The sequence below is a fragment of the Rahnella inusitata genome, from assembly GCF_965118895.1.
Classification (GTDB): Bacteria; Pseudomonadota; Gammaproteobacteria; order Enterobacterales; family Enterobacteriaceae; genus Rahnella; species Rahnella inusitata_A.
In genome coordinates this window covers 1-57,671 of the sequence record NZ_CBCPJJ010000004.1, presented here as the reverse complement: position 1 = coordinate 57,671, position 57,671 = coordinate 1, and the positions used below count along the sequence as shown (strand labels likewise).

General features: G+C 54.0%; 49 protein-coding genes and 3 pseudogenes (1 of these 52 running past the window's edge). 27 read left to right on the top strand and 25 right to left on the bottom strand.

From position 1 onward, the window contains the following. From cirA to yieE, 6 genes are all read right to left on the bottom strand, one after another. Positions 1–16 carry the 5' end (the start) of a catecholate siderophore receptor CirA gene (gene cirA / locus ACMHLI_RS04075; RefSeq protein WP_413528360.1) on the bottom strand. Its footprint begins 1,958 nt before the window's first position, so only the first 16 of its 1,974 coding nucleotides appear in the window; its start codon is at positions 14–16; its stop codon lies off the left edge, out of view. 197 nt (positions 17–213) lie between these two features. After that, on the bottom strand, positions 214–1,050 hold the full coding sequence (locus tag ACMHLI_RS04070) for an ABC transporter ATP-binding protein (RefSeq protein ID WP_413528359.1): 837 nt from the start codon (positions 1,048–1,050) through the stop codon (positions 214–216). Next, entirely contained in the window at positions 1,050–2,132 is a 1,083-nt protein-coding gene (locus tag ACMHLI_RS04065) for a FecCD family ABC transporter permease (protein WP_413528358.1), read from the bottom strand. The genes ACMHLI_RS04070 and ACMHLI_RS04065 overlap by 1 nt, the downstream gene beginning before the upstream one ends. A 45-nt stretch (positions 2,133–2,177) precedes the next feature. After that, complete coding sequence (locus ACMHLI_RS04060; RefSeq protein WP_413528357.1) at positions 2,178–3,341, bottom strand: ABC transporter substrate-binding protein; 1,164 nt, start codon at positions 3,339–3,341, stop codon at positions 2,178–2,180. 233 nt (positions 3,342–3,574) lie between these two features. Further along, the gene (locus ACMHLI_RS04055; RefSeq protein WP_413528356.1) at positions 3,575–5,065 is read right to left on the bottom strand and encodes an amino acid permease; all 1,491 of its coding nucleotides are present in this window, start codon (positions 5,063–5,065) and stop codon (positions 3,575–3,577) included. A 131-nt stretch (positions 5,066–5,196) separates the two neighbouring features. Next, on the bottom strand, positions 5,197–6,069 hold the full coding sequence (gene yieE, locus ACMHLI_RS04050; RefSeq protein WP_413528355.1) for a DNA-binding transcriptional regulator YeiE: 873 nt from the start codon (positions 6,067–6,069) through the stop codon (positions 5,197–5,199). Positions 6,070–6,272: 203 nt separating this feature from the next. Here yieE and ACMHLI_RS04045 point away from each other — a divergent pair, with 203 nt between their 5' ends. Both ACMHLI_RS04045 and nfo read left to right on the top strand, forming a co-directional pair. After that, the gene (locus ACMHLI_RS04045; protein WP_413528354.1) at positions 6,273–7,373 is read left to right on the top strand and encodes a YeiH family protein; all 1,101 of its coding nucleotides are present in this window, start codon (positions 6,273–6,275) and stop codon (positions 7,371–7,373) included. A gap of 103 nt (positions 7,374–7,476) precedes the next feature. Further along, positions 7,477–8,343 (top strand): deoxyribonuclease IV, encoded by an 867-nt coding sequence (nfo, locus tag ACMHLI_RS04040; protein ID WP_413528353.1) that lies wholly within the window; start codon positions 7,477–7,479, stop codon positions 8,341–8,343. Between the two features lie 107 nt (positions 8,344–8,450). Here nfo and ybiB read toward each other — a convergent pair whose 3' ends face one another. Both ybiB and dinG read right to left on the bottom strand, forming a co-directional pair. Further along, complete coding sequence (gene ybiB, locus ACMHLI_RS04035; protein ID WP_413528352.1) at positions 8,451–9,413, bottom strand: DNA-binding protein YbiB; 963 nt, start codon at positions 9,411–9,413, stop codon at positions 8,451–8,453. Positions 9,414–9,441: 28 nt separating this feature from the next. After that, positions 9,442–11,616: an ATP-dependent DNA helicase DinG gene (dinG, locus tag ACMHLI_RS04030; RefSeq protein WP_413528351.1), complete on the bottom strand. Its 2,175-nt coding sequence runs from the start codon at positions 11,614–11,616 to the stop codon at positions 9,442–9,444. A gap of 323 nt (positions 11,617–11,939) precedes the next feature. Here dinG and ompC point away from each other — a divergent pair, with 323 nt between their 5' ends. Then, positions 11,940–13,049, top strand: a complete 1,110-nt coding sequence (gene ompC, locus ACMHLI_RS04025) for a porin OmpC (RefSeq protein WP_413528350.1) — start codon at positions 11,940–11,942, stop codon at positions 13,047–13,049. A 213-nt stretch (positions 13,050–13,262) separates the two neighbouring features. Further along, on the top strand, positions 13,263–14,069 hold the full coding sequence (locus tag ACMHLI_RS04020; RefSeq protein ID WP_413528349.1) for a 5'-nucleotidase, lipoprotein e(P4) family: 807 nt from the start codon (positions 13,263–13,265) through the stop codon (positions 14,067–14,069). Positions 14,070–14,767: 698 nt separating this feature from the next. Here the strand turns inward: ACMHLI_RS04020 and ACMHLI_RS04015 are convergent. The 4 genes from ACMHLI_RS04015 to betI form a co-directional block, all read right to left on the bottom strand. Further along, positions 14,768–15,226 carry a GNAT family N-acetyltransferase gene (locus ACMHLI_RS04015; protein ID WP_413528348.1) on the bottom strand — a complete coding sequence of 153 codons (459 nt, stop codon included), beginning with the start codon at positions 15,224–15,226 and terminating at the stop codon, positions 14,768–14,770. Positions 15,227–15,326: 100 nt separating this feature from the next. Further along, entirely contained in the window at positions 15,327–17,012 is a 1,686-nt protein-coding gene (betA, locus tag ACMHLI_RS04010; protein ID WP_413528347.1) for a choline dehydrogenase, read from the bottom strand. A gap of 24 nt (positions 17,013–17,036) precedes the next feature. Beyond that, entirely contained in the window at positions 17,037–18,506 is a 1,470-nt protein-coding gene (betB, locus tag ACMHLI_RS04005) for a betaine-aldehyde dehydrogenase (protein WP_413528346.1), read from the bottom strand. Positions 18,507–18,549: 43 nt separating this feature from the next. Beyond that, entirely contained in the window at positions 18,550–19,143 is a 594-nt protein-coding gene (betI, locus tag ACMHLI_RS04000) for a transcriptional regulator BetI (protein ID WP_413528345.1), read from the bottom strand. A 236-nt stretch (positions 19,144–19,379) separates the two neighbouring features. Between betI and ACMHLI_RS03995 the strand changes: the two genes are divergently transcribed. Next, the gene (locus ACMHLI_RS03995; protein ID WP_413528344.1) at positions 19,380–21,425 is read left to right on the top strand and encodes a choline transporter; all 2,046 of its coding nucleotides are present in this window, start codon (positions 19,380–19,382) and stop codon (positions 21,423–21,425) included. Positions 21,426–21,487: 62 nt separating this feature from the next. On the opposite strand, the gene ACMHLI_RS03990 is transcribed toward ACMHLI_RS03995, so the two are convergent. Then, entirely contained in the window at positions 21,488–22,363 is an 876-nt protein-coding gene (locus ACMHLI_RS03990) for an alpha/beta fold hydrolase (RefSeq protein ID WP_413528343.1), read from the bottom strand. Between the two features lie 171 nt (positions 22,364–22,534). Here ACMHLI_RS03990 and leuC point away from each other — a divergent pair, with 171 nt between their 5' ends. Both leuC and leuD read left to right on the top strand, forming a co-directional pair. After that, a complete protein-coding gene (leuC, locus tag ACMHLI_RS03985; protein ID WP_413528342.1) occupies positions 22,535–23,965 on the top strand; it encodes a 3-isopropylmalate dehydratase large subunit in 1,431 nt (476 codons plus the stop codon). Further along, positions 23,952–24,560, top strand: coding sequence for a 3-isopropylmalate dehydratase small subunit (leuD, locus tag ACMHLI_RS03980; protein ID WP_413528341.1), 609 nt, complete (start codon positions 23,952–23,954; stop codon positions 24,558–24,560). The genes leuC and leuD overlap by 14 nt, the downstream gene beginning before the upstream one ends. Before the next feature lie 13 nt (positions 24,561–24,573). On the opposite strand, the pseudogene ACMHLI_RS03975 reads toward leuD, so the two are convergent. The 5 genes and pseudogenes from ACMHLI_RS03975 to ACMHLI_RS03955 all read right to left on the bottom strand — a co-directional run bounded on the left by ACMHLI_RS03975 (position 24,574) and on the right by ACMHLI_RS03955 (position 30,637). Then, positions 24,574–25,384: pseudogene (locus tag ACMHLI_RS03975) on the bottom strand (LysR substrate-binding domain-containing protein). Between the two features lie 2 nt (positions 25,385–25,386). Continuing rightward, on the bottom strand, positions 25,387–26,499 hold the full coding sequence (locus ACMHLI_RS03970; RefSeq protein WP_413528340.1) for an endonuclease/exonuclease/phosphatase family protein: 1,113 nt from the start codon (positions 26,497–26,499) through the stop codon (positions 25,387–25,389). A 133-nt stretch (positions 26,500–26,632) separates the two neighbouring features. Then, on the bottom strand, positions 26,633–28,309 hold the full coding sequence (gene eptB / locus ACMHLI_RS03965) for a kdo(2)-lipid A phosphoethanolamine 7''-transferase (protein WP_413528339.1): 1,677 nt from the start codon (positions 28,307–28,309) through the stop codon (positions 26,633–26,635). Between the two features lie 233 nt (positions 28,310–28,542). Then, complete coding sequence (locus ACMHLI_RS03960; RefSeq protein ID WP_413528338.1) at positions 28,543–29,970, bottom strand: heavy metal sensor histidine kinase; 1,428 nt, start codon at positions 29,968–29,970, stop codon at positions 28,543–28,545. Next, entirely contained in the window at positions 29,963–30,637 is a 675-nt protein-coding gene (locus ACMHLI_RS03955; RefSeq protein WP_413528337.1) for a heavy metal response regulator transcription factor, read from the bottom strand. The genes ACMHLI_RS03960 and ACMHLI_RS03955 overlap by 8 nt, the downstream gene beginning before the upstream one ends. Positions 30,638–30,849: 212 nt before the next feature. Here ACMHLI_RS03955 and ACMHLI_RS03950 point away from each other — a divergent pair, with 212 nt between their 5' ends. The 3 genes from ACMHLI_RS03950 to ACMHLI_RS03940 all read left to right on the top strand — a co-directional run bounded on the left by ACMHLI_RS03950 (position 30,850) and on the right by ACMHLI_RS03940 (position 33,046). After that, the gene (locus ACMHLI_RS03950) at positions 30,850–31,473 is read left to right on the top strand and encodes a hypothetical protein (RefSeq protein WP_413528336.1); all 624 of its coding nucleotides are present in this window, start codon (positions 30,850–30,852) and stop codon (positions 31,471–31,473) included. Positions 31,474–31,644: 171 nt separating this feature from the next. Continuing rightward, entirely contained in the window at positions 31,645–32,289 is a 645-nt protein-coding gene (locus ACMHLI_RS03945; RefSeq protein WP_413528475.1) for a cytochrome b/b6 domain-containing protein, read from the top strand. Further along, positions 32,282–33,046, top strand: a complete 765-nt coding sequence (locus ACMHLI_RS03940; RefSeq protein WP_413528335.1) for a molybdopterin-dependent oxidoreductase — start codon at positions 32,282–32,284, stop codon at positions 33,044–33,046. Before ACMHLI_RS03945 ends, ACMHLI_RS03940 begins: the two co-directional genes overlap by 8 nt. A gap of 96 nt (positions 33,047–33,142) precedes the next feature. On the opposite strand, the gene ompX is transcribed toward ACMHLI_RS03940, so the two are convergent. Then, positions 33,143–33,676, bottom strand: coding sequence for an outer membrane protein OmpX (gene ompX / locus ACMHLI_RS03935; protein WP_413528334.1), 534 nt, complete (start codon positions 33,674–33,676; stop codon positions 33,143–33,145). Between the two features lie 486 nt (positions 33,677–34,162). Between ompX and rhtA the strand changes: the two genes are divergently transcribed. From rhtA to dps, 5 genes are all read left to right on the top strand, one after another. Further along, on the top strand, positions 34,163–35,071 hold the full coding sequence (rhtA, locus tag ACMHLI_RS03930; RefSeq protein ID WP_413528474.1) for a threonine/homoserine exporter RhtA: 909 nt from the start codon (positions 34,163–34,165) through the stop codon (positions 35,069–35,071). A gap of 188 nt (positions 35,072–35,259) precedes the next feature. After that, the gene (locus tag ACMHLI_RS03925) at positions 35,260–35,823 is read left to right on the top strand and encodes a fasciclin domain-containing protein (RefSeq protein ID WP_413528333.1); all 564 of its coding nucleotides are present in this window, start codon (positions 35,260–35,262) and stop codon (positions 35,821–35,823) included. A 64-nt stretch (positions 35,824–35,887) separates the two neighbouring features. Then, positions 35,888–36,469, top strand: a complete 582-nt coding sequence (locus tag ACMHLI_RS03920) for a sigma-70 family RNA polymerase sigma factor (RefSeq protein ID WP_413528332.1) — start codon at positions 35,888–35,890, stop codon at positions 36,467–36,469. Next, the gene (locus tag ACMHLI_RS03915; protein WP_413528331.1) at positions 36,466–37,143 is read left to right on the top strand and encodes an anti-sigma factor domain-containing protein; all 678 of its coding nucleotides are present in this window, start codon (positions 36,466–36,468) and stop codon (positions 37,141–37,143) included. The genes ACMHLI_RS03920 and ACMHLI_RS03915 overlap by 4 nt, the downstream gene beginning before the upstream one ends. A gap of 407 nt (positions 37,144–37,550) precedes the next feature. Continuing rightward, positions 37,551–38,054, top strand: a complete 504-nt coding sequence (gene dps, locus ACMHLI_RS03910; protein WP_112166546.1) for a DNA starvation/stationary phase protection protein Dps — start codon at positions 37,551–37,553, stop codon at positions 38,052–38,054. A 165-nt stretch (positions 38,055–38,219) separates the two neighbouring features. Here the strand turns inward: dps and ACMHLI_RS03905 are convergent. After that, positions 38,220–38,339: pseudogene (locus ACMHLI_RS03905) on the bottom strand (KpsF/GutQ family sugar-phosphate isomerase); the annotation flags it as partial. A 213-nt stretch (positions 38,340–38,552) separates the two neighbouring features. On the opposite strand from ACMHLI_RS03905, the gene ACMHLI_RS03900 reads away from it, so the two are divergent. The 5 genes from ACMHLI_RS03900 to ybiO all read left to right on the top strand — a co-directional run bounded on the left by ACMHLI_RS03900 (position 38,553) and on the right by ybiO (position 44,143). After that, on the top strand, positions 38,553–38,819 hold the full coding sequence (locus ACMHLI_RS03900; RefSeq protein ID WP_413528330.1) for a DksA/TraR family C4-type zinc finger protein: 267 nt from the start codon (positions 38,553–38,555) through the stop codon (positions 38,817–38,819). Between the two features lie 409 nt (positions 38,820–39,228). Next, on the top strand, positions 39,229–39,972 hold the full coding sequence (glnH, locus tag ACMHLI_RS03895) for a glutamine ABC transporter substrate-binding protein GlnH (protein WP_413528329.1): 744 nt from the start codon (positions 39,229–39,231) through the stop codon (positions 39,970–39,972). A gap of 106 nt (positions 39,973–40,078) precedes the next feature. Continuing rightward, on the top strand, positions 40,079–40,738 hold the full coding sequence (glnP, locus tag ACMHLI_RS03890; protein WP_413528328.1) for a glutamine ABC transporter permease GlnP: 660 nt from the start codon (positions 40,079–40,081) through the stop codon (positions 40,736–40,738). Next, complete coding sequence (gene glnQ, locus ACMHLI_RS03885; RefSeq protein WP_056782351.1) at positions 40,735–41,457, top strand: glutamine ABC transporter ATP-binding protein GlnQ; 723 nt, start codon at positions 40,735–40,737, stop codon at positions 41,455–41,457. The genes glnP and glnQ overlap by 4 nt, the downstream gene beginning before the upstream one ends. 463 nt (positions 41,458–41,920) lie before the next feature. Further along, complete coding sequence (ybiO, locus tag ACMHLI_RS03880; protein ID WP_413528327.1) at positions 41,921–44,143, top strand: mechanosensitive channel protein; 2,223 nt, start codon at positions 41,921–41,923, stop codon at positions 44,141–44,143. A 692-nt stretch (positions 44,144–44,835) separates the two neighbouring features. On the opposite strand, the gene ACMHLI_RS03875 is transcribed toward ybiO, so the two are convergent. Both ACMHLI_RS03875 and rlmF read right to left on the bottom strand, forming a co-directional pair. Next, positions 44,836–46,140 (bottom strand): methyl-accepting chemotaxis protein, encoded by a 1,305-nt coding sequence (locus ACMHLI_RS03875; RefSeq protein ID WP_413528326.1) that lies wholly within the window; start codon positions 46,138–46,140, stop codon positions 44,836–44,838. 338 nt (positions 46,141–46,478) lie between these two features. Beyond that, a complete protein-coding gene (gene rlmF / locus ACMHLI_RS03870; protein WP_413528325.1) occupies positions 46,479–47,444 on the bottom strand; it encodes a 23S rRNA (adenine(1618)-N(6))-methyltransferase RlmF in 966 nt (321 codons plus the stop codon). A 205-nt stretch (positions 47,445–47,649) separates the two neighbouring features. Here rlmF and ACMHLI_RS03865 point away from each other — a divergent pair, with 205 nt between their 5' ends. Continuing rightward, a complete protein-coding gene (locus ACMHLI_RS03865) occupies positions 47,650–48,279 on the top strand; it encodes a flavin reductase family protein (RefSeq protein ID WP_413528324.1) in 630 nt (209 codons plus the stop codon). A 74-nt stretch (positions 48,280–48,353) separates the two neighbouring features. Here ACMHLI_RS03865 and ACMHLI_RS03860 read toward each other — a convergent pair whose 3' ends face one another. Together ACMHLI_RS03860 and ACMHLI_RS03855 are read right to left on the bottom strand one after the other, a co-directional pair. After that, positions 48,354–50,216, bottom strand: coding sequence for a M3 family metallopeptidase (locus ACMHLI_RS03860; protein ID WP_413528323.1), 1,863 nt, complete (start codon positions 50,214–50,216; stop codon positions 48,354–48,356). Positions 50,217–50,328: 112 nt separating this feature from the next. Beyond that, positions 50,329–50,670, bottom strand: a complete 342-nt coding sequence (locus tag ACMHLI_RS03855) for a zinc ribbon domain-containing protein YjdM (protein WP_413528322.1) — start codon at positions 50,668–50,670, stop codon at positions 50,329–50,331. 361 nt (positions 50,671–51,031) lie between these two features. Between ACMHLI_RS03855 and ACMHLI_RS03850 the strand changes: the two genes are divergently transcribed. Further along, entirely contained in the window at positions 51,032–52,513 is a 1,482-nt protein-coding gene (locus tag ACMHLI_RS03850; RefSeq protein ID WP_413528473.1) for a sugar ABC transporter ATP-binding protein, read from the top strand. A gap of 8 nt (positions 52,514–52,521) precedes the next feature. Further along, the gene (locus ACMHLI_RS03845; RefSeq protein ID WP_413528472.1) at positions 52,522–53,520 is read left to right on the top strand and encodes an ABC transporter permease; all 999 of its coding nucleotides are present in this window, start codon (positions 52,522–52,524) and stop codon (positions 53,518–53,520) included. 116 nt (positions 53,521–53,636) lie between these two features. Here the strand turns inward: ACMHLI_RS03845 and aphA are convergent, their stop codons facing one another. Then, positions 53,637–54,350, bottom strand: coding sequence for an acid phosphatase AphA (gene aphA / locus ACMHLI_RS03840; RefSeq protein ID WP_413528471.1), 714 nt, complete (start codon positions 54,348–54,350; stop codon positions 53,637–53,639). Positions 54,351–54,621: 271 nt separating this feature from the next. On the opposite strand from aphA, the gene ACMHLI_RS03835 reads away from it, so the two are divergent. The 4 genes and pseudogenes from ACMHLI_RS03835 to ACMHLI_RS03820 form a co-directional block, all read left to right on the top strand. Beyond that, entirely contained in the window at positions 54,622–55,659 is a 1,038-nt protein-coding gene (locus tag ACMHLI_RS03835; RefSeq protein WP_413528321.1) for an NADP-dependent oxidoreductase, read from the top strand. A 41-nt stretch (positions 55,660–55,700) separates the two neighbouring features. After that, on the top strand, positions 55,701–56,396 hold the full coding sequence (locus tag ACMHLI_RS03830; RefSeq protein WP_413528320.1) for a type 1 glutamine amidotransferase domain-containing protein: 696 nt from the start codon (positions 55,701–55,703) through the stop codon (positions 56,394–56,396). 37 nt (positions 56,397–56,433) lie between these two features. Then, positions 56,434–56,916, top strand: a complete 483-nt coding sequence (locus ACMHLI_RS03825; RefSeq protein ID WP_413528319.1) for a kinase inhibitor — start codon at positions 56,434–56,436, stop codon at positions 56,914–56,916. Positions 56,917–57,038: 122 nt separating this feature from the next. Continuing rightward, positions 57,039–57,671: pseudogene (locus ACMHLI_RS03820) on the top strand (acyl-CoA thioesterase); the annotation flags it as partial.

Genomic DNA, 57,671 nt, shown 5'->3' with positions numbered 1-57,671 from the left:
ATTTAACCTTAACCATTTCTTCTCTCCATGAGATAAAACAACCCCGTCGGTGCGGGACGTTGCAATGCATTTCCGTCAATCCGGTAAAAAAAGTGCGAACGGAATCGCCCGGATGATCAGGATCTTATTTTTTAGTTTCAGGCTCACAATATGAAAGGCGGACGCTGCTACTTTGGCTGCGTCCGTTTTTTTAGTACTTCATCTGACTACGTTTTAGATCGAAGGATCGCCGACCAGTCCGTCGATGAGGATTTGCGGCGTTCCCTGCGAGCAGCGTTCAATACGTCCGCGCACGCCGTAAACGCGCGCCAGACTGTCGGCGGTGATCACCGCCTCGGGTTCGCCATCGGCGATCAGATGGCCGTCTTTGAGCATCAAAACACGATCACCGTGGCGCAGCGCGATGTTGATGTCATGCACCACCACCACGGTCACGATATTGCGTTTTTGTGTTTCCTGCCGCACCAGATCCATCACGTGGAACTGATAATTCAGATCCAGCGCGCTGAGCGGTTCGTCGAGCAGTAACAACGAGGGCTGGCGGATTAAAGACTGCGCCAGACCGACCAGCTGTTTCTGCCCGCCGGAGAGCTGATCGAGATAACTCAGCGCCAGATGTTCGATGCCGAGCTGTCGCAGCAGCGTCATCACTTTATCCGTACCTTCCGCCGCTTTGCTTTTCCCGCCGGACGCACGCTGGGCGACGATAATCGATTCCAGTACGTGTAGATGCACACCGGCAGGCAGCGTTTGCGGCAGATACACCACCTGCTCGGCACGGCGTGCGAAAGGCATGGGCATCAAATCGTGGCCATCGAGCATCAGTTGCCCTTCCGCCCGGTTTAACCCTGCCAGCGAGCGCAGGAGTGTCGATTTACCGCTGCCATTCGGTCCCAGCAGTACGGTAATTTTGCCACGTGGCAGCATCGGCACGTTGAGATCGCGGATAACCCGGCGCTTCGGATAACCGGCGTTGAAATCACGGATTTGCAGCCCTTGCGTGGCGGCATTCAGGAGATCCTGAGAAGGGGTTTCCAGCATGGCAGACATCAGACGTTCCCCCGATGACGAAGAATAATACTCAGGAAGAACGGCACGCCGACCAGCGAGGTAACAATGCCGACCGGAATGATGACGCCGGGCACCAGGTTTTTCGACGCCACGGAGGCCATCGACAGCACCAGCGCACCGATCAGCGCACTCGCCGGCAGGTAGAAGCGGTGATCTTCGCCGAACATCAGGCGGGCAATGTGCGGCGCGACCAGGCCGATAAAGCCAATCGGGCCAACGAACGCCACCGCCAGTGCGGAAAGAATACTGATGCGCAGCAGCGTGCCGAGGCGCAGACGACGCACATCGATACCAAAACTGACTGCACGATCTTCACCCAGACGCAGCGCCGTGAGCTTCCACGCGCTCATCATTGACCACGGCAGCAAAATGAGGAAAGCGAACATCATCACCCCAAGTTTCACCCATGACGCGCGCGCCAGACTGCCCATCGTCCAGAAGACTAAACCCTGTAAGGTGTCTTCGGTGGCGATGAACTGCATCAGCGAAACCAGTGCGTTAAAGGTGAACACCAGCGCGATACCGAACAGCACCACGCCGGAGCTGGCGACGCGCGTCCAGCGGGTGATGCCATCGAGCATCAGCGCGGCGAGGAGTGCGAAAATGAAGGCGTTAGCGGAGATAAACCACTGGTCGGGCACCCCCGGAATACCGATGCCCAGCACTATCGCCAGCGCGGCGCCAAAGGCGGCTGCGGACGAGACGCCAAGCGTAAACGGGCTGGCCAGCGGGTTATTGAGGATAGTCTGCATTTCGGCACCGGCGAGGCCAAGAGACATGCCCACCGCAATCGCCATCAGCGCATACGGCAAACGAATATCCCAGACGATCACCCGCGTGCCCGGATCGGCAGCAGCCGCGTTAAACAAGGTTTTCCACAGCGTACTGAGTGACAACCCCGAAGGCCCCATCACGAAATCAATCACCAGTGAGACGACAATCGCCAGCACCAGGACAAGCATGATGGACAAACGGCGGCGTACGATATTCTGGTATTGCCCCATAACACTGTTGTCGGCATTGGCTTTCGCCGTCAGCGCAGGTTCGGTGGTTGCACTCATGTTTTGCTTCAATCTCATCAACGTAAAAACTTACAGCAGGATAACTTACTTCCCGCTTTCCGGTTTAACTGCATCCGTCCAGTAGGTGCCCGTCGGCTCTACGGCGAGGAATTGTTTATAAAGCTGATTCTGGGTTTGCTGCGGATCGACGTCCGCAAACTTCTCTGGATAAAACGCTTTGGCAAAAACCTGAACCGCCAGCACGTTATACGGCGAGTTATAATAGTTATGCCAGATGCCAAAACTGCGGCCTTCTTGCGCCGCTTTGAGTGTGCTGATGCCTTTACGCTGCAACAGCGGCGTCAGACTGGCGCGCGCCTGCTCTGGCGTCGTCTGCGCGCCAAGCACCAGACCGGTCGGTGGCGGATCCCCCGCTTTCGCCGGTTTACCGCCACCGCTGACCAGATACACGTCCGGCTGCGCGGCGATCACTTTTTCAAGATTGACCAGCCCCAGCGGCCCCGGCAACAGCGGTTTGGAAATGTTCACGCCGCCCGCCTGATCGATAAAATCACCCATGTTGCCCTTTCCGGCTGAACGGCAGCATTCATCAGCGGTAGACGCACGCAGTTCGATGAACACTTTTGGCTTATCCTGCTCGGGTATGTTTTTGGTCACATCGGTAACGCGTTTGATGTTGTCTTTATAAAACGCGATGTAATCCTGCGCCTGCTTTTCGCGGTTCAGGACTTTGCCCAGCAATTCCATGCTCGGCAGGGTATTTTTCAGCGGTGAGGTGCGGAAATCAACAAAGACCACCGGCACACCGGCTTTTTGTAACTGCGTGACCAGCGCGCTTTCCTTGCCCGGACCGTGCCCCGACAAACCAAAAATCGCCAGCTGCGGATTGAGCGTGAGCACTTTCTCCGGGCTAATGCTGTCGGCGCTGGTGTTACCAATCAGCGGGATTTTGTCGATCTGCGGGAATTTAGCCTGATAGGTAGCGTAGGTTTGCGGATCTAACTTGCGGAAATCACCCTGCCAGCCAACAATGCGGTCGAAGGGTTTCTGCCCTTCCAGCAGGGAAACAGCAAAGAACAACCGCCCTTCTCCCAGCACCACTCGCTGAACATCATCCGGTACCGTAACGGTTCGCCCGGCGATATCGGTCACCGTGATGGCCTGCGCACCAAAACTCATGACGCCCATCGCCAGTGCCAAAATGCCTCCGGCAACGCGGGGGCTTACCAAATTCTGCTGATAATTCATCTTCTTCCGATTCCTTTACGTTTCCCTGAAGAGGCGCTAACAATAAAAGAAATGATAACGATTATCAATGCAGTTTACATAACCCCTAAAGAATATAGAGGGATGCCGTGCGGCGAAACAAGACTGAGGTAACAAAGCATTACGCTGCCGGGCGAAAAAAACGAAATAAAGACATAAAAAAAAAGCGGAGCCGAAGCTCCGCCTTGATAACCGCGTGAAAAACGCAAATCCCGTTATTGGTCGCTACTTTTAGTCTCGACGTATTTTAGGAACTCCATTTCGCTGTATTTCACCACTTTCGTGCCTTTTGTCAGCTTGTAACCGAACCAGATGATCAGGAACAGCGGCAGGCCGATATAGGTCGCGGCGACGCCGTACCAGTCGATGGTGTCTTTCAGGAACGCCTGATAGTTTTGGCCGAGTGTAATAATCAGACACAACACAAAGGCGAATACCGGGCCGAACGGGAAGAAACCAGACAGATACGGCAGGTCTTTCAGATCACGCCCCTGCGAAACATAGCCGCGACGGAAACGGTAATGACTGATTGCGATACCGAGCCAGGCGATAAAACCGGTCATGCCTGACGTGTTCAGCAGCCACAGGTAAACGGTCTGATTACCGAAGGTTGAGCTCAGGAAGCACAGCGCGGCCACGACGGTTGTCGCATACAGCGCGTTACGCGGTACGCCGCCTTTCGACAGTTTGGCGAACATGCGCGGCGCTTTGCCTTCGCTGGCCAGTGTGAACAGCATACGGGTAGACGCATACATACCTGAGTTACCGGCGGAGAGCACGGCGGTCAGGATCACGGCGTTCATCACCGCTGCGGCCGACAACAGACCGGCGTTACGGAAGACCAGCGTGAACGGGCTGACGGAGATATCGCCGACTTCGTTACGCAGCAGGTTCGGATCGGTGTAAGGAATGATCAGGCTGATGACCAGAATCGCCAGAATATAGAACAGCAGGATACGCCAGAACACCTGCCGCACCGCGCGGGGAATATTCTTAGCCGGGTTCTCAGATTCGCCCGCCGCGACGCCGATAAGCTCAGTCCCCTGGAAGGAGAATCCGACGATCATCGCTACGCCTATCATTGAGGCAAATCCGCCTGCAAACGGCGCATCGCCGATAGCCCAGTTGTGCCAGCCCGCCGTTTCGCCACCGCGCATAATACCGGTGATCATCAGCACGCCGACGGCGATAAAGATGATGACGGTGACGACTTTGATAAGCGAGAACCAGTATTCAGCTTCACCGAAACCGCGAACAGAAATGTAGTTCAGCAGGAAGATCAAACTGAGGAACAAGGCGCTCCAGATCCAGCCCGGCGTATCCGGGAACCAGTAGTTCATCACCAGTTGCGAGGCCACGAGATCTACCGCAATGGTCACCGCCCAGTTGTACCAGTAGTTCCAGCCCAGTGCGAAACCAAAGCCTTCTTCTACATAGCGGGAGCCGTAAGTGGAGAATGAACCTGAGACCGGCATGAACGCGGCCAGTTCGCCGAGGCTGGTCATCAGGAAGTACACCATGATGCCGATCAGCGCATAAGACAGCAGCGCGCCGCCCGGACCTGCCTGTGACACCGTCGCGCCTGAGGCGACGAATAACCCTGTACCAATTGAGCCGCCAATGGCGATCATCGTTAAGTGACGTGCCTTCAGCTCGCGACGCAGTGTGGGTGCCACCTGCGTATTTTTTGTAGGTTGTTGAGCCATGTTTTCCCTATATCCGCTCGTCATTCTAAAATTTAAGCGCGGATTGTAGCAAAACCTGCCGCTCTGAATAGCAGGAACGACCTGTTATAAGACACCTTCATAACTGGCCGCCGATCATTAGCGAAAGACTGTTATTGCGATTCCCGACAGTAGGTTAAAAACCGTGATAATGCGCTGGAGATGTGCTTCTGGCGGTGATGGATCAGATACAGTTTGCGCACCAGCGGCGGGACCGGCAGGCGGATTTCCACCAGCGTGCCGCTGCTCAGTTGCTCGGCAATGACGCGCCGCGACAGGCAGCTGATGCCTATCCCGTGGCGCACTGCGTGTTTGATCGCTTCAGAATTCCCAAGCTCCATGACCAGATTGAAATCCGGCAACTGCGGCAGCAAAAGGTGATCCAACACTTCGCGTGTACCAGACCCGCGCTCGCGTAAAATCCACGGTTCGCGCGCAAGCGCTTCGAGCGTTACCGGCTGACTTGCCAGGGGATTCTCCGGTGCGACAAACACCACCAGCTCATCATCCAGCCAGGGTTGGGTGATAAGCTCCGGCATCTGACACGGCCCTTCAATCAGGCCCAGATCGACCCGGAAATCCGCGACGGCGTTGATCACGTCGTTAGTATTGCCGACGTTGAGTTCCAGCGGCGTGCCGGGGAAATCCAGACGATATTCCGCCAGCATCGCCGGCAGCATGTAGTTACCGATGGTGCTGCTCGCGCCAATGCGCAGCGAGCCGTTATCGTGATTGAAAAGACGTTCGATTTCACCCGCCTGCTCCAGCAGTGCCAGCGCTTTCGGATACAGCAGACGGCCGTGTTCGTTGATCACCAGCCGCTTCCCGACGCGGTCAAACAGCTGCACGCCGAGCTGGCTTTCGATGTCGGCCAGCGAGGCGCTGACGGCAGATTGTGATAATGAAAGCACCACCGATGCCTGCGTGGTCGAACCGCTTTTCAGCACCTCGGCGAAGACTTCAAGTTGTCGCAATGTAATGTGCATAAATGTCCCGCTATCTTCGCGCGCCTGACGACGCGTTTTCTTTTATCAGTATAGACCTTTGGTCAGCCCGCTCTTTTCGACCGCCCTTTTTATACCAGTTTTAGTGATAGGTTATAAAGTTATAATCAATTTCATTTTTATATAAGGGCGGCGTAGCCTTGTCTCATCACTCCTGTTGTTCACCACTAACAAGGAAACGGACGATGAAGACATTTCAGCTCAATCACGTAAGCGAGGCGAAACACGACCGCCCGCAGCCTTTGTGGTTCAGCCGCGTACTGCCCGGCCTTTTACTGACCGGCGCAATCACCGCCCTGGCGGTGTGGCTGAGCGATTTTCCCGCACTGAACCAGCTCGGCCTCAGCGCGCTGACGCTGGCGATTGTTATCGGCATGGTGATCGGTAACACGGTCTATCCGGCCGCAAAACCCTGGTGTGACGAAGGCGTGACGCTGGCAAAACAGCGTCTGCTGCGTCTGGGGATCATTCTTTACGGCCTGCGCCTCACCTTTGCGCAGATCGCTGATGTCGGTGCGACCGGCATTCTGATCGACGCCACGATGCTGTGCTCCACTTTTGCCCTCGCCTGCTGGCTCGGGCAGCGGGTATTTAAGTTAGACCGCGATACCTCAATGTTGATCGGCGCGGGCAGCAGTATTTGTGGGGCTGCGGCGGTGATGGCCACCGAGCCGGTGCTCAACGCTAAGGCCGAGAAAGTGACGGTCGCCGTCGCGACGGTGGTGATTTTTGGCACCGCCGCCATCTTCCTCTATCCGTGGCTGTGGCAGCTCAACGCGCATTATCACTGGCTGAACTTCACGGCGTCACAGTTCGGCATTTACACCGGTTCAACGGTGCATGAAGTGGCACAGGTGGTGGCGGCGGGTCAGGGTATCAGCCCGGAGGCGGAAAACGCGGCGGTGATCGCCAAGATGATCCGCGTAATGATGCTGGCGCCGTTCCTGCTGCTGTTATCCGGCTGGATCGCCCGTCGCAAAGGCGTGCAGGCAGAAGGTCAGGCAACGGGAATGCGCAACATCACCATTCCGTGGTTCGCGCTGTTCTTTATTCTGGTGGCGGCGTTTAACTCGCTGGATATTCTGCCGCACAGCTGGATCCCGGCGCTGATTACTCTCGACACGGTATTGCTGGCGATGGCGATGGCGGCACTCGGTCTGACTACGCACATCAGCGCACTGCGTCAGGCAGGCCTGAAACCAATGCTGCTGGCGGCGATGTTATTCGTCTGGCTGATTGTCGGCGGCGCAGGCATTAACCAGCTAATCCACCACCTTTTTGGCTGATGTAGTGGGTTTTACACGCCAGCTTTTACACTTCAGTGCTGCGCCTCCTTCACGGAGGCGCTATCATCCCTCCATTAACGCGATGAATAACTGAGGAGCAAAAATGAAGTTTGTCGGAGCACACGTCAGTGCGGCAGGCGGCGTAGACCAGGCCGTACTGAGGGCGCACGAGCTGGAAGCCACGGCTTTTGCGCTTTTCACCAAAAATCAGCGTCAGTGGAAAGCCGCACCGTTGCCGGAAGACGTCATCGAAAAATTCAAAGCGGCCTGTGAAAAATACGGTTATCAGAGCAGCCAGATTTTGCCGCACGACAGCTATCTGATTAACCTCGGCCACCCGGTGACCGAAGCGCTGGAGAAATCCCGCGAGGCATTCCTCGACGAACTGCAACGCTGCGAACAGCTGGGCCTTTCGCTGCTCAACTTCCATCCGGGCAGCCACCTGATGCAAATCGACGAAGACAAATGTCTCGAGCGCATTTCCGAATCGCTGAATATCGCCCTGTCACAAACTAAGGGCGTCACGGCGGTGATTGAAAACACCGCCGGTCAGGGCAGCAATCTGGGTTTCCGCTTCGAGCATTTAGCAAAAATCATTGACGGCGTGGAAGACAAAAGCCGCGTTGGCGTCTGCATCGACACCTGCCACGCCTTCGCCGCCGGCTATGACTTGCGCACCGTCGAAGAGTGTGAAAATACCTTCCGGCATTTCAGCGACGTCGTCGGCTTCGAGTATCTGCGCGGAATGCATCTCAACGATGCGAAAAGCGAATTCAACAGCCGCGTCGACCGTCATCATAGTCTGGGTGAAGGCAACATCGGGAATACGGTGTTTAGCTGGGTAATGAAAGACCCGAGATTTGATGGGATCCCGATGATTCTGGAAACGGTAAATCCGGAGATATGGGCAGATGAAATCGCGTGGTTAAAGGCGCAGCAGACTGCTGAGGCGGATGACGCCGCGGCGTGATCGCAACAAAGAAGGCACCTTCGCTGCTCCCCCTGCAAAGGGGGAGCAGCTGTGTCGAATGTCAACCTGGCACCGATTAATACGCCGCCCCAATCCCCGGTCCGGGATTAAAACAGTTGATCAACCAGCATTCGTGCTTCCACGACATCCCCGGAAACGCCGCACCCGACGAGCACACAGGCTGCCTGTGTCAAAATCGCCACCGGAATATCGCGCTCCCCCTTAAGACATTCCTGAATAAATGTCACCGTCGCCGCGACATCTTTCGTTCCCGGCGTATCGGAGCCGAATATTTCCTCCTTTTCAGCCAGCACCTGTTGCTCGCCCGCAACAATCAGATGAGTCTGCGGGAACCGCTGCGGATTGGCATACACTTCCCCTTCGGTGCCCTGCGTCAGCAAGGCGCGGCCGTTGATCTGGCGGAAAAATGAAGAAACGCGCTGAATATATTCCGGGTGCGAAACGCTCGATAATCGCAGGGAATCCTGCCCGATGAACGGGCTGATAAGCTTCGCCAGCGTGTGGCTGCTGTTTCGCACGCCCATCTGCCAGCGCAGCGAAAGTTGTTTATCGACAGGCGGGCACAAAACAGAAATCGGGATAAATACCGGCGCGGTGCCAGCGTCGAGCTGCTGCTGCGCCTGTTCCTGCGTGCGTGCGGCTTCGATACCGAGCGCACGGAAAATCTCGGCGCTGGTGATACGGGTCGGGTCTTCGTCGACGCCGTGAACCACGACCGGCAGGCCGAGACGGCTGAGCAAAATGGCCAGCAGCGGGGTGAGGTTCGCCTGCTTGCGCGCGCCGTTGTAAGTCGGGATCACCACCGGCAAAGGACGATCTGCCGGAGCCTGAAGGCGCATCACGCGCTCTTCCATCGCCTGATAAAAACCAAGCATCTCCTCTTCTGCTTCGCCTTTAATTCGAAAAGCGATCAGCAAAGCACCGAGCTGTAAATCCGGCACGTCACCGGCGAGGATCTCGCGGTACAGCGCAAGCGACTGATCCCGGTCTAAATCACGGGCGTGATTTTTTCCGCGCCCGACTTCTTTGATGAGTTTGGTGTAATCCATCGTACCGTTACCTTATCTGTTCAAATCATTAGCGGCGGCGCACACGGCGGCGAACCGGATCTTTCTTCACTGTTTTGAGCATATCTGGCCGCTTAACCGACCCCGGCGCAGGCATTTCACGGTGCTCAATCGGGAACACCGGCAACGCCGCCAGCAGGCGCGAACCGTAACTTTTGGTCAGTAAACGTTTATCGTAAATCACGATTTCACCGGTGCATTCGTGGCTGCGAATTAATCGGCCAACCTGTTGGATCAGATTAAACGATGCGCTCGGCAGGCTTTGCACTTCAAACGGATAACGTTTCAGCGTTTTCAGCCATTCGCCTTCGGTCAGGATCACCGGGCTGTCGACCGGCGGGAAAGCAATTTTATGGATATGCACCTGCGTCAGCAGCTCGCCTTTCAGATCCAGCCCTTCGGCGAAAGATTGCAGACCTATCAGTATGCTGGTGGTGCCCTCTGAAACGCGTTTGCGGTGCTCTTCCACCAGCCGGTAGCGGGGCTGATCGCCCTGCACCAGCAGCATCAGACGCAAATCCGGCAGCAGAGCCACAAACTGTTGCAGCGCGCGATTGCTGGCGAACAACACCAGCTGGCCGGTATGCAGCCCTTTCGCCAGTTCGGTGCGAAAGAAATCAGCCATCTCCTGCAAATGCGCCGCTTCGTTGGCCATCACGGGTTCAAGCGTCATCTTCGGGATGACGATTTTACCCTGCTCGACGTGATTAAACGGCGAATCCAGGCTGACAAAACGATCACCGGCTTTTTCGCTCAGACCGCTCATTTCCTGCAAGCGGGAGAAGCTGTTCAGCGAGCGCAAAGTGGCGGAGGTGATGACCACGTGCGGCACCTTGCGCCACAGCATTTTTTCCAGCTGATCGCTGACGCGAATACCCGCGCAGTGGAACACCAGATGCGTCTGATTATCGAAATATGCCCGTGTGACCCATTTGCCAATCGGCGCATTGGAGGCTTTATCCAGCGCCGCCAGCCGCCACAGTTTGCTCATGGTTTCGAGATAGCTTTGCATGCGGCTCATGTGCAGGATAGCGCGGTGCAGACGCAGAATGTCGTGCTTGCCTGTCTTCTCGCTGAGATCGTTCACCATGTATTCCGCCAGACTGCGCAGGCCGTCGGTGAGTTTGAACAGGCGGCCGCACTGCTCAGTCAGCTCCGGCGGCAGCGCGCCGAGCTCAAAACGAAACTCCGCTTCCGGCTCATCCGCTGGCAGATATTGACTGACCGATTGCTCGATAAGCATCAGCAGTTCGCGCATCTCAGCGCAGTGATTGTGCAGACGCTCGGCGTTGGTCAGCGGCGGTGGATTTTTCGGGGTAAACAGTGCCAGACATTGCTCAATCTGACGCACAAAATTATCCAGTTGCAGATTGTTCCACACCGCCGTGATTTCGGCATCGACTTCCAGCGCGTCGCGCGCGACCTCCGGCAGGTGATGCCCTTCATCAAGCACCAGAAGCAAGTCTTTCGCCGGTGGCAGCACCGATTCTGACTCCAGCGCGGCCATCACTAATGCGTGGTTGGTGACCACCACGTCAGCACTTTCTATCTCTTTACGTGCCACAAAATACGGGCACTCGCGGAAATAATGACAGTTGCGGCTGAGGCAGTTGGCTTTGTCCGTGCTGATTTTAATCCACAGCGGATCGTCGATGGTTTTTTTATAGTGATCGCGCAGCCCGTCCCACTCGTAGCGGGAGAGCGCGGTTTCCAGCGTTTTGCACAGCTTTTGTTCTTCACCGCTGGAAGGTGCCAGCTCGTCACCGAGAAACAAGCCCAGATCGCCCTGCGCATTTTCATTGCTCATCGATGCCAGATTGCGCGGGCAGACATAGCGACCACGGCCAAACGCACCGGTAAATTTCAGATCCGGAATGATTTTTTTCAGCAGCGGTAAATCTTTGCTGTAAATCTGATCCTGCAACGCGACGTTGGCGGTGCTGACAATCAGCGGCTTTTCTTCTTCACGGCTGACGGCAATGCCGGGGATGAGATAGGACAGCGTTTTCCCGACGCCGGTCGGCGCCTCAATGGCCAGATGCCGTGCAGAATCCCCCGAGAACGCCTTCGCCACCTCTGCAATCATTTGTCGTTGCGGAGCACGGGGAATGAAATCCGGAATTTGTTCTTGCAGGGCTTTGTACCACTGGCTGATCTGATTTTTTACTGCGGGGGAAAGCGCCATGCATCTCTTTTTGTTGGGGTCGGGACCAAAGTGTGGCAGCCATTGTCCCACAGACCGGCTTTTGGCGCAGCCCGAAATCGCCCGTTAGCGCCATTTTCACCGCGTCACTTTCCGTTTAAAAAATGGAGGACTTGTAAAAAAAAGAAAAGTTCATTTCTGTTTGTCATAAATTGATCACAAATCTACGGTAAAAAACCTTCGCTGAGAAAATTCCGAGCTCACACGGAATGCATAGCAAAAAATGATGATTAGCGTCTTTCCACAAGACTTCATATAAAGCTTTCCACCAAAAGCTTTTAAATAAGAATGCAGGGTAAAAATTCATGAAACGTAATATTCTGGCACTTTTAATTCCTGGTTTATTGATTGCATCAGGCGCACACGCAGCAGAAATTTATAATAAAGACGGCAATAAACTCGACCTGTACGGGAAAGTAAAAGGTCTGCATTATTTCTCTGATGCGCCGGGCAGCGATGGCGACCAGAGTTATGTCCGTTTCGGTTTTAAAGGTCAGACGCAAATTAACGACCTGATCACCGGTTACGGCCAGTGGGAATATAACGTTCAGGCCAACCACGCAGAGTCTGACAGCAAATCACCAAGCACCACCGGCACCAAAACCCGTCTGGGCTTTGCGGGTCTGAAATTTGGTCAGTACGGTTCATTCGACTACGGTCGTAACTACGGCGCACTGTACGACGTCGAAGCCTGGACCGATATGTTCCCTGAATTCGGCGGCGATGGTTACACCAAGGCTGACCGCTTCATGACCGGCCGTACTAACGGCGTGGCTACTTACCGTAACCGTGGCTTCTTCGGCATGGTTGATGGTCTGAACGTTGCGCTTCAGTATCAGGGTAAAAACGAAAACGACGGTCGCAGCAGCAGCACGGCGAACGGCGACGGTTATGCACTTTCCACCACTTACGCACTCGGTGATACCGGCGTGAGCTTCGGTGGCGCATACGCTTCTTCTGACCGCACGACTGGCCAGAGCAACTCAGCCTATGGCAAAGGCGATAAAGCCGACGCATGGACTGGCGGTATGAAATACGATGCTAACGGTGTTTATTTAGCCGCTATGTATGCTGAAACCCGTAATATGATTGCTATCACCGTTCCGGCAGGTATTGCAGGCGCACCGGCAGGCAGCGGTTTTGCTAATAAAACCCAGACCGTTGAAGCAGTCGCACAATATCAGTTCGACTTCGGTCTGCGCCCTTCTCTGGGTTATGTTCAGACTAAAGGCAAAGATATTGAAGGTATCGGCGACGTTGACCTGGTTAAATATTTCGACGTGGGCGCAACCTATTATTTCAACAAAAACATGTCAGCCTATGTTGATTATAAAATCAACCAACTGGATGACGATAATAAACTGGGTCTGAATAACGACGACGTCACCGCCGTTGGCCTGGCTTATCAGTTCTGATTTAAGTCAAATTACACCTCATTATTATTCACTCTTTTATTCTCTGTCTTGATTTTATTCGGCCGGACTCACCCTCCGGCCTTTTTTGTTTTTGGTGTTTTACGGCACATCTCGCGTAATTCGCCTTTTTCGCTTTCGCATCACGCTGAATCTGCTAAAGTTTCAGAGAATTTTACGAATGAGAACTTCTCTTAACAAAAACAGGGATAACCAATGAATAAAGTTTCGCTTTGTACCACCAGTGCCTTAATCATGCTGGCTTTGAGCGGCTGTGCGCAGCAGAAAACTGATGCTCAGCAAAAACTGAACGATCAGTCGGTGATGGCACTGAACTGGTTCCAGCAGTCAGGTGAATATCAGGCGCTGACCTATCAGGCATTCAACACCGCGAAAATGGCGTTCGATCAGGCACAGCCGCTGGCAGGCAAGAAGAAAGCCGTGGTGGTGGATCTGGATGAAACCATGCTCGATAACAGCGCGTACAGTGCGTGGCAGGTCAAAGCGAACAAGCCATTCGACAGCAAAACCTGGTCGGAGTGGACCGCAGCACGTCAGGCGACCGCGATTCCTGGCGCAGTGGAATTTGCTAACTACGTGAACACCCACGGCGGCACGATGTTCTACGTATCCAACCGTAAAACCAGCGAATACGCCGCCACGCTGGACAACATGAACCGTCTGGGCTTCACCGGCGCAAATGACCAAACCATGTTGCTGAGCTCTGACACCTCGAACAAGCAGGTGCGTTTTGACTCCATCAAAGCCGCCGGTTATCACATCGTATTGTTCGTCGGTGACAACCTGAACGACTTCGGCTCTGCGACTTATCACAAAGATAACGCCCAGCGCCGCGCCTTCGTGAACCAAAACCATCAGCAGTTCGGCACGCAATATATCGTCCTGCCTAACCCGTTGTACGGTGACTGGGAGAGCGGACTGGCGAAGGATTACAATAAGCTGACGCCGGAGCAAAAATTGTCCGTGCGGGAGCAGAATCTGAAGGCGTGGAGCGAGAAATAATAATTTTCTGCTTTAGAAAGCTGACAAATTCTCTCAATTGCGGATGCCGCGCAATCCGGCTTTCAAAACAGATTGAGAACGTTTCGGTTTCTTAATTGCAGTGTTCACTTAGCTAGCTGCCCCGAAACCGACCAAGAGAGGGAAGTGCTTTCCCTCTCTTGGATCTCTCCACGCTTTATTAAATACGCGCTATCGCCAGAACGAAGGACATGTTCTGGCACTTCCTCGTGTGGCGCAAATCCAGGCACTTCGTGCTCCCCTCACTCGGTCTTCGAGCCATTGGTCTCGAAGCCGCTTCGTTCAACTGGATTTTTGATCGCGCCTTCTCACCATTATTAAAAACAAAAACTAAGAAATCTAAACCAGGTGTTTTTTTTTGGAAATAATCCAAACAGGTGAAGTTGTGACCTAAAAAGCTTTGGCCACGTTCAAAAATCACGCCGGCACGAGAGGTGGAAAACCGCGCGTCTTTTTGCGCGGGTTGGAACCCGAGCGAAGGGCACCGCGCAGCGGCGGGATTTTGCGGCAATAGGAGGAGTTTCTGAAACAGAGCCAGGATGCATGGCACGTGTTTTAAAGAGCCCGGGGGTCTTGGGGGCGGTGGCGATACGCCGTCCCCCAAGTCGGTGTGGGCCGACGCCCACGGTTTTGACCTTAAAGCCGGTTTGGGCGACGAGCCCAAGCTCTTGAAGTTGAAATTAAAGAATCAACTCCATCCCCACATGCGGTATCCCATCCTCCTCATAAACTTCGGTGTACACCACAAACCCCAACTTCCCGTAAAACGCTTCTAAATGTGCCTGCGCTGAAATCGCCACGCGAATATCCGGCCAGTGTTTCTGGCATGAAACCAGTGCCCGCTCCATTAACTGATAGCCGAGCTTCAGCCTCCGCGCTGAAGGTGCCACAATCACCCGCCCGATCGCCACACCTTCTTCATGACGCAAAATTCGCGCATAGGCCGCCGGTTTGCCGTCGAGCCACGCGACGATATGACGGTTCTCGCCAGTCAGATCCTGGCCGTCGATGTCCTGGTAAACACAGGTCTGCTCCACGACAAACACTTCACTGCGCAATGCCAGAATGGCGTAAAGCTGTTGCGCGGTCAGCTCGCGATGGTGATAGTCCTGCCAGTCGATAGATGAAGATTCGGTCATGAATGCCTGCCCCGCCTTTGCCTGAAAACGCAGCTTTGTTGCTGCAAAAAAAAGAGATACCCCGGAGGATATCTCTTTTTATCATGCCTTATGAAAGGCTTCAGGCGGTTTTCTTCATCGGCTCAGTACGCACCGGCAAATCGCCTGCGGTAAAGTATTCCGTCGTGCTGCGCGGTAACGGCTGGCGACCACGGATTTTATCGGCAATTTTTTCAGCGATCATAATCGTCGTAGCGTTCAAATTACCGGTGATGATTTGCGGCATGATGGAAGCATCTACCACACGCAGGGCGTCGATACCATGAACGCGACCCTGGCCGTCGACCACCGCCATGTCGTCAGTGCCCATTTTACAGGTGCACGACGGATGGAACGCGGTTTCCGCATGTTCGCGGATAAACGCATCCAGCTCTTCGTCGGTCTGAACGTTTTCGCCCGGGCTGATTTCGCGCCCGCGGTAAGGGTCCAGTGCCGGCTGTGCCATGATTTCACGGGTGATACGAATTGCATCCCGGAACTCATGCCAGTCCTGCTCGGTCGCCATATAGTTGAACAGAATGCTCGGATGCTGACGCGGATCTTTCGATTTAACCTGCACACGACCACGGCTTGGTGAACGCATCGAACCAACGTGCGCCTGAAAACCGTGCTCTTTCACCGCGTTGCTGCCGTTGTAGTTAATCGCCACCGGCAGGAAGTGATACTGAATATTCGGCCAGGCAAACTCTTCACGGCTGCGGATGAAACCACCCGCTTCGAACTGGTTGCTCGCGCCCACGCCGGTGCCTTTGAACAGCCACTCGGCGCCAATCGCAGGCTGGTTATGCATCTGCAACGCCGGATAAAGCGACACCGGCTGTGTACAGCTGTATTGAAGATACATTTCCAGATGATCCTGCAAGTTCTCACCCACACCCGGCAGATCATGCACCACCGGGATTTCCAGACGTTTCAGCAATTCTGCCGCACCGACGCCGGAACGTTGCAGGATCTGCGGAGAGGCAATGGCTCCGCTGCACAGCAGGACTTCGCGTTTGGCGTTAGCCGTTTTGGCATTGTAGTCGTCGCCTTTGAAATAGCTGACGCCTACGGCGCGTTTGCCTTCAAACAGGATCCGGTCAGTCAGGGCATGCGTGACGATAGTCAGGTTGGCGCGCGGTTTGGCCTGATCCAGATAGCCACGGGCGGTACTGGCGCGACGGCCTTTTGGCGTCACGGTTCTGTCCATCGGCCCAAAACCTTCCTGTTTGTAACCGTTGAGATCGTCAGTCCGCGAATATCCTGCCTGCGCACCCGCTTCAATCATGGCTTCAAACAACGGATTATTGCCGTTTTTGGGTGTTGCGACGCTGACCGGCCCCTCGCCGCCGTGGAAGTCATTCGGGCCGATATCACGGGTTTCCGCTTTACGGAAATACGGCAGACAGTCGAGATAACTCCAGTCTTCCAGACCCGGCGCTGTCGCCCAGTTGTCGAAATCCATCGCGTTACCACGGATATAACACATCCCGTTAATCAGTGACGATCCGCCCAGACCTTTACCGCGTCCACACTCCATGCGGCGGTTATTCATGTGCGGTTCCGGGTCGGTTTCATACGCCCAGTTATAACGACGCCCCTGCAACGGGAACGCCAGCGCCGCAGGCATCTGCGTGCGAAAATCCAGACGATAATCCGGGCCACCGGCTTCGAGTAACAGCACGCTGACACTGCTGTCTTCGGTCAGACGGGTAGCGAGTACGTTGCCGGCAGAACCGGCACCGATGATGATGTAATCGTAATCCATTGAAATCTCCTCTGTTGCGGCGGATTAAAAGACTGAGCTGAATTCGCCCAGTTCGACCTGCACGGATTTGATTTGGGTGTAGTGTTCGAGCGTTGTGACGCCATTTTCGCGCCCCACGCCGGAATGTTTATAACCACCGACCGGCATTTCGGCGGCGGATTCGCCCCAGGTGTTGACCCAGCAAATCCCGGCTTCGAGTTTGTGGATCACGCGGTGCGCACGGTTGAGATCCTGCGTCACCAGACCAGCCGCCAGACCGTATTCGGTGTCGTTGGCGCGGCGGATCACTTCCTCTTCACATTCATACGTCAGGATGCTCATCACCGGCCCGAAGATTTCCTCACGGACGATCAGCATGTCATCGCGGCAGTCGGTAAAGACCGTTGGCGCAACGTACGCGCCTTTGGCGAATTCGCCAGTAGTCACGCGCTCACCGCCGGTCAGCAGGGTTGCGCCCTCGCGCTTGCCGCTTTCGATATAACGCAGTACGGACTCCATGTGCGCGAAGCTCACCAGCGGGCCAAAGTTGACGTTTTCATCCGTCGGATCGCCCATGCGGATACGCTGCACGCGTTCCACCACTTTGGCTTCGAACGCTTTTTGTAATGCTTTCGGGATGAACACGCGGGTACCGTTGGTGCAGACCTGACCGGAGCTGTAGAAGTTGGCCATCATCGCGATATCAGCCGCTTTATCCAGATCGGCATCTTCAAACACGATCAGCGGTGATTTACCGCCCAGTTCCATGGTGACTTCTTTCAGCGTGGAGGCCGATGCGCTGGCCATCACTTTCTTGCCGGTTTTGATGCCGCCGGTGAAAGAAACTTTGGCGATATCCGGGTGATCGGTTAACGCCTGTCCGACACTTGCCGCACCGGTGACGACGTTGAACACGCCGTCCGGCACACCGGCTTCGGTGTAGATTTCGGCGAGTTTTAGCGCAGTCAGCGAGGTGTTTTCGCTCGGTTTGAAGACCATGGCGTTACCGGCGGCCAGCGCCGGGGCAGATTTCCACAGGGCAATCTGAATCGGGTAGTTCCACGCACCGATACCGGCTACCACGCCCAGTGGCTCACGGCGGGTGTAGACAAAAGAGGAATCGCGCAACGGGATTTGCTGGCCTTCAATCGCCGGGATCAACCCTGCGTAGTACTCCAGCACGTCAGCGCCGGTGACGATATCCACCGCCAGCGTTTCGGAAAGCGCTTTGCCGGTATCGGCCGTTTCGATCGCGGCCAGTTCATCGTTGCGTTCACGCAGAATGTCCACCGCGCGGCGCAGAATACGTGAGCGGCTCATGGCGGTCATGGCCGCCCAGACTTTCTGGCCTTTTTGCGCCGCCTTCACCGCCAGACTGACATCCGCCTGCGTGGCGGCGGACAGCTGTGCAATCACTTCGCCATTGGCCGGGTTAATCGCGTCAAAGGTGTCATCCCCGGTGCTGTCCTGAAAACGTCCGTTGATATAAAGTTTTTGTTTGCCGTAGCGGGACATAATTCTCTCCTCGGTCTGTGCGGTCTGAAGGTTTTCTGCGCTATTACTGCTGAACCTGAATGAGTTGTGCTTCGATATGGCGGCGGGTGATTTTCATCGCCTCAGCGCGGTTAAATTCTTTACCGCTGAGCGCCCCGCGCAGCCACAGGCCGTCAATCAGGGCAGCGGTACTTTGCGCCGCCAGACGGGCCTCAGCCTTAGGCAGAAAACGTCTGAATTCAGAACATAAATTTGAATAGAGCCGGCGACTGTTGACCTGTTGCAGACGATACAGCTGCGGGTGATGCATACTGCTGGCCCAGAAGGCCAGCCAGGTTTTCATCGCCGCGCTGTTGGTCTGACTGTCGTCAAAATTGGCTTCTGCAATCGCATGCAGCCGCGCCGTCGGTGCGATATCCGTCAGCTGCGATAACCGCAGCTGCACCCCTTCTCCCAAATGACTGAGCAAGTAACGCATGGTCGCTTCCAGCAGCCCATTCTTGTCACGAAAGTAGTGACTGATGATGCCGTTGGAAACGCCGGCACGGCGTGCGATCTGCGAAATCGACGCATCATGCATCCCGACTTCGTTCACCGCGGCCAGTGTTGCCTCAATCAATTGCTGCCGTCTGATGGGCTGCATTCCTACTTTGGGCATGGGTCCGACTCCTGAAAATGAGCGGGCTGAAACGTACGAAAAAAACCACTTTTTTACGCTTTCGTTCAACCTTGTTAACGCTCTGACGTCACCTATTTAACTTTTTTTTGATTGAACGTTCAATTAAAAATGCATATATTTTATTACCAATACGTTAGTAATTTGTATGAATTTTGAGATGAATTAGAACCCATTTTATTGAAAATTAGAGAGTAATTAACAAATCAGGGGAAAAGATGGCGACTGCCGATACGACAGAAAAACATTCTGAGAAACCTCGCGATCAGCTTAACAAGGTGGTTTTCTTCACCTCAGCAGGTCTGATTTTAGCCTTCACATTGATGACCATTTTCTTCACCGAGTTATCGGGAAAATGGATAAGCCTCACTCTTAACTGGGTGTCCGCCACCTTCGGCTGGTATTACATGCTGGCGGCGACGCTGTACATCGTGTTTGTAGTGTTCATTGCCTGCTCGCGCTTCGGCTCGATCAAACTCGGTCCTGAACAATCCAAACCCGAATTCAGCATGATGAGCTGGGCAGCGATGTTGTTTGCCGCCGGGATCGGCATCGATCTGATGTTCTTCTCGGTCGCCGAACCGGTCACGCAGTATATGTTGCCGCCGGAAGGCAACGGCCAGACGCTGGAAGCGGCGCGACAGGCGATGACCTGGACGCTGTTCCACTACGGCCTGACCGGCTGGGCGATGTACGCGCTGATGGGAATTGCGCTCGGCTATTTCAGCTACCGCTATAACCTGCCGCTGACTATCCGCTCGGCGCTGTACCCGATTTTCGGCAAACGCATCAACGGGCCGATTGGACACAGCGTGGATATTGCGGCGGTGGTCGGTACGATTTTTGGGATCGCGACCACGCTGGGTATCGGCGTAGTGCAGCTGAATTACGGGCTGAAAGTGCTGTTCCACATTCCGGAGAACCTGACGGTTCAGGCGGCGCTGATCCTGCTGTCGGTCGTGATGGCGACGGTCTCGGTGACCTCTGGCGTGAATAAAGGTATTCGTATTTTGTCGGAACTGAACGTACTGCTGGCGCTGGGGCTGATCCTGTTCCTGCTGTTCTTCGGCAATACCGAGTTCCTGCTCAATGCGCTGGTACTGAACATCGGTGATTACATCAACCGGTTTATGGGAATGACGCTCAACACCTTTGCGTTTGACCGCCCGACCGAGTGGATGAACAGCTGGACCCTGTTCTTCTGGGCATGGTGGGTCGCATGGTCGCCGTTTGTCGGCCTGTTCCTGGCACGTATTTCCCGTGGCCGTACCATCCGCCAGTTCGTGCTGGGTACACTCATCATTCCGTTCGTCTTCACCCTGCTGTGGCTGTCGATTTTCGGAAACAGCGCGCTGTATCAGATACTTCACGGGAATCTGGATTTCGCTAACGAAGTGATTGCGCACCCTGAGCGCGGTGTGTACAGCCTGCTGGCGCAGTATCCGGGCTTTACGCTGAGTGCTTCAGTGGCGACTATTACCGGTTTGCTGTTTTACGTCACCTCGGCAGATTCCGGTTCGCTGGTACTGGGTAACTTCACCTCGAAGCTGGCGGACATCAATAACGATGCACCAAACTGGCTGCGGATCTTCTGGTCAGTCACCATCGGTGTGCTGACGCTGGGGATGTTGATGACCGATGGGGTATCGGCGCTGCAAAACACTACGGTGATCATGGGTCTGCCGTTCAGCTTTGTGATTTTCTTCATCATGGCCGGATTGTATAAATCGCTGCGGCTGGAAGATTATCGCCGCGCCAGCAATCAGCAATCGCTGGCACCGCTGCCGGCGACCAGCGATGCGGCGCTGAACTGGAAGCAGCGCCTGACGCGGGTGATGAATTATCCGGGCACCACACATACGCAAAAAATGATGGATACCGTCTGCCGCCCTGCGATGCAGGAAGTGGCGCAGGAACTGGTGCTGCGCGGTGCGAAAGTGACGTTTACCGAGCACGAGCCGGAAGAAGACGAGAAGATTAATCATCTGGAGTTGCAGGTGGCGCTCGGCGAAGAGCAGAACTTTATCTATCAGATCTGGCCGGTGCGTTACGCCGTCCCTGCGTTTACCTATCGCGCCCGGGCGGGTAAATCCAACTACTATCGTCTGGAGACGTTCCTGCTGGAAGGGACGCAGGGTAATGACCTGATGGACTTCACCAAACATCAGGTGATCAACGACATTCTGGATCAGTACGAACGTCACCTGAACTTCCTGCATATCAACCGCGAAGCACCAGGGAACACGCTGACGTTCCCGGAGTAAGTTTGATAAGTTAGGTAAAATACAAAACCCGCGAAATGCGGGTTTTTGTATTTTTATACAGACTATCTCAAAAATGCCAGCACCTTCTCCAGCAACAACTCCGGTTGTTCTTCGGCAATGTAATGCCCGCATGGGAGCGATTCGCCCTGCACGTTTTCGGCCACGTTTCGCCATTCCTCCAGCGGCTTGAAACACTGACCGACGGTGCCCTTTTCGCCCCACAGCACCAGCAGCGGGCAACTGATTTTGCGGCCCGCATTCAGGTCTTTCTCGTCATGTTGCAGGTCGATACTTGCCGATGCGCGGTAGTCCTCGCAAATTCCGCGCGCCGTTCCATCAAGTTGCAGACAACGCAGATAATCTGCGTAAGCTTCTTCGGTGAAAGGCTGCATCCCGGCGCTGCGGCTGCCCATCACGCTGCGCAGATACTGCGCCGGATCGGCGGTGATCAACATTTCAGGCAAGGGTGCCGGGCGGATCAGAAAGAACCAGTGCCAGTAGGCGCGGGCGAACGTTTCATTGGTTTGCCGGTACATAGAAAGCGTCGGGGCGATATCCATCAACACCAGTTGTTTCACCGCCTGCGGATGATCCAACGCCAGACGATGCGCCACGCGGGCACCGCGGTCATGGGCGATAACGCTGAAGTGACTGAAACCCAGCGCGGCCATGAGTTCCAGCTGGTCCTGCGCCATTTCACGCTTGCTGTAACGAAGATGATCTGCGTCTGGTTCAGGCTTACCGCTGTCGCCGTAGCCGCGTAAATCGGCCAGTACGACGGTGAATCTCGGGGTGAGGTAAGGCGCGACCCGATGCCAGATCGCCTGCGTTTGCGGATGACCATGCAACAGCAGCAGAGGCTCGCCCTGTCCGGCGATGCGATAAGCAATTTCGGTGCCGCTGACCTTCATCCGGCCTTGGGTAAAATGTTCAAACATGGGTTTTCTCCTTTTTCATCCATCTTAGTGGATGACGGTGCGGCAACAAGGCCGCAAATGAAGATCGCCGGTTCACGATCCGTGTTTTGAGTCACCACACTCAGGCCATTGCCTGATAACCACTAAGTTTGCGACGCTGGCATTATCCATTCGATTCATCAGGGCAATGAAATGACGCCAAAAACGCTGTATGAAAAACACATCGACAGCCATACCGTCCGCACGCTGGATGACAAAGGCCACGTGCTGCTTTACATCGACCGGCAGGTGATTAACGAGTACACCAGCCCGCAGGCATTCAGCGGACTGCGCGATGCAGGTCGTCGCGTGTGGCGGCCGGAAACGTCGCTGGCGGTGGTGGATCACGTGAACCCTACAGCGCCGCTGCGCACGCGTCAGATGCCCGACGCCGGTGGCGCGCGTCAGGTTTCCTATCTGGCCGAAAACTGCGCAGAGTTTGGCATTGAGCTGTTCGATATTTTGGATAAGCGTCAGGGAATTGAACACGTCGTCGCGCCTGAGCAGGGTTTTATTCTGCCAGGCATGGTGATCGCCGCCGGTGACAGCCATACCACGACTTACGGTGCTTTAGGCGCGTTCGGATTTGGCATCGGCACATCCGAAATTGAACATCTGCTGGCGACCCAGACGCTGGTGTATAAACGTCTGAAAACAATGCGGGTGACGGTGAAGGGCAAGCTTAATCAGGGCATTACCGCAAAAGACGTGGTGATGGCTATGGTGGCGAAAATCGGTGCGGCAGGTGCGACCGGTTACGCCATCGAATTCTGCGGTCCGGGCATCGATACGCTCAGCGTCGAAGGCCGCATGACCATCTGCAACATGGCGGTAGAAGCCGGGGCGCGCGGCGCCTTTATGGCTCCTGATGACAAAGTGTTTGCTTACCTGAAAGACAAACCCCGCGCCCCGAAAGGCCAACAGTGGCAGGAAGCGACAGATGTATGGCGTCAGTTGCACAGCGACGCAGATGCGGTGTTTGACAGCGAGGTCAGCCTCGAAGCACAGGACATTGCGCCGATGGTCAGCTGGGGCACCAGCCCGGATCAGGCGCTGGCGATAAGTGGTCAGGTTCCCGACCCGCAAAGCGAGCCCGACGCCTCTCGACGCAAAGATTTGCAGCGCGCGCTCAATTATATGGGCCTGCGCGCCGGTCAGGCGCTTAACAGCATCAAAATCAGTCATGCATTTATCGGCTCCTGCACAAATGCACGCATCGAAGATTTACGCGCTGCCGCTGTGGTGGTGCGCGGTAAAAAAGTCGCACCTGCCGTTCGGGCGATGATCGTTCCGGGCTCAAGTCAGGTTCGCGCACAGGCGGAAGAGGAAGGTCTGGCAGACGTGTTCATTGAAGCCGGTTTTGAGTGGCGGCAATCGGGCTGCTCGATGTGTCTGGCAATGAATGATGACGTACTCTCGCCCGGCGATCGCTGCGCATCCAGCACCAACCGTAATTTTGAAGGGCGTCAGGGCGCGGGCGCACGCACCCATCTGATGAGCCCGGCAATGGTGGCAGCCGCCGCCATTTGTGGCCACCTGACTGATGTGCGTGACGTAAAAGGAGAAGATTATGCAGGCGTTTAACGTACTGAGCGGTGTGGCTGCGCCCTTCCCTGCGGCCAACGTTGATACCGATGTGATCATGCCAAAACAGTTTCTGAAAGGCATTGACCGCAACGGGCTGGATCGCGGCGTATTTTTCGATCTGCGCTTTCTGGCCGATGGCTCGCCGGATCCGGCTTTTATCCTCAATCAGACTGACTGGCAGCAGGCGAAATTCTTGCTGGTCGGGCCGAACTTTGGCTGCGGTTCCAGCCGCGAACACGCAGTATGGGGGCTGAAGCAACTGGGCATTCGGGCGCTGATTGGCACCACCTTTGCCGGGATTTTCTTCGATAACTGCCAGCGCAACGGCGTGCTGACGGTGCAACTGAGCCCGGAGCAGTGGTCGCAGATTGCAAAAGAGGTGGCTCAGGCGGACAAAAACGACATTACCGTCGATTTACTGGCGCAGACCATCAGCCTGCATGATGGTAAAGAAATCGCGTTTAACATTGATGAGCTGAGTAAAACTTCGCTGCTTAACGGTCTGGATGCGGTGGGAAACACGTTGCGTTACAGCGAGGAAATTCGTGAGTTTCAGCGGTCACACCTGCAACGTAACCCGTGGCTGGCGTGAGATGAAATGTGTTTCAGCCGAGTAAATGGCTGAAACGCTGATGCAGGAATTCGACGCAGACCCGCAGTTTTGCCGATTCCGCCAGCCGTGTGGGGTACACCGCCCAGACGCTGGCGGGCTGGGAAAACTGCGGCAATATCTGCACCAGTTCGCCCTTTTCAATGTAAGGCCGGACATCCCACTCTGAGCGTAAAATGATGCCCTGATGCTCCAGCGCCCACTGCAACACCACTTCGCCGCTGTTGGACGAAAGCGCCCCTTTCACTCTGACGCGCTGCTCCTCATTGCCTTCGGTCAGTAACCAGATACCAAAGGGATTATCCCGTTCTTTGAGCACCAGACATTGATACTGCGCCAGCGCAGTCAGCGATTCGGGCTCGCCGTGCGCGGCCAGATAGGCCAGTGATGCACACAAGACGCGTTGATGTTGCGCCAGTTTTTTACCGATGTGCTGTTCGGGAATGTCATCACCCACCAAAATTTCCAAATCGATGCCTTCCGCGACCAGATCCACCACCCGGTCAAACAAATCCAGACGCAGATTAAGTTGCGGATAACGCCGTGCCAGCTCCGCTACAGCTGGTGCGACATGGCAGCGCCCAGCGGCGGGCGCGTTCGCCTTCTTCAGTCAGACGTACACCACGGGTGGAACGGTGCAGCAGCCTGGCGTTCAGCGTTTCTTCGAGGATCTGAATCCGCTTGCTGACATAAGCCGGAGACTGCCCAAGCTCCGTTGCCGCCGCGGCAAAACTTTGCTTATTCACCACCGCCAGAAAGACCCGTAAATCCTCCGCCAGCGGTAGCCGATCCCGTTCACTGTTCATGGTCAGAATCCGAAAGCATTTTCGTTAAATCTTTCCGCCCGGTGAACATCGGTGCTTTTTACGCCCGCAATATCCATTTTCTCCTGCGCTTCCTCGATGTCCTCTTCATCAATTTCCAGCGACTCCTGATCGTGGCCTTCCTGAGGTGTCAGCGCCAGTTCGACCATAATCGGGAAGTGATCCGAGCCCATAAATTCCAGACGGTGCAGGTCAATGAGAGTGAAATGTTTGCTGTGGAAAACGTGATCCAGCGGCCAGCGCAGGAACGGATAGCTGGCGTGGAAAGTGTTGTACATGCCACGGCCGCGACGTGGATCGAGCAGGCCACTCACTTTCATAAACAGACGCGTGGTGCGCGACCATGCAACGTCGTTCAGATCGCCTGTCACAATCGTCGGATAAGTGGCTTTCGCGGCGGTATGCCCGACGGCGATCAGTTCGCCGTCGCGGTCGGTGGATTCATCCGCTTCCGTCGGGCTGGGTGGCATCGGGTGCAGACAGTGCATTACCACCTGTTCACCGGACGCCAGTTCGGCGCGAAAATGCATTGAGGGAATATCCTCCGCTACCAGAAACTGGATCTGCGCATCGTGCAGCGGCAGACGCGAGTAGACGTGCATACCGTAGAGATTATCCAGCGGGCAGCGCAGGCTGTGCGGGTAATCCGGCTCAAGCGGTGCCATCTGATCTTCCCACCACTGATCGGTTTCCAGCAGCACGACGATATCGGGCTTATTTTTCTGGATCAGGCTGAGTAATTTATCTGCCTTACGGTTGGTGGTCAGGACGTTGCTGTTGATGATTTTGATACGGGAATGTCCGTTCGGCGGTGTCTTTTTGACCTGAAACGGATACAAGCGCGTATACGGCAAAATCCACCAGCTCTGATAGAGCATGCAGGCCACCGTCAGCACGACGGTGACGGTCGCAACCGGACCGCCAAACGGCAGAATAAACAGTTCGGTCAGCAGGAAAAGTAAACATAAAGACGCCATTTGCAGACGGGGGAAATCCCACACCCGCACCCACCAGCGTTGATTTTTGGAAAGAGGCAGCAGCGTCAAAAAGGTCATGATGACCGTCAGTACGCAGACTGTAATGCGAAATGCTTCCATGGGTAATCGGCCCTGATAAAAGAATCATCAATTTTAGTTGTTGGCAGATTGTGACTTAAAAGATAGGGAACAACCAGAAGGATATCGCCACCTTTTCCTGAGATTAGAAAGAGGTGGCGAGGTGACACGGTCTTTATTTCGCCGGTGCAGCCTGATCGGATACATGACACCAGTTATGCTGCTGGACAATGCCGCCGTCCGGCGACGTATAGCCTATGCAGCCGAGGATGGTGTCGTACAGTTTTTCATGGAAAGCGGGTTTCTTCTCAGCGGCCATTTTTTGCAGCTGTTCGAAACTGGCTTTGTTCTGGTCGTTGGCGAGGAATTTATCCGATGCCCAGACCATGATCGGCACTGTACGCTGCTCTATCGGAGCGTGATCGCGCGGCGTACCGTGAAAATGCATGCTTTTCGAAATCGATTCACCGTGATCGGAGGCGTAGAACACGATGGCATTCTTGTCACGCAGCTGGTCAAAGACCTGCGACAGGAAGTAATCGGTGTAAAGCAGCGAGTTATCGTACGCGTTGATCATTTCCTGAGTGGAGCAGGAATCGTCAATGCCCATACATTCCGGCTGGTATTTAGCGAATGAACGCGGATAGCGGTCGGAGTAAAGATAATGTGAGCCTTTGGTGTGCAGGATGATCAGATGCTTACCCTTCGGATGGTTGGCCATCGAATCTTTCATCTCATCCACCAGCAGCATGTCATCCACCGGTTTACCGGCGTTACGCTTCTCGGACGCAATATTTTCACGTAAGGAGTAATCATCCGCTCGGGTTTTGTTATAGAACCAGGCTTCGCTCTGCATGGAATACAGCTCCGAGCTCCAGCCTTTGCTTTTGAGCACCGAGAACACATTGGCTTCTTTCAGCGTACGCTGTGGCGCTTCGGATGCCCCGCCTTCACGCACAAACATGCAGCGCAGTGAAAGTTTGGTGGCGGTATCGCAGGAATACCCCTCAAGCGCGACGAGATTTTTCTCTTTATCGAGATGCGGCGTGTTGTCGCGATCGTAGCCGTACAGCCCCATGTGGTCGCGACGTGCACTTTCGCCAATCACAAAGACCACGTACATATCTTTGGCATCTGCCGGTTCGGTATAGGTGAAATGTTTGGCCGGATCGAACAAGTTTTTAGTGTCTTCGGCCTGACTGTAGCTGCTGTAAACGTACAGTCCGAGCGCGGAGAGCCAGTTAGACGGAGAGTAAGTGCCGGCCACTACGCCGCCGTAGCTGGCCATCATGCGATTATTCACCACGTCATGGCGGTCCTGCACTTTGCCCATCATCTGCAACGGCAAATAGCACAACAGACCGGAGACGATCAGCAGAACGATTTTCACCGCCAGCGTTTTCGGGGTGGTTTGTCTGAGAGCCGCACCGGGCATGTTGCACAGCCATAGCAACAGAACGGGGATCAGGCTGACCAGAAGCGTCCAGACGATGAAATGGGTACCGATGGATTCTTTCGATAAATCGATGGAGTCGGAGGCCAGCGCTGCCGCCAAAATACCGTAACCGATATCGACGTTGAACAGAATCATGTAGTAGCTGGCCGCGGCGGAGGAAATCACCACCACGCTCATCAGTACGCGGAACACCGTTTTCCCACTTAACGACAGCAGCACACAGAGGAAATACACCAGTGCAAAGGCCGCCAGCATTTCAACGGCAATCGACAACGCGTTGTCATAGTGCAACTGAGAGTAACGTCGGAAGAAAATTGGAAGGTTAAGCAGGATCCCAAGATAAAGCGCAATGAACAGAAAAATGCTCTGTTGCGAAAGTAATCGTAATTTTTGCATTGGTAATAAATGGCTCTTTGGTGAGTCTGTTTACGTCGTAATGACCGCTCGTGCCGGAGGATTGAACCCACTCCTTAGGATTATTCAGACTCCGGGCCGCGTATTTTCGTTCAAACTGATTGGTATCTTCCAATGTGATAATGTAACAGAATTAACGAAACCTTTATCTTTCAATGATATAAACCAGATGATTTTCTTACGCGCCCTGCCAGTTTCTTACATTTATAGAGAAACTATTGAGAAAGCTTGTGAACTTCACGTGGGAAAGTCAGCGTAAACCGTGTTTCGCCCTCCGCCGAACTCACCACCCGAACGCTCCCCTGATGCAGCGCCATAATGGCTTGTACGATGGACAACCCCAGGCCGCTGGAGCTGCCACCTTCGCTGCGTGAAGCATCGGCGCGATAGAAGCGATCGAACAGTTTGCCGAGCTTTTCTGACGGGATCGGATCGCCCTGACTTATCACATGGATATCCATTCCATTGGCGTACGGTTCGGCACGAACAACAATGGGTGTACCCTGGTGCGCATACCGCACGGCGTTGGCGACCAGATTGCTCAGCGCACGCTGGAACAAAATGGCGTCGGCGTACAAAACCCCCTCCCCCGCGCTGTGCAGCGTCATTTCGCGCTCTTCCGCCAGACCTTCAAAGTATTCCTGAATCCGCGTCATTTCCGCTGAAACATCAATACTGGTGATAGTCAGAACCGAACGCGCATCGGTTGCCCGCGCCAGGAACAGAATATTTTCGACCATGCGCGAAATACGCTCCAGCTCCTCCATATTATTGGCCAGCAGCGTTTCGTATTCCTCGGTGCTGCGCGGCTGATAGAGCGCCACCTGACAATGTCCCATCAGTGCGCCCACCGGCGTGCGGATCTCATGCGCCAGATCGGCGGAGAATTGCGTCAGACGCTGATATCCTTCTGCCAGCCGTTCGAGCATGTCGTTAAATGAATAGATTAGCTGCTGCAATTCCTTCGGTGCATTGTCACTGCTAAGACGCGTGGACAGACTGGCGGGATGGATTTTCGTCGCCTCCAGCGCCATGTGCCGCAGCGGCCGCAATCCGCGGCGGATCACCACATAACCGAGCGCGGCAATCAGCAGATAAGCAAACAACACTGCGCCGGTGATTTCCCAGCGGAACGTCTGCAACATCCGCGCTTCGCCGGTCATGAAGTGCGCGGCGGTAATCTCCACCGTACGGCCATCCTGAATTTTGACGGCTGCGCGGGCAAAGCGAACCGGCGTGTCGTCGGGGGCGGAAAGCGTGTGAACGGTGCTCAGCGTTAACGGCTGGCCGTCCGGTACCGGCGCGACCGGTGGCAACACAAGGCGCGACGGATTGACATTGATAATCGGCGGTTCATCGCTCAGACGGAAAGTCAGGATATCCCGCTCATTACCGAGCATGTTTTCGAACAGACCGGGATTATGGCTGAGCTGAGAAAGTGGAAACTCACTGGCCAGCAGATGACGGAAATACTGAACGCGCCCGCTCACCTGATAATCGGCGCGGCGAACCAGTTCATTTTCCAGCGAGTAATAGAGATAAACGCCCACGGCGCTCACCACCAGAGACGCCAGCAGCGCAAACAGCAGCGTGGCGCGCAGCGTCAGAGACATCGCGCGTTGCGGTTTTTTCTGCTCAGTCATGACGCACTTCGCAGACGTAGCCTATCCCACGCACGGTGTGAATCAGTTTAACGTCAAAGGCGCGGTCGATTTTCGCGCGCAGGCGTTTGATTGCCACGTCCACCACGTTGGTATCGCTGTCAAAATTCATGTCCCACACCTGTGAGGCAATCATGGTGCGCGAAAGCACTTCGCCCTCGCGGCGCATCAGCAAATGCAACAGCATAAATTCCTTATTCGTCAGCGCAATGGTCTGATCCTGACGCGTTACGCGTCGACGCAGCAGGTCGAGACTGAGATCGGCAACACTATAGATATCCGGCTCACGGGCGGCGGGACGACGCAGCAACGTGCGAATACGCAACACCAGTTCGGTGAAGGAGAAAGGTTTGATGAGGTAATCGTCCGCGCCCAGCTCCAGGCCGTGAATGCGGTCCTGTACTTCGTCGCGCGCGGTCAGAAACAGCACCGGCACATCGCTTTTCTTGCGCAGCACTTCCATCACCTGCCAGCCGTCGAGCCCCGGCAGCATCACGTCGAGGATCACCGCGTCATAACCGTCCTCGAGCGCCAGAAACAGCCCGTCGGCGCCGTTGCGCGCCAGATCTACGCTGTAACCCGCTTCGGTCAGCCCTTTCTTCAGGTAATCGCCTGTGCTGACATCATCTTCTATTACCAGTATCCGCATTCAGGCCCTCATTGCCGCACGACCATTCCCCCAGAGAATGATTCCAGAGAAGTTTATCAGTTTCGTCAGACACCTTTGATGACAATTTTGTCATCAACTTGTCATCTGCCAATCCCGGTTTATCGTCCACTCTTAATGAAGTCATTCATCACTGGCACCCTCAGTGATTCCTCTACCCGAATGAAAATATGTAAGAAACTGGAGAGATAAACATGAATACACCAACACGCCTTGCAGGTCTTTTACTCGGTTCGCTGCTGATGTGCAGCGGGATGACATCCGCCTTTGCGGCTGACAACGTCATCAAGCCAACGCGCGGAACCATTGAATCCGTAAATAATTCTTCGATGCAGGTTACTACCCGACAGGGCGAAAAGCTGGACGTTAAGCTGACCGATCAGACCAAAATCAACGCCGTGACCAAAGGCCAGATCAGCGACATCAAGGCGGACAGCTTCATCGGTACCGCAGCTGTTCCGCAGGCCAACGGCACGCTGAAAGCACTGGAAGTTCATGTATTTGCGCCAAGCCTGCGCGGCAGCGGTGAAGGTTTCAACCCGTTTGAATCCGCCGATGGCAAAATCAACACCATGACTAACGGCACCGTCGGCAAACTGGTCAACGCCAATGGCCGCACGCTGACCGTGAAATATCATGACGCGGAAAAAACAGTTGTCGTTCCTGACGATGTACCGGTGGTTCTGCTGGCGCCGGGCGATCGCAGCCTGCTGAAACCGGGCACTAAAATCGTGCTGTTCGCGATGAAAGACGACAAAGGTGCACTGGTTGCCCGTGGTATCGCTGCCGGTAAAGACGGCGTCGCGCCACCGATGTAACCCTTAGCGCTTACGCCGGCGGGCCGTGTCTGTCAGTCGGCGTAAGTGGTTTTTGAAGAACTGCGCAGGGTGAAACCTCCCTCTTTCACTTTGCGCAGTTTCTCATTACGCAGGAGCTTATCCGTGAAATCTCAACCCTCCCCGCTGCGTACGTCAAATTCAACTATTCATCTGTCGAAAAAAAAGCGTCCTTTATCGAAAAAAAAACGCATTCATTCCTGGCCGGTTCGCATTTGCCACTGGATCAACCTGCTGGCGATGATTGGCATGGTGATGAGCGGCTGGGGAATTTATAACGCCGACCCGATTTTCCCGTTTACCTTTCCGCAAAGCACCACGCTCGGCGGATGGCTGGGCGGCAATATTGCCTGGCATCTGGCGGTGATGTGGCTGATGGCGGCCAACGGCCTGTTTTATATGTTGTGGGGGATTTTTACCGGCCACTTCAAACGTGACTTTTTCCCTTTTTCGCCACGTACCGTCTGGCGCGATACCGTCCGCGCCCTGACGTTCCACCTCCCGCATAAGCTCGGCCAGTACAACGCGGTGCAGAAACTGATGTACGTTGGCGTGCTTCTGCTGGGCGTATTACTGGTGCTCTCGGGGTTATCCATCTGGAAACCGGTGCAGTTCAGCGGTCTGGTGTGGTGGTTTGGCGGCTTTGATATCGCCCGCTATGTCCATTTCTTTGCCATGAGCGGCGTGATGTTGTTCGTGGTGGTTCACGTGGTCATGGTGTTGCTGGTGCCGAAAACCTTTGTCGCCATGATTACCGGCGGTAAAAAAATCAGTACGGAGGAAAGCGCTGATGAGTGATAAATCAGACCGCCCAAAAATCATTATCGAACCCGATCAGCGCAAGCAGCTGGTGAACATACAGCGCCGTTTATTGCTGCGCTCCGGTCTGACGCTGGGGGCGGTATCAATGCTGACCGGCTGTAATTTGCAGGATGGTGATCAGGTCGACAAAGTTTTGTGGGCGATGTCCCGCTGGAATGACCGCGTGCAGGGCTGGCTGTTCAGCGGCCAGAAGCTGGCACAAACCTATCGTGAAGATCAGATAACCACGCCGTTCCGCTTCAATGCGTTCTACCCGGAATACAATGTGCCGGAGATCGACATTCCCAATTACCGGCTGGAAGTTTCCGGTCTGGTGCAGAAAAAAGCCTCGTGGACGCTGGAACAGTTGCAGCGCCTGCCGCAGGAGAGCCAGATCACCCGCCTGATTTGCATCGAAGGCTGGAGCGTCATCGGCCAGTGGAAGGGCGTCCCGCTGAAAACTTTTTTGCAGCACACCGGCGCAGACCTCACGGCGAAATACGTCGGATTCAAATGCGACGACCGTTACTATTCCAGCATCGATATGGCCACGGCCTTGCATCCGCAAACCATACTGGCACTGGATTTTGGTGGCAAACCACTGCCACCGGATTTCGGCTATCCGCTACGTCTGCGTATGCCGACCAAACTCGGCTTCAAAAACGCCAAACATATCGGCGCTATTTTTGTCACCAATGAGAATCCGGGCGGTTACTGGGAAGATCAGGGGTATAACTGGTTTAGCGGGATTTGAAGTAAGGAGAAATCCCAGACATAAAAAAACCGCTCAAGTGAGCGGTTTTTCATTTTCGAATTGGCGTAACGTTAAACGTTACTCAATCTCGAAGAATTAGAAGCTGTAACCAACGCCAGCGATCCAGGTGCCAACATCAACACTGCGGATACGGGACTGTTCGTAGGAAACATCCAGAGCAACGTTCTGGATTGGGTTGAACTGCAGACCAGCGCCGTAAGATACGCCGTAGTCGCTGTTGTCAAATTTCTGACGGTTTGCAGTAGATGCAGCGTTATCGTTCTGCTGGAATTTACCGTAGCCCACACCTACAACACCGTAGATGGAAACCCAGTCAGCCAGACGATAAGCAGGACCTGCAGTCAGACCGTAGTATTGTGCTTTACGGTAGTCACCAGAAGCCGGAGTGCTGTCATCCTGGATATAGGTGAATGAACCGATAACGCCCAGTGGGTTGTTGTCTTCTTCCCAACGGTATTTCAAGTTGAAGCCGTTTGCTTTGTTAGCAACGCCTTGCATATCACCCTGAGCGTAACCAGCGGTTACGGTGCTGGTGTCAGCGAATGCGCTTGTTGAAACGCCCAGTGCTACTACGCAAGCTAATGCGGAAAGACATGCAATTTTTTTCATAAACCACCTCAAAATGGGAAACCAAAGTAACCTTCACGTTTGAAAATATAACAAAAACCAGCGTGAAACTCTGCCTTAATATAGATGTCCAAAGCACTCTATCGTGTAACATAAAGTTTCCAACAGGGTATATCTTATTAATTTTATTGTGATTTTCGTCACCAAAACTATAAGAAAAACTTATTGAACTTTTTGAGATTAGCAGATAATTCCTAAAATTTTGGGCAAAAAATCGACATCTTTTTGCAACATTTCCGAAATTTTAAGATTTTTTTCGAAAACTCTCACTCCGAAAAAAACTTTTTTCACTGATTTTTTCTTCCCCCATTTCCCTCTACACTGACTGTGCTTTACCTTTCTTTTCAAAACTATAAATCTGAAGATTTTCGATTAAATGGATCACCTAAAAAGGCGCAATGGATGACACAGTCTGATAAAAAGCCGCAGATCGCTCTGCCCGCTGATGAACATAACAACAGCCCGCCGTTGCCGGCTTTACCTAAAAAAGCCTCTCCTCTGGTTGCGATTCTGTTGCTCCTCATCGCTATGCTCTCACTACAGGGCGGTGCTTCACTGGCGAAAACCTTGTTTCCGGTCGTCGGGCCTCAGGGCGTGACGGCGCTGCGTCTGGGCCTTGGCTCTATTCTGTTGCTGCTTTATTTCCGCCCGTGGCGCTTTAAAATGCGCGGCGGCAATTTTCGCGCCCTGCTGATGTACGGACTGGCGCTCGGTTGCATGAACTACAGTTTCTATCTGGCGTTGCGCACCGTGCCGCTCGGCATTGCCGTTGCGCTGGAGTTTACCGGGCCGCTGGCCGTCGCGATGTTCTCATCACGCCGTCCGGTAGATTTCGTCTGGGTGGCGCTGGCCGTGGCCGGATTATTGTTCCTGCTGCCACTTGGCCAAAGCGCGGGCGGTGTGGATCTCAAAGGTGCCTGCTTTGCGCTGATCGCCGGTGCCTGCTGGGCCATCTATATCCTTGCCGGACAGCGTGCAGGTAGCAGCTACGGGCCTGGGACGGCGGCGATGGGCTCGGTGATCGCCGCGATTATCTTCTTCCCGATTGGCGTCGCGCAGGCGCATACCTCTATCTTTACCTGGGAAATCCTGCCGCTGGGGTTGCTTATCGCCCTGCTCACCTCCGCCATTCCTTATTCACTCGAGATGATGGCGCTGACCAAGCTGCCCGCCAAAACCTTCGGAACGCTGATGAGCATGGAACCGGCAATGGCCGCGCTTTCCGGGATAATCTTCTTAGGGGAATTTCTGACGGCTTATCAATGGCTCGGTCTGGCGGCAATTATTGCGGCGTCGGCGGGTTCGACGCTGACCCTCCAGCGTAAAACCAAAATCGAAACGGTGGACGTACCGGGGAATAATCCGTCGGGTAAATAGCATTCATCACCCTGCACAAAAAAACCACGATTCACCGCGTGGTTTTTTCCTTTTTAATCAAGCCACTAAAAATTACTTTCGCTTATTTCACTTATTTTCATCATTTCCTGCATCCAAAAGCAGGGAGTCATTCGTATGTACTGATGTGAGGCAAGACCTTACCTACTCAACATACGAAGGACACCATCATGAAAACATTACTCCGTACCGCAATCTGTGCATCTCTTCTGCTGAGCACCGCGTCAATGGCTGCAATGATGTCGCAAAACACCACCATGGTGGGTGGCGCTGAGATGTATCCGTCCAAAAATATCGTAGAAAATGCCCTGAATTCTAAAGACCACACCACGCTGGTCGCCGCAGTGAAAGCTGCCGGTCTGGTGGATACGTTGCAAAGCAAAGGCCCGTTCACCGTGTTTGCGCCAACTAACGCCGCGTTTGCCAAACTGCCCGCCGGCACCGTCGATAATCTGGTGAAACCAGAAAACAAAGCCACGCTGACCAGCATCCTGACCTACCACGTGGTGGCGGGTAAGTATGAAATGAAGGACCTGGAAAAACTGCTGAAAAAAGGCAACGGCGCCGCAGAGCTGAAAACCGTTAACGGCCAGCCGCTGTGGATTATGAACAACGGCCCGCACAATATTCAGCTCAAAGATGGCAAAGGCAATATCGCCAATATCAGCACTTATGACGTTCAGCAGAAGAACGGTGTGATCGATGTTATCGATACCGTCCTGATGCCTAAATAATACCGACTATACTGAGAGCTGGATTTCCTTATGAAACAGCATCTCAGACAGTCAGGACGGGCGAATGCATGACCCTTTGTTAAATACGCCAGCACCAGATAAAGCGCTGGAAGTACAGCGTGAGCTAATGAGCGCCATGGCCGTTGGCGACCGTCAGGCATTCGAACAGCTTTACCGTTTGACCTCCCCGAGGCTTTTCGCCGTCGCATTACGTATGCTGCGGCGGCACGCCTGGGCGGAAGAAGTATTGCACGACAGCTACATCACCGCGTGGAACCGGGCGGCGTCTTACAACCCCGCCCTCAGTTCCCCGATGACCTGGCTCACCCACATTGTCCGCAACCGCGCCATCGACTGGATGCGCGGACGCGACAACCAGACAGACGAACTGGACGACAGCGTGGCGGACCGTTACGTCGAACAAAGTGATGAGCCCCTGGAGCGTTTGCAGCAGGACAGCGATGCCAAAATTCTGGCCAACTGTCTGGCGCACCTTCCCGCAGAACAAAGACAAAGCCTGATCCTGGCCTATTATCAGGGTCTGTCTCATGGCGAGGTCTCATCTCATTTACAACAACCCCTGGGGACGATCAAAAGCTGGATCCGTCGCGCCCTGGAACACTTAAAGAGCTGCGTCGGATTATGAAAAGCAGAAGCCATTATCATGCTGCACTCGCGGCTGAATATGCGCTCGGCACCTTGCGCGGCGCAGCAAAAATTCAGTTCGAGCAAAAAATGCGTGACGACCCTGAACTGGCGGCCGAAGTGGCCCGCTGGCAGGAAGCCTTCACTCAGCTGGATAACCAGATTGTCCCGGTGATCCCCCCAGCCTCGGTGTGGAAACGCATCCGGCATAATCTGGATCTCCAACCGGTTAAACGCACGGTAACACCGAAAACGCACGTTCGCGGTTATCTCGGCTGGGCGCTGGCCGCAGGTCTTGCAGCATTGCTGCTGATCCCGCGTCTGCTGGTGCAACCTGCCGCGCCACTGCCGGTAGCCATACTTGCCAGCAGCACCGGTGCTCAGGGCGGGCAATGGGTGGTAAGCGCTGACATGAGCACGCGCAGCCTGATGCTGACGCCGCTGAATGCCCAACGCGTGGCGGCAGACCGCAGCCTTGAACTCTGGGCTATTGCTCCGGGGGGCAAACCGCAATCGCTCGGGTTACTCAATACTCAGCAACCGACACAGCTCACGCTGGCCGCCAAAATGCCGGATCCCGGCTTTACGCTGGCGATCAGTGTTGAACCGCACGGTGGCTCTCCGATCGGTCACCCGACCGGCGCGGTACTCTACAGCGGGGCTCTGGCACTCTGACAGTAGAAATTTAAGTCAGTCAATTTCATCAATAATCAACGGCGGGGAATATTTCCTCCGTTGATTATTGATAAGGCTGGATATTATGGGGCAAATAATCATTCGCAGGTGTTAATATTTCTCATTCTCTTAACCGTACTTCAGAAATATATATCCCCACACGTCATGTAACATTCTTAAATATTTCATACTGATTGCGCTAGAATATTTTCCTCCCTTCAGGAATATTCCTATCCACCTTTAAAATCAGCGTGATAGGTTTATTACAACTGTCCGTGATGCATTATTTGGCACACGCTATCAGAACGATAGGAACGACTTTCCTGCAAAACTGAGATTTATAGCTATACTGGATCCAGTTACGAAACAAAGTCATTTATAACAACTCAATGAAGAGGATATCTATTATGAGTACAGCCAAACTGGTCAAAACGAAATCTTCTGAACTCATTTATACACGCAACGATGTAGATGAAAGTGTAAAACTGGATACGATCAAAGTGTTGAACCGTCTGGTAACTGAGTTTATCGATCTGTCGCTGATCACCAAGCAGGCGCACTGGAACATGCGTGGCGCTAACTTCATCGGCGTACATGAAATGCTGGATGGATTCCGTACTGCGATCACTGAGCATCAGGACACTATCGCAGAACGTGTCGTGCAGTTAGGCGGCGTTGCGCTGGGTACCGTGCAGGTGGTTAACGATAAAACGCCACTGAAAAGTTACCCGACTAACATTCATACCGTGCAGGAACACCTGAAAGCACTGGCAGAACGTTACGCCGTGGTCGCGAATGATACGCGTAAAGCGATCGGCGAAGTGGAAGATGAAGACACCGCAGATATATTCACCGCCGCATCCCGCGATCTGGATAAATTCCTGTGGTTCATCGAATCCAATATCGAGTAATCAGGACTCGATTGCCGCAGTTGAAATCTGCGGCATAACAACGGGTCAATGCTAAAAAAAGGCCAGTGGCGAAAGCGACTGGCTTTTTTTGTTTCCATGCCTCAACTCTCACTTTATGGATCACGGTGCGCAATGTTTTTAGTCGAAGATTCGAACCCGTCCAGCCACATCGCCGTGAAGGGCTTCAGCGGGATGAATAAAGAAACCTGGGGTACCGGTAAACGCCAGCGTCGTGGAAATCTTTCGTCCCACGTGGCCGGATTTGCCCATACCCGAAGGAATGACATGGCGTTTCGCCTGCTGATTGCTGGCTGTCGAGTTGAGTCGAAAGGCCAGGAAAAAACCAACTATAATTAACGACTACTCTGCGGTCAGAAGATTTCAATAGTTTGTTATATAACAGATAGTTATTTGTATATGACAAATTTATTGGCTGGCTGAAATATCAACAAATTGGGTTTTTCTCAATAAATCAGACTTATATCAAGTGAGGTCATTATGGCAAGCGGATGGGCGCAAGATGGCGCAGTTCAGGATCAGATTGATTCCACGGTAAACGATGCGGTCGATCGCGCACGTCAGGCATTAGGCCACGGCGAAAGTGCAGAATTTTGCCACGAGTGTGGTGAACCTATTCCAGAAGCACGCAGAAAGGCGCTCAGGGGCGTGCAGTATTGTCTCACCTGCCAGGCTGCACTGGACAAAAAACAGCAAGATCACGCGGGTTACAATCGTCGCGGCAGTAAGGACAGCCAGCTTCGATAATATCCCCTCTGTTTTACTTATAAAGGGTTGCACCATTATGGTTCAACCAAAGTGATTTCCCCCGTGAATATCCGGTTCCCCGCCTTAACATCTGCTTCAAAATTGAGCACAGGTTTTGCTCCCGTTCCGAAAAAGTTAGAGCGAGTTATCATTTGCGCAGCGTAGTTGTTAATTAATGATTGTTTAAAACACAACATCTGGTTAATGATAAAGCGCTGCACCACAAGAGAACATTGCAAAGTGTAACAATGCACCACGTCAGTGCATTAGCCTCTCAATTTACTGCTTTAACGGTTCAGCCTGCCTTTAACCCATTGAATTTTAATATTCATCAATTTTGGCATAAATTTTGCATTAAAGCGTCGTAACATAAGATCGTTCCCATAATATGTACAAAGGAAATTCACTGATGAAGTCACTCTTAAAAGTTTCCCTGGCCGCGTTAACTCTGGCCTTTGCCGTTAGCTCACACGCAGCAGACAAAAAACTGATCGTAGCTACCGACACTGCGTTTGTACCGTTTGAATTCAAACAAGGCGACAAGTATGTCGGCTTCGATATCGACCTGTGGGACGCAGTCGCTAAAGAGATGAAAGTCTCTTATGAACTTAAACCAATGGACTTCGGCGGCATCATCCCTGCGCTGCAAACTCATAACATCGATCTGGCGCTGGCGGGTATCACCATCACGCCTGAACGTAAAAAAGCGATCGACTTCTCTGACGGCTATTACAACAGCGGCCTGATGGTGATGGTTAAAAGTAACAATGACGCCATCAAAAGCGTGAACGATCTGAAAGGCAAAGTGGTTGCAGTGAAAAGCGGCACCAGCTCTGTTGATTACATGAAAGCCAACGTGCAAACCAAAGATCTGCGTCAGTTCCCGAACATCGACAGCGCCTACATGGAGCTGGGCACAGGCCGTGCGGATGCGGTGATGCATGACACCCCGAATATCCTGTACTTCATCAAAACTGCTGGTAAAGGTCAGTTCAAAGCGGTTGGCGATTCACTGGCTGGCCAGCAATACGGTATCGCATTCCCGCAGGGCAGCGAACTGCGTGAGAAAGCCAACGCCGCGCTGAAAACCATCAAAGAGAATGGTACTTACGCAAAAATCTATAAAAAATGGTTTGATACCGAACCTAAATAAGCGTTGCTCATTTAAGTCGTTCCTTTTATAGATGTATGACTTGAGATAAAGCGCCTGTACGACATCGTCAGTTCAGGCGCAGTTTTGTTTTACCAGGAGAGAATCCATGCAGTTTGACTGGAGCGTAATTTGGCCCGCTCTGCCTATCCTGCTCGAAGGCGCCAAGATGACATTGTGGATCTCGGTCCTCGGTCTGGTTGGTGGTCTGATTATCGGTGTGATTGCGGGTTTTGCCCGCGCCTTTGGTGGCTGGGTAAGCAGCCATATCGCACTGGTCTTCATCGAGCTCATTCGCGGTACGCCTATCGTCGTACAAGTAATGTTCATCTATTTCGCCCTGCCGATGATGGTTCCCGATCTGCGTATCGACCCCTTCAGCGCGGCAGTGGTTACCATCATGATCAACTCCGGTGCGTACATCGCTGAAATTACGCGTGGCGCGGTGTTGTCCATTCACAATGGTTTCCGCGAAGCCGGTCTGGCGCTGGGTCTTTCCCGCCGCGCGACTCTGCGTTACATCATCATGCCGCTGGCGTTGCGCCGCATGTTGCCACCGCTGGGTAACCAGTGGATTGTGAGTATCAAAGATACCTCGCTGTTTATCGTCATCGGTGTTGCCGAGCTGACCCGTCAGGGCCAGGAAATCATCGCCGGTAACTTCCGCGCGATGGAAATCTGGAGTGCGGTTGCCGTTATCTATCTGATCATCACGCTGGCTCTGAGCTTTGTTCTGCGCCGCTTAGAACGCAAACTGAAAATTATATGATTGAATTCAAGAACGTCTCAAAACACTTTGGCAAAACCCAGGTGCTCCACGACATCGATCTGAACATTTCTCAGGGTGAAGTCGTGGTTATTATCGGGCCATCAGGTTCCGGTAAATCTACACTGCTGCGTTGCATCAATAAGCTGGAAGAAATCACCTCAGGCGATCTCATCGTTGATGGCCTGAAAGTGAATGACCCGAAAGTAGACGAACGTCTGATCCGTCAGGAAGCCGGCATGGTTTTCCAGCAGTTCTATCTCTTCCCGCACATGACGGCGCTGGAAAACGTGGCCTTCGGCCCGATCCGCGTACGTGGTGCATCAAAAGAAGAAGCCAATAAACTGGCGAAAGAACTGCTGGCGAAAGTCGGTCTGTCTGAGCGCGCGCATCACTACCCTTCTGAGCTTTCCGGTGGTCAGCAACAGCGCGTGGCGATTGCCCGTGCGCTGGCGGTGAAACCTAAACTGATGCTGTTTGATGAGCCCACGTCGGCGCTTGATCCGGAACTGCGTCACGAAGTACTGACCGTGATGAAACAGCTGGCTGACGAAGGCATGACGATGGTTATCGTGACTCACGAAGTTGGCTTCGCCGAGAAAGTCGCCTCACGATTGATCTTCATCGATAAAGGCCGCATTGCGGAAGACGGCAAACCGGCGGATCTGGTGAATAACCCACCGAGTGAGCGTTTACGCGAGTTCTTGCAGCACGTTTCTTAAGTTGCAGAAAATCTGAACGAGAATATTTTGGTTTCTTAGGTACGGTGATCACTTAGTTCGCCGCGCCTAAACCGACCAAAGGAGGGAAGTGCTTTCCCTCCTTTGGATCCCTCCCCGCTTTTAAAACACGTGCCATGCATCCTGGGTATGTTTCAGCAGCCGCTGTTATTGCCGCAAACTCCGCCGCTGCGCGGTGCTTTCGCTTCGGGTTCGGACCCGCTCTCGCGGTTTCTCACCACTCACTCAACGTCGTTTTGAACGCGGCCACTGGCTATGTAAATCGAAAGCTCATTTAGGCTTGGTAGTATGAACTCGATGAGATTAAATATATTACTTTGCACTTCCCCTGCCTATGGCACGTCACCCCACAACGTTTTGCCACAAATTATCTACAATACGGTCACTCTTGCTTTACCCTTAGGACTGCACAATTTCGATTAACCGTCATTTTGAGAGAGGAACAATGCCGCATAACGACAGGACTCCGTTGGCTCACCGCATCCATACACATCTATTTTCGGCTCTGCTGTTTATCACCCTCGCCATGTTCAGCGCCTTCAGCCACGCGGCTGAGGAGAAACCCGCTGCGGGCGATCAGCAAAAAGCCTCTTACGCCGCGCTGGCCGATATTCTTCAGGATGACAAAGCCCGCGCTGAACTGATTACCCATCTACGCGAAGCCGCCGCAGGCAACCCTGACGCAGCCAAAACGGCCAGCGAAAAAACTGCACCGCAGGCTGAACAGCTGTCGCTGATTGATCAGCTGGTGGATACCACCCAGCAAACCGCTTCTGGGATCATGAAACGTGTCCAGGTGCTTAAAGACACCATCAACTCCGGTCCTCAGCACCATTTTAATGCCGCCCGTTTCTTCCAGGTACTGGGTTATTTCCTGCTGACCGTCGTGGTGACCTTTGCATTTTTCCATCTGATCCGCCGGTTAATCGGCCCGCTGTACCTGCGCCTCGGCCGCTGGGGAAATCATGCGCGGATGAAAGAGACGCACTGGTACAAACTGCCCGCCAGCATCATCGGTGCGTTCGCGGTCGATCTCGGCATTTTATTGCTGACCGTTGCCGCCGGGAATTTGTTTACCCAGTACGTCAACGGTGGCAGCCCGCTGATTGCGCGTTTGCAGGCGTTGTTCCTCAGTGCCTTCGCGGTGATCGAATTCTTCAAAGCCGTCCTGCGATTGATCTTTTCACCCAGCTTCGGCTATCTGCGCCCTTTCCCGCTGGCTGACGTCACGGCCCGCTACTGGAATACCCGTCTGGCGTGGGTGAGCGGCCTGATCGGCTATGCGCTGATGGTCGGCGTGCCGGTGGTCGCCACGCAAATCAACTACACCACCGCCGCCGTGGTGAACTTTGTAGTAATGCTGTCGCTGACGATTTACGCCAGCTGGCTTATCCTGCATAACCGCCGCACTATCCATCATGAATTCAATCAGTTGGCCGAACGCTCTATGGCGTTTTTCAGCGTGATCCTGCGCGCCCTCGGCCATGTCTGGCACCTGCTGGCGGTCAGTTATTTTGTGGTGCTGTTCTTCCTTTCGCAGTTTGATTTCGCCGGTAGCCTGCGCTTTATGATGGCCGCGACCATCAAAAGTCTGGTGATTATCGGTCTTGGCGCGTTGATTTCCGGCCTGCTTTCGCGCTGGATCAGCCGTCGTATCACCCTGCCTGACGACGTCAACCGCCGCTATCCGCTGCTGGAAAAACGCATCAACTCCTACATTCCCGCGGGTCTGAAAATCATCCGCGTGCTGGTGGTACTGAGCGTCACACTCTCCCTGCTCGATGCATGGCAAATCTTTAATCTGAATAAATGGTTCATGACCGAAACCGGCGAGAAGGTGATCAGCGGGCTGGGCCATATGCTGTTTATTCTGTGCTTCGCGATTGTCGCCTGGACGCTGCTCGCCAGTGTGATTGAACATCGTCTGGCGCAGGAACTGAGCAACGGTGCGCGCCCCAGCGCCCGTGAGCGCACGCTGCTGACGCTGTTTCGCAACGTGCTGGCCATCGTGATTTGTACCATTACCATTATGATCATGCTGTCTCAGGTCGGGCTAAATATCGCCCCGCTGCTGGCCGGTGCCGGTGCGCTGGGTCTGGCAGTCAGCTTCGGCGCGCAAACGCTGGTGAAAGACGTGATCACCGGGATTTTTATCCAGTTTGAAAACGGCATGAATACCGGAGAATACGTCACGGTGATGGGCATCAGCGGCACCGTGGAACGCATGACCATCCGCTCGATTGGCCTGCGCGATATTTACGGCGTCTATCACATTGTTCCGTACTCTTCGATCACCACGCTCTCCAACTACGAACGCGAGTTTGGCGTTTATCGCGCCAGTTATAACGTCAGTCGCGACGAAGACGTCGATGCCGCCAACGCCGTTCTGCGCGAGGCCGTTGAAGCGCTGAAGCAAGATGAAAACATCAAACCGCTGCTGCTCGGCGAACCGACCTATCAGGGCGTTGTGGGATTAGGCGATCAGTTCTTCACCCTGCGCGTGCTGGTGCGAACCAAGGCTCTGGAACAATGGACGGTGCAATATGCGCTTGACCGGTTGGTGAAGAATCACTTCGCGCAGGCGGGAATTGAGATGCCGAAGCAGGCAGTTCAGATTTATAACGGCGACGGGGCGCAGCCGGGGATCAATGCGGGTGCCACGCAATAGCTGATTGAATAATGACCGAGAATATTTCGGTTTCTCGCGCGCAGTGATCACTTAACACTCTGTGCCGAAACCGCCAAAGAGGGAGGAAAGCGCCTCCCTCTTTGATCTCCCACGCTTTCTTCAAACACGCGCTATCGCTGGTACAACGGACATGATCTTTGAATCCTGCGTGTGGCGCAAAACCCTGCCGCTGCGCGGTGCCTTCACTCGGTCCTGAAGCCACAGGTCTTCAGGCCGCTCCGTTCAGCAGGATTTTTTGATCGCGCCATCACACCTTTTTAAAAAATAAAAATGAAAACTTGCACAGCGTATTTGTTTTTTTGAAATGATCCTAGCCGGTGAAGTTGTGACCTAGAAAGCCCATGGCCGCTTTCAAAAATCACGCTGGAGGGAGAGGTGGAAAACCGCGCGTTTGTTCGCGCGGGTTGTAACCCGACCGAAGGGCACCGCGCAGCGGCGGGATTTTGCGGTAATAGCGAAAGCCGCTGAAACATAGCCGGTCTGCATGGCACCTGTTTTCAAGAGCCGGAGATTCTTAAGAGGCGCGGCGATAGGCGCCTCTTAAGGCCAGTTTGGGTGGCAACCCAAGGTCTTGACTTTGAATTTGCCGTTAAATTGATCCGAGTGGCTCTTCATAAATTTCTGCCATTTTCAAACGGCTCTCACCGCTGCGATCCATTCTGACTGCCACTCTACTGTCTGCTCCGCTCCCCCGCGATCACCGAAAACTCCGCCATCATCCGCACCAGATCCTGCATCCCCAGATTCACCTGATTAATGACATCGCCCGCATTGCGGCTAAGCGTAACACCGCCGCCTGCGCGGTTAACGCAGTTGCCCATACCGTCAATTGCGGCCATGACGCCCTCGCGGATGTTCTGCGTCAGCTGGTCAATCTCGACGGCCGCTTTGCGGGACTGATCGGCCAGTGACCGGACTTCTCCGGCGACGACGGCGAAACCTCTGCCCTGCTCCCCGGCATGGGCGGCTTCAATCGTGGCGTTGATGGCCAGCAGATTGGTTTGCGAGGAAATGCGCCGGATGGTATCCACCATCTCGCCGATACGTTCTGACGTCTGGCCGAGCTGGCCGATGATGTCGGAGGTGCGACGCGCTAATGCCTCGACTTCCTGCATATCTTCCACCGCTTTCTGCACAATGGTGACGCCTTCGGCAGCGGTTTTATCAGTGGTGAGAGAAAGCTCGTGAACGTGCGTCATCATGCTTTCCTGCTGACGCTGCTGAGTCATCTGGCTGGTGATGTCCTGCGCGATTTTGACCACTTTCAGCACCTTGCCATCGTCGTCCATCACCGGGTTATAACTTGCTTCCAGCCAGATACTCTGCCCGCGGCCATTAATGCGTTCGAAACGTCCAAGAATAAACTCACCGTTTTTCAGACGTTGCCAGTGATTGCGGTAATCATGGGAATCACGATATTTCGGCAGGCAAAACATCGAATGGGAATGACCTTTAATTTGTTGCAGAGAATAGCGCATGACTTTGAGGAAGTTATTGTTTGCAGAAATGATGTGACCCTCTGGCGTAAAGGTAATGAGCGCCATGGAACGCTCAAGTGCCTGATAAATGCCATTGTGCTCATGTGATTCATTAACCCGTTCAGAAACATCGCTGGCAATTTTAATTATTTCAGTGACTTTGCCCTGCTTATTTTTAACCGGGATATAGGTGGCTTCCAGCCAGATAATGTTGCCGTTCTTACGCACCCGTTTGATATTCCCGCTGACCGACTTCCCCTGCCGTAGCCCTTCCCAGTGCAGCCGGTATGCATCACTGGCGACAAACTCCGGGGTGCAAAATATCCGGTGTGGCTGGCCGACGACTTCCTGCCGACTGTAGCCCATGCCGTTGAGGAACAAATCGTTCACCTCAAGCACCACGCCATCTGGCGTGAAGGCAATCATCGGAACAGCCTGCTGAATAGCCGAGTATTTTTCACGCCAGGCCGTACTAAATTGATGAGAGAATAATTGCATAGGACAGACACCCTGTGGCTGATAACGTGAATTAATGCGTAAACGCCATTAATTGAAAAATAAACACGTGCTAAGTCCGCAGGTTATTAGTGACCGAACTAACAAGCAGCGAAACATTAGTCTGACCCCTGGGTGGGTTTCAGGCAGGCAACAACATAATCACCAATGCTGTGATAATAAAATAACGCAAAGAATCATTACTTTGATAACTAATAAGCTTTTTTATAGTGAATTAAGCATAATTTAATCCACTCAAAAAGAAAGGGGGCGACCGGACTATTTTTCCAGCGCGCTCATGAACAGATGAACACGCTGGAATGTTTCATTTCACGTCGTGATCAGACTGACCAGCGTTTAATTGCCCAGCTTTTTTGCTGCGATGGCGTCAGGAACGTCCAGGCAACGAAGCGGCTGATTTTGTTACCGTGGACCATTTCGACGGTGCGAATGTCCGTTACGCCTTCTTCATTCAGCGCGTCATACAGCAACGGCAGCGTGGTTTTTTTAGAAACCAGCACGGTGTACCAGAAACAGTTCTGCGCTTTACCTGCACTCTCTTCCGCCATGCGGGTCACAAAGGCTTCTTCGCCGCCTTCACACCACAGTTCATTGTGCTGACCACCGAAGTTAAGCTCAGACGTGGCGCGACGATCCAGCCCCAGATTCTGACGCTTACGCTGGCTGCCGGACGCCGCATCCGCCGCAGAGGAGTGGAACGGCGGGTTACACAGCACGGCGTCGTAACGCTCATCGTGACGAATAATGGTATCGAGAATACGCTGCGGTTTAGCCTGCAAACGGAAACGTACCTGATTGGTCAGCTGCGGGTTGGTCGCTACGATTTTCTTAGCAGCAGCCATAGAGACCGGGTCGATCTCACTGGCGGTAAAGCGCCAGCCATATTCGCGCAGGCCGATAATCGGGTAAATACAGTTGGCGCCAACGCCGATATCCAGCACGGAAATATCTTTGCCCTGCGGAATATTGCCGTTGTTGCTGCTCGCCAGCAAATCGGCCAGATGGTGCACGTAATCCGCACGCCCCGGAATTGGCGGACAAAGATAATCAGCCGGAATATCCCAGTTTTCAATCTGATAGCAATCATGCAGTAATGCGCGATTCAGCGCTTTGACTGCCTGGGCATTAGCGAAATCAACCGATAGATCGCCCCATTTGTTTTCAGTGACGAACGGCGCCAGGTCGGGATTGTTGGCAATCAGGGCCGGGAAATCATAGCGGCTGCGATGACGATTTCGCGGGTGAAGACCGCTTTTTTCCTGAGGGAAGACTTTCTTTTTTTCCACCTGAGTGACTCTCCGAAAAGGTGTGCGCGACGCATAAAACATGCGATGGGGCGTGGGATATTCATTTATTGCCGCACAAGATACCACAAACCGTCGCCGCCTGCCGGATGCTCACCGGCGGGGGCACATAAAAACCGCCAATCCACCTTCAAAATGGGTAATCTGGTATTCAGAAACTAAATCAATACATTGCCAGAGGAATATCATGAACGCTGATGATCGCTATTATTACGAACCCGCATCCGGTCACGGTCTGCCGCACGACCCGCTCAACGCCATTGTCGGTCCGCGCCCGATCGGCTGGATTTCCTCACGCAATGCCACAGGCCAGCGCAATCTCGCGCCTTACAGCTTCTTTAACTGTTTCAATTATCGTCCACCGATCATTGGTTTCGCCAGCAGTGGCTGGAAAGACAGCGTGGCGAATATCGTCGAAACCGGTGAATTCGTCTGGAACCTGACGACGCGGGCATTGGCGGTGAAAATGAATGAAAGCTCGGCGTCACTGGAGCGCGGTAACGACGAGTTCGACTTCGCAGGCCTGACGCCGCAGCCGGGTAAAATCGTCGCCGCCGATCGCGTTCTCGAAAGCCCGGTCAATTTCGAATGTAAGCTGACGCAGTGCATTCAGCTGAAAACTGCCGCCGGTGGCGATATTGATACCTGGCTGGTGCTCGGTGAAGTTGTCGCCGTGCATATCGCCCCGCACCTGCTGGTGGACGGCATCTATCAGACCGCCCTCGCCGAGCCGGTCTTGCGCGCCGGAGGCCCTTCCGCCTATTACGGCATTTCCGAAGAATTACGCTTTGATTTAATCCGCCCCGACGCCCGCTGACCGCTCCCGGACAACAAAAAACCGCCGCCGGATTTCACCCCGGCGGCGGTTTTTATTTTCAGGCTTTCAGGCAGTTACTTCGCCGGATAGTTCTGTTCCACGAAGTCCGCAAAATCCTGACACATCGCCTCGTCGCCATCCGCGCTGTCGGCCAGAATGCGTTTGCCGTCGATCACCCGGATATGCACATTGAGGTCAAAATCCGCTTCCGGCTGTTCGCGCTTGGATGCCAGCTCGATGGTTTGCTGCGCGTCCTGCCACGCTGCATCGACCGTCTGATTACAGGCCTGCGCCAGATACGCCGGATTGAACCCTTCACCGGTCAGGCTGCGCAGCGTTTCGTCGTGGCTCACGCTGTTGCCCGGCGTCCAGTAATGTTTCGCCAGATCAGGGCCGATTGCCGGGTTATCAGTGAGGTAGCCGTCACGTTTGAGGAAGAACGCGCGAGTTTGCTCAACGGCCATCATCGCCAGCAGATAACCCTGATAAGAGCAGGCCGATTCCATCGACAGCAGATGTGGAATTGCCAGCGTCGGACGCGGGCTGCCGGTCACACCGAGAATATGGGTTTCGATGTCACGCGCCAGCGCGATCATTGCTTCCGGCGTGCGTTTTTCATCAGGCCATTGATACAGCTGCCATTCGAAATACGGCACCAGCAAAATGTGACGTTCGTTGAACGAGCGCATCGGCTGGCGAGCCTCGATACTGGCGTGGATCAGTTCGTCAGGCACGGATTCACCAGCGGCGTTTTTGGCATAGCGCTTCAGCCAGTCGGCGTCATCAAGCAGACTGTCGCAGAACATCGACTGCGTTTCGGCATAGGCCATCGACGTCGGCGGGAACTCCTGCGAGAAGCATGGCGCATTCTGGCGGATATTGGCGAAGTGCGCCGCGTGGCCGCCTTCATGGAACAGCGTATTCAGCCCGCTGGCACCGCTGCCTATCTGGTCGGGTTTCGCCAGACTGGTGAAGTTGATCACCGCAGGCACCCACTTACCGTTATCAAAGAACGGAGGTACCGGACCATGCATAAAGCCGTTTTCGAATTTGCCTTCACGCACCAGCAGATCCAGCTGCATATCTGCGCCATTAAAACCGATGTTCAGGCGCTTAAAGCTGTCAATCCAGCGGCGCAGTGAATCGGCAAACGGGAAGTAAGGATCGAGCTGACGGGTGACGTCACCGGCGCTGGCGAAGCGGATATTCCACGGCAGCAGCGCGGCATCGCCTTCGCGCGCGACCAGTTCATTCAGGCTGCGCGTGTTACTTTCGCGGGTTTGCTCTTCGAACCGATCGAGGATAGCGAACAGCTGTTCCGGCGTCATACGCTCGGTTTTATTCACTTTATAGTCGAAATAGTTGCGGTAACCGAGCTGGCGCGCAAAGCGGTTGCGCAGACTGATAAGCTCCGGCAAGCCGTTGTGCAGCAACCACTCTTCCAGTTCACGCAGCGCATTCTGCGAACTGCGGCGATAGGTTTCGTTTTCGTTGTTCGCCTGGTTGGTCAGCAGCTCGCCAAGTGAAGCGCTCACGCGCTCGCCTTTGCTGTTGATGTGCGTCATGCGGTACTGCTTACGCTTACCAAACAACGCGGATTCGGCCTGAATAATGTCATCCAGCAGCGCCTGCGCTTTGGGGTCTTCGATCACGTTACAGTCGAAGAAGTTCAGCCAGCCGCGCAGGCCGTGGAGAACGGCTTCACCGTCTTTATCGAGTTTTTGATTGTCGAGTTGAGCGATGACCTGGCGTAATTGTGCCGGGCGGGAAGGTTCGGCGATAAAACGTTTGTAGGCGGTTTCGGCGGCGGAGAACGCTTCGGCGACGTTGTCATCACCGATGCCCATGTAGTTTTGCCAGAACAAATTTTCTTTGTCCTGATGCACTTTAAGGTAATCGTGGTTGAGGGCGTTAAGGTAGTCCTGAGCCTGTTTCATGCAATCTTCTCTGCTGAAAGTTAACGAGATTATGCATTGAGTGTATGTTTAAGCGGCGGTTCTGTCGATACGGCAAAACCGCGTTAAACCATCAGGCTTCAGTGGTGACCAGTCAGTTCTTTTTAACAAACTCGGATTTGAGTTTCATCTGACCAAAACCGTCAATCTTGCAGTCGATGTTGTGATCGCCTTCGCAAAGACGAATGCCTTTTACTTTGGTGCCGATCTTCAGCATTGAAGAACTGCCTTTTACTTTCAGGTCTTTGATTACCGTAACGGAATCGCCGTCTGCCAGCAGATTGCCGTTGGCGTCGATCACTTTCAGCGCGTCGTCTTCAGCCGCTGTTTCGCCAGCCAAAGGCCAGACATGCCCACATTCAGGGCAATTAAGCATTTCACCGTCCTGCCATGTAAATTCGGACTTACAAGTCGGACAATTTGGTAACGTTTCCATAATAAAACCTCATATTATGCTTTTAAAAAAGCCATTTAAATCATGATTAAAATCCTTTAGTAGGGGTATTTTAATCTTTAATCGCAAATTTTGATAGCCGGAACAGGATTTTCAGTAATATCCCTTTACAGGCTGACCGCGCCTTTTGCTCATCACCCTTCGAAGGGAGGGGGCAATCCAAAGTCTTGACCTTGATGTTGAGTTTAGATCTTTTTGAACTTACTTATCCCATTTAATCCCTTGCTTAATCCCCCCAATATGTTAAAAATTTGCAATTAAAAGCTTACAGACGGCTAAACGTCTAACCCCCCATCCGTCTATCAATAAGGTCAATCCAAGCGTGAGTTCTTCCCTTCTTGAGATGCGCAATATCTCGATTTCATTTGCGGGTTTCCCCGCCCTGCGCCAGGTTGATTTCACGCTGGAAGGCGGCTCCGTCCACGCGTTAGTCGGCGCGAACGGTGCGGGTAAATCCACGTTGATGGCGGTGCTGTCCGGCACCCACGACCATTACACCGGGCAGGTCACGATCGACGGCCAGCCGGTGAATATCAGGCTACCGCATCAGGCCCGTGACCACGGAATTCATCTGGTGCAGCAGGAAGTGGACGTTGCACTGGTGCCGACGCTGAACGTTGCTGAAAATATCATGCTCGACAGGCTTTCTGAGCCGGGTCATTGGCATAACTGGTCGCAGCTTTATCATCAGGCACAACGGCTGATCGCACAGCTCGGGCTGAATATCGATCTCCGCGCGCGCATTGAAAGCTGCACGCTGGCGGAGAAACAGCTGATTTTGCTGGCACGGGCGTTATCGCATAAGTGCCGGTTCCTGATCCTCGATGAACCGACTGCCCCGCTCGATCAGGCGGAAAGCGCGAGACTGTTCGCGCTGGTGCGCAAGCTGAAAGCCACAGGTATGGCTGTCGTATTTATCTCCCACCGAATCCACGAACTGCGCGATATCTGTGACCGCATGACCGTGCTGCGCGACGGACGTCTGGTCAGCGATGACAGCATGGACGGCCTGAGTAACGAACACATTATTGAGAAAATGATCGGCCATCAGCTCGATGATATTTATCCACCGCGCCGCCCTGCGCACAGCGGGGAGACGCTGCTGCAAATCCACGGGATGCACGACAAAGACAAACTGCGCGATATATCGCTGCGGCTGCATCGGGGCGAAATCCTTGGGATCGCCGGGCTTGCCGGGGCGGGTAAAACCGAACTGTGCAAAGCGCTGTTTGGCGCGACGCCGAGCCAGGTGGAAAGAGGTGAACTGAATGGCAAACCGTGGAAGCCGAAAGAACCGCATCTTTCGGTGGAACAGGGCCTGGCGTTAGTGCCGGAAGAACGACGTAAAGAAGGGATTTTTATCGATGAGGATATCCCGATGAATCTGAGCGTCACCGCCGACGACACCTTCTCGCGCTGGAGCATTTTTAACCGCCGCCAGTCGCTGTCGTGGGCGAAGGATATTATTGGCCGCTTAGGCATTCGCGCTTCCGGGCCGATGCAGAAACTGGCCCGGCTTTCCGGCGGTAATCAGCAAAAGGTGGCGATCGGAAAATGGCTGCGCAGTGAGAGTCAGGTGTTGATCTTCGACGAACCGACAAAAGGCGTGGACATCAAAGCCAAAACGGACGTGTTCAGGCTGATTGACGGCCTGGCGCAACAGGGAAAAGGCATTATTTATGCTTCCGGTGAGTTCGCCGAACTGGTCGGTTTGTGCGACCGCATTCTGGTGTTATGGGATGGCCGTATCGTGGCCGAACTGGATGCCGCAGACATCGACGAAGAAACCTTATTAGTCTATTCAACCGGAGGAACACCCGCGTGAACAAAGCCGTGGTGAGTAAAGAAAGCGTACCCGAAGCCAGCCAGCCCTGGCGTCATCAGCTGTTCGAGTTTTTGTATAAATGGGGCATGTTGCTGACCGTGGTATTGCTGATCGCCGGTTTTGGCGTGGCATCGGACAACTTTCTCGAACCGTCGAACATCATCAATATTCTGCGCTCTATCGCCATCGTGACGGTGATTGCCATCGGCGTCTCAATTTCACTTTCGGTCGGCGGCTTCGATTTATCGGTCGGTTCGACCGCCTCGCTCGCGAATGCGCTGGTGATTTCGATGTTCGTCTGGCACGGCTTTGGCACCACCGAAGCCATTCTGATCACGCTCGCGCTCTGTACGCTGGTTGGCCTGTTCAACGCTTTTCTGATCGTTATCCTGAAAATTCCGGACATGCTGGCCACGCTCGCCAGCCTGTTCGTGATTCAGGGCGCGGCGATGACCTACAGCTACGGCGGTTCGATCACCGAAAATATGGTGCTGCCAAGCGGCGACATGGCCGAAGGTACAGTGCCGGCGGTGTTTAGTCTGTTGGGTCAGGTGCCAGTGATCGTGATTGTCATGGCCGTCGTGACGATCGCCGTCCAGCTGTTTATGTCGCTGACCAAGCATGGGCGCCGCATGTACGCCATCGGCGGAAATCCGCTGGCGGCACGTCTGGCAGGGATCCGCACGGCGCGTTACCGCGTCATTGCCTACGTGATTTCCTCGGTCCTTGCAGGCGCTGGCGGTATTTTGCTGGCATCACGGATTGGCTCCTCGCAGGTCAACGCCGGTGGCGGTTATCTGATGGATGCGGTGGCTGCGGCGTATATCGGGTTTTCGCTGGCGGGATCAGGCAAGCCGAATGCGCTCGGAACGTTGCTGGGCGCGGTGATTTTGGGCGTTCTGTCTAACGGACTGGTGATGTTGTCTGTGCCGTATTATGCGATGGATATCATCAAGGGATTGGTACTTGCAGTGGCGCTGGCACTGACCTACATTCAAAAACGATAAGCAATTCAGGTCAGCGTGGAAACGCCTTTCCTCGCTGACCGGCCCCTTCTGCGGAGTTACCTGACCTGCGTACCCTCACTGGATTTTAAGGGGGGAAATCGCAGAGTCAGAGACTATCAATACTCTGAATTTACCACGACTTCTTCGCCATAGACGCCTGCCTGCGGCAGAGGTTTATAGCTGGAGTTAGAGGCGCGAAGTACACGGATGCCACGGGCGCCGGCAGCCTGCGCGGCGGTGATGTCGTTGTCGGAGTCACCGTAGAAAATCTTGATCTGCTTGTCTTTCAGCCACTGCGTTTTAGTGTTCTGCCCGGCTTTGTCACCCGCGAAAATCACCGGATTCACTTTGTCTTGTGGGATCTGGAAATCATCCTGCAAGGTTTTCGTGACCGTTTCGGTTTTCGTTTCGCTGCGTCCGGTCACGAAGTAGATGCTGTCTCCACGTTTGAGATGCATCGCAATCAGGCCTTTAGCCACCTCTTTCGGCATGCTGAACTCATCCCAACCATTGTTCATTTTCTCCCAGAATTGCGGATTTTTCAGGTAATCCTGTTTACCCGGCGAAAATTCCAGCTGGCCGCGGTAGAACCCAGGCGAGGAGAACAGCACGGTGTCATCAATATCAAAACCTACCGCCACCGGCGCACGCCCGTTAAGGCTGTTTTCGATTTGCGCGACGGACACCCAGTGAACCGGTGACTGCTGCGCGAGCTGCGCCACGTTGACGCCCGGATAGAGCGGCGCAGGCGCGGACTCTTTGGCAATAGCGGAGTGATTAAGGCTGAGCAGCAGGCAAATGGCACTCAGTGCCAGTGTGGTTTTACGCATCATGATCCCTTTTTTATGCTTATTAATCTTGAAGATAAAGTGGAGCAACTGGTCAAAAATCTTACCGAACATACCTGCGTAAATTTCAGAGGGAAAGGGTTTTCTCGGCGGGTGTCATAGGAAAAGATGATGATCACACTATAGGGGAGAATCGTCTGACTTATTGGCGGAGAGCATCAGACGCTTCATTCAAACAAGATTATGCGGCCTATACTTATTCCCTATTGTTTCGAGTTTTAACTCTCTTATATACAAACGGAAAGGAACAGGTATGCCTCAATTACAATCCGAAAACCGCCGCATCGTACTGGCGTCACGCCCTCACGGTAAGCCCGTTGACGATAACTTCCGTCTCGAAAAAGCCCCTTTACCGCAGGCCAAAAACGGTCAGCTTTTATTGCGCACCGTATGGCTTTCACTCGACCCGTACATGCGCGGCCGCATGAGTGATGCACCCTCTTACGCCGCGCCGGTACAAATCGGCGAAGTGATGACCGGCGGCGCGGTGTCGCGCGTGGTGGAATCTCACAGCCCGGACTTTAAAACCGGTGATCTGGTGGTCGGGAGCACCGGCTGGCAGGATTACTCAGTGGCCGACGCCAACACCGTGAAAAAGCTGGAAGGCGCAGCCCTCAAACAACCTTCTCTGGCGCTGGGCGTGCTTGGGATGCCGGGCTTCACCGCTTTTATGGGTCTGCTGGATATTGGTGAACCTAAACCCGGCGAAACGCTGGTGGTGGCCGCCGCAACCGGCCCGGTCGGATCGCTTGTCGGGCAGATAGGTAAGATCAAAGGCTGTCGCGTGGTCGGCATCGCCGGTGGCGAAGAAAAATGCCGCTACGCCGTCGAACATTTTGGTTTTGACGAATGTCTGGATCACCGCGCACCCGATCTGGATAAGCGCCTGAAAGCCGCCTGCCCGGACGGTATCGACGTATATTTTGAAAACGTCGGCGGCGCGGTATTTGACGCCGTGCTGCCGTTGCTCAATACCAAAGCGCGTATTCCGGTATGCGGTTTAGTCTCGCAGTACAACGCCACCGGCCTGAACGACGGCCCGGATCGCCTTTCGCTGCTGACCGGGACTATCCTTAAGAAACGTATGCGCATGCAGGGCTTCATCATTTTTGATGATTACGGCCACCGTTATCCCGAATTCGCCAAACAGATGAGTGAATGGTTTGAAGACGGAAAAGTGAAGTTCCGCGAACATGTGGTTGAAGGTCTGGAAAACGCACCGCAGGCATTCTTCGGGCTGCTTGAGGGGAAAAACTTCGGCAAACTGGTGGTCCGTGTCGGGCAGGATTGATAGCGGATAACGACGCTTTACTCACGTCCACAGGAGGTAACATGAAATTACTGATTGTATTGACATCGCACGATAAACTCGGCGAAACCGGCAAGAAAACCGGCTTCTGGCTGGAAGAATTCACCGCACCGTATTACGAATTTCTGGATGCGGGCGCGACGCTGACGCTGGCTTCACCGAAAGGCGGCCAGCCACCGCTGGATCCGAAAAGCGATGAACCGGATGCACAAACCGGGACCACCGACCGTTTCCGTAAAGATAAAGACGCACAGCACGCGCTGGCGAATACCGTAAAACTGGCAGACGTGAAAGCCGGTGATTTCGATGCGGTGTTTTATCCGGGCGGTCACGGTCCGTTGTGGGATCTGGCAGAAGATGCACATTCTATTGCATTAATTCAGGCATTCTGGACAGCGGGCAAGCCGGTTTCCGCGGTCTGCCATGCGCCGGGGGTTCTGCGCAATGTGCTGCTGGAAGACGGTACGCCGCTGGTGAAAGATAAACGCGTCACCGGGTTTAGCAACAGCGAGGAAGACGGCGTAGGTCTGACTGACATCGTGCCATTCCTGGTTGAAGATGAGCTGAAAAAACACGGCGGCGATTACAGTAAAGCAGCCGACTGGCATCCGTATGCGGTGACCGACGGCAAGCTTATCACCGGTCAGAATCCGGCCTCTTCCACCGCCGTCGCGAAAGCGTTGCTGAAAATGCTGGGCGGAGGCGAAGTCGCCAAGTAATCTGGCTGATAACAACACACCATCAGATGAGGGTTTTATGGCATTTACACTGACCAGCAACGATCTGCGCGACGGCGAGAAAATGCCGGAAACGCAGGTCTTCAATGGAATGGGCTACACCGGCGAGAACCTGTCGCCACATCTGGCCTGGTCCGGCGCACCGGAAGGCACCAAAAGTTTTGTGGTAACCGTCTATGATCCCGATGCACCTACCGGCTCCGGCTGGTGGCACTGGGGCGTCGCCAATATTCCGGCTGACGTGACGGAGCTGCCGCAGGGCGCAGGCTCGGGTAAAGGCGGTTTACCTGCCGGTGCAGTGCAGACTCGCACGGACTTCGGCAAAGCCGGATATGGCGGCGCCGCACCTCCGCAGGGCGAGCATCATCACTATCATTTCACCGTATATGCTCTCGATGTAGAGCAGCTTGAAGTCAACGAAGAAGCCAGCGGTGCCTATCTCGGCTTCAACGTCCATTTCCATACGCTCGGCAAAGCATCACTGACAGTGATATATAGCTGATTCCTGTGGTATAAAAGAACCAGAAAAGGTGGTCAGTTTTGCTGACCACCGTTTTTTTATTGCGGCCTTCGTCGCGACATTGAAAAAAAGAATAAATGTTCTTCATCAAGGAGTCAGTCACAGTGAAAATTTCCACCCTGTCGCGCGCGTGCGCCGTGTTGTCTGCCGGCCTGTTCCTGGCGGCATGTAGCAGCAGCCATGAAGGCAAATCCAGCCAGGTTGCTCCCGGCACCGCGTCCCTGCCCGTGTTATCTGCGGACGAAGCGGCCAACTTTACAGCGAAAAAATATCTGGCCTTTGGCGGCCCTTCTTTGCAGGTTCAGCAACAGAGCTGGTTCCCGAAACTGGTCAGCACTGACGGTGTGAAAACAGACTTCGTGGTCGGCCCGCAGTTAGGCACCGACGGCGCAGCCTATTCCAGCGTACAACTGGCAGTCAATGCCGCACTGGCCGTGCGTAACCACGGTGAACGCATCTTCATAAAAATCCTGCCAGGTACCTACTCTGGCGCGGTTTACATCCCGGCGGGTTCTCCGCCAGTGACCTTATTCGGCGCAGGCAACAGCTCTTCTGACGTCACGCTGTCTCAGGGTCTGGAAGCCACCAGCACACCGGCCACATACCGTTCTACCGTCAGTCCTAATGGCCAGTTCCTGCCAGGCGACCGCGCGAACTATATGTTCCAGAACTGTGCGACGCAGACGACTGAAACCATCGGCACCGGCTGTTCCGCGACCGTCTGGTCACAAAGTAAC

Excerpts from the sequence above, each read along its gene's own strand:
- ACMHLI_RS04070 (WP_413528359.1), bottom strand. The coding sequence starts at position 1,050 with ATGTCTGCCATGCTGGAAACCCCTTCTCAGGATCTCCTGAATGCCGCC.
- ACMHLI_RS04065 (WP_413528358.1), bottom strand. The coding sequence starts at position 2,132 with ATGAGTGCAACCACCGAACCTGCGCTGACGGCGAAAGCCAATGCCGAC.
- ACMHLI_RS04060 (WP_413528357.1), bottom strand. The coding sequence starts at position 3,341 with ATGAATTATCAGCAGAATTTGGTAAGCCCCCGCGTTGCCGGAGGCATT.
- ACMHLI_RS04055 (WP_413528356.1), bottom strand. The coding sequence starts at position 5,065 with ATGGCTCAACAACCTACAAAAAATACGCAGGTGGCACCCACACTGCGT.
- yieE (WP_413528355.1), bottom strand. The coding sequence starts at position 6,069 with ATGCACATTACATTGCGACAACTTGAAGTCTTCGCCGAGGTGCTGAAA.
- ACMHLI_RS04045 (WP_413528354.1), top strand. The coding sequence starts at position 6,273 with ATGAAGACATTTCAGCTCAATCACGTAAGCGAGGCGAAACACGACCGC.
- nfo (WP_413528353.1), top strand. The coding sequence starts at position 7,477 with ATGAAGTTTGTCGGAGCACACGTCAGTGCGGCAGGCGGCGTAGACCAG.
- ybiB (WP_413528352.1), bottom strand. The coding sequence starts at position 9,413 with ATGGATTACACCAAACTCATCAAAGAAGTCGGGCGCGGAAAAAATCAC.
- dinG (WP_413528351.1), bottom strand. The coding sequence starts at position 11,616 with ATGGCGCTTTCCCCCGCAGTAAAAAATCAGATCAGCCAGTGGTACAAA.
- ompC (WP_413528350.1), top strand. The coding sequence starts at position 11,940 with ATGAAACGTAATATTCTGGCACTTTTAATTCCTGGTTTATTGATTGCA.
- ACMHLI_RS04020 (WP_413528349.1), top strand. The coding sequence starts at position 13,263 with ATGAATAAAGTTTCGCTTTGTACCACCAGTGCCTTAATCATGCTGGCT.
- ACMHLI_RS04015 (WP_413528348.1), bottom strand. The coding sequence starts at position 15,226 with ATGACCGAATCTTCATCTATCGACTGGCAGGACTATCACCATCGCGAG.
- betA (WP_413528347.1), bottom strand. The coding sequence starts at position 17,012 with ATGGATTACGATTACATCATCATCGGTGCCGGTTCTGCCGGCAACGTA.
- betB (WP_413528346.1), bottom strand. The coding sequence starts at position 18,506 with ATGTCCCGCTACGGCAAACAAAAACTTTATATCAACGGACGTTTTCAG.
- betI (WP_413528345.1), bottom strand. The coding sequence starts at position 19,143 with ATGCCCAAAGTAGGAATGCAGCCCATCAGACGGCAGCAATTGATTGAG.
- ACMHLI_RS03995 (WP_413528344.1), top strand. The coding sequence starts at position 19,380 with ATGGCGACTGCCGATACGACAGAAAAACATTCTGAGAAACCTCGCGAT.
- ACMHLI_RS03990 (WP_413528343.1), bottom strand. The coding sequence starts at position 22,363 with ATGTTTGAACATTTTACCCAAGGCCGGATGAAGGTCAGCGGCACCGAA.
- leuC (WP_413528342.1), top strand. The coding sequence starts at position 22,535 with ATGACGCCAAAAACGCTGTATGAAAAACACATCGACAGCCATACCGTC.
- leuD (WP_413528341.1), top strand. The coding sequence starts at position 23,952 with ATGCAGGCGTTTAACGTACTGAGCGGTGTGGCTGCGCCCTTCCCTGCG.
- ACMHLI_RS03970 (WP_413528340.1), bottom strand. The coding sequence starts at position 26,499 with ATGGAAGCATTTCGCATTACAGTCTGCGTACTGACGGTCATCATGACC.
- eptB (WP_413528339.1), bottom strand. The coding sequence starts at position 28,309 with ATGCAAAAATTACGATTACTTTCGCAACAGAGCATTTTTCTGTTCATT.
- ACMHLI_RS03960 (WP_413528338.1), bottom strand. The coding sequence starts at position 29,970 with ATGACTGAGCAGAAAAAACCGCAACGCGCGATGTCTCTGACGCTGCGC.
- ACMHLI_RS03955 (WP_413528337.1), bottom strand. The coding sequence starts at position 30,637 with ATGCGGATACTGGTAATAGAAGATGATGTCAGCACAGGCGATTACCTG.
- ACMHLI_RS03950 (WP_413528336.1), top strand. The coding sequence starts at position 30,850 with ATGAATACACCAACACGCCTTGCAGGTCTTTTACTCGGTTCGCTGCTG.
- ACMHLI_RS03940 (WP_413528335.1), top strand. The coding sequence starts at position 32,282 with ATGAGTGATAAATCAGACCGCCCAAAAATCATTATCGAACCCGATCAG.
- ompX (WP_413528334.1), bottom strand. The coding sequence starts at position 33,676 with ATGAAAAAAATTGCATGTCTTTCCGCATTAGCTTGCGTAGTAGCACTG.
- ACMHLI_RS03925 (WP_413528333.1), top strand. The coding sequence starts at position 35,260 with ATGAAAACATTACTCCGTACCGCAATCTGTGCATCTCTTCTGCTGAGC.
- ACMHLI_RS03920 (WP_413528332.1), top strand. The coding sequence starts at position 35,888 with ATGCATGACCCTTTGTTAAATACGCCAGCACCAGATAAAGCGCTGGAA.
- ACMHLI_RS03915 (WP_413528331.1), top strand. The coding sequence starts at position 36,466 with ATGAAAAGCAGAAGCCATTATCATGCTGCACTCGCGGCTGAATATGCG.
- dps (WP_112166546.1), top strand. The coding sequence starts at position 37,551 with ATGAGTACAGCCAAACTGGTCAAAACGAAATCTTCTGAACTCATTTAT.
- ACMHLI_RS03900 (WP_413528330.1), top strand. The coding sequence starts at position 38,553 with ATGGCAAGCGGATGGGCGCAAGATGGCGCAGTTCAGGATCAGATTGAT.
- glnH (WP_413528329.1), top strand. The coding sequence starts at position 39,229 with ATGAAGTCACTCTTAAAAGTTTCCCTGGCCGCGTTAACTCTGGCCTTT.
- glnP (WP_413528328.1), top strand. The coding sequence starts at position 40,079 with ATGCAGTTTGACTGGAGCGTAATTTGGCCCGCTCTGCCTATCCTGCTC.
- glnQ (WP_056782351.1), top strand. The coding sequence starts at position 40,735 with ATGATTGAATTCAAGAACGTCTCAAAACACTTTGGCAAAACCCAGGTG.
- ybiO (WP_413528327.1), top strand. The coding sequence starts at position 41,921 with ATGCCGCATAACGACAGGACTCCGTTGGCTCACCGCATCCATACACAT.
- ACMHLI_RS03875 (WP_413528326.1), bottom strand. The coding sequence starts at position 46,140 with ATGCAATTATTCTCTCATCAATTTAGTACGGCCTGGCGTGAAAAATAC.
- ACMHLI_RS03865 (WP_413528324.1), top strand. The coding sequence starts at position 47,650 with ATGAACGCTGATGATCGCTATTATTACGAACCCGCATCCGGTCACGGT.
- ACMHLI_RS03860 (WP_413528323.1), bottom strand. The coding sequence starts at position 50,216 with ATGAAACAGGCTCAGGACTACCTTAACGCCCTCAACCACGATTACCTT.
- ACMHLI_RS03855 (WP_413528322.1), bottom strand. The coding sequence starts at position 50,670 with ATGGAAACGTTACCAAATTGTCCGACTTGTAAGTCCGAATTTACATGG.
- ACMHLI_RS03850 (WP_413528473.1), top strand. The coding sequence starts at position 51,032 with ATGCGCAATATCTCGATTTCATTTGCGGGTTTCCCCGCCCTGCGCCAG.
- aphA (WP_413528471.1), bottom strand. The coding sequence starts at position 54,350 with ATGCGTAAAACCACACTGGCACTGAGTGCCATTTGCCTGCTGCTCAGC.
- ACMHLI_RS03835 (WP_413528321.1), top strand. The coding sequence starts at position 54,622 with ATGCCTCAATTACAATCCGAAAACCGCCGCATCGTACTGGCGTCACGC.
- ACMHLI_RS03830 (WP_413528320.1), top strand. The coding sequence starts at position 55,701 with ATGAAATTACTGATTGTATTGACATCGCACGATAAACTCGGCGAAACC.
- ACMHLI_RS03825 (WP_413528319.1), top strand. The coding sequence starts at position 56,434 with ATGGCATTTACACTGACCAGCAACGATCTGCGCGACGGCGAGAAAATG.